Source organism: Ruminococcus champanellensis 18P13 = JCM 17042, from assembly GCF_000210095.1.
Lineage (GTDB): Bacteria > Bacillota > Clostridia > Oscillospirales > Ruminococcaceae > Ruminococcus_F > Ruminococcus_F champanellensis.
The window spans coordinates 2,015,898-2,072,722 of the sequence record NC_021039.1 but is presented as its reverse complement, the minus strand read 5'-3'; the positions used below and the strand labels follow the sequence as shown (position 1 = coordinate 2,072,722).

Below are 56,825 nucleotides of genomic sequence, written 5' to 3'. Positions count from 1 at the left end.
TTTTCCAGAGAACCGGAGTTGACCCCGATGCGGATGGGAATCTGCCGGGATTTGCAGGCTTCTACCACCTGTCTGACCCGATCCATATCCCCAATGTTGCCCGGATTGATCCGGATCTTATCCACGCCAGCGGCGGCGGCTTCAATGGCAAGTCGGTAGTCAAAGTGGATGTCCGCCACCAGTGGAATGCGCAGTTTTTCCTTCAGCGCTCCCACCAGCCGGACTGCGTCCATATCCGGAATGGCTGCACGGACAATTTCACAGCCTGCCTGTTCCAGGGCAAGCGCCTGTTCCACGCTGCCTGCAATATCATCGGAACGTCGGTTCAGCATGGACTGGATATAAATATGCTTGCCGTCCAACAGGCAATCCCCTACTTTTACCGGTTTTATTGTTCGCATGATTTTTCTCCTTTATCAAATCAGTTTTGCAATGTCGTTATAGGTCACTGCCAGCATCAACAACATCAGCAGTGCCATGCCTACCAAATGTACCATGCCCTCATGCTCTGGCTTGACAGGCTTGCGGCGGATGGCTTCAATGATGAGAAATACCAGTCTTCCCCCATCCAGTGCCGGTAAAGGCAGCAGATTACAGAATCCCAGATTGATGGTCACAAGGGTGGACAGTGCCAACAGGGACATAACATGCTCCCGGAGGGTTTCCCCGATGGTTGCAGCCTCTCCAATGGCGTTGACGATGCCTACCGGTCCGGACATATCGTGGAATCCCACGTTTCCACGGATCAGATCCAGCAGTCCCACCCAGGTCATCCGGGCAATGGACACGGTGTCCTTTGCTGCGTAGGCAAGCACGTTGCCAACGGTAGTTTTCTGACCGTATACCCAGAAGTCCAGCCTGCCGGTGGTTGCAGTATCCTCAAAGCGCACATGCTCCAGGGTCACAATCTCCCCGTTCCGGCGCACATCCACTGTAAAATCGTTTTCGTTGGTGTATTGCAGTTTATAGGAAAGATCCGTATCCGTCAGGATCCGCATGCCGTTGATCCGGACAATGGTATCATTCACCTGCAAACCGCAGCTTTCACTGGAGGAAGTGGAATTTCCATTTTCGTCCGCATGAAAGCGGCTGATGGTTGTGGTGGTAATGGCATCACCCATGCTGGTGGTAATAATCAGCAGCACAAACCCGAGCAGGATGTTCATGGTCGCACCTGCAACCACAACCGCCATACGCCGGGGCACGCTTTTTTTGCCAAACGCCCGGGAGTCCTCGCTGTCCGCATCCTCCCCTTCCATGGCGCAAAAACCGCCGATTGGCAGCAGCCGGAGGGAATACTCGGTTTCGCCCCACTGTTTTTTCAGAATCGCCGGACCCATGCCAATGGCAAACTGGTTGACCCGGATGCCGCAGAGTTTGGCAACAATAAAGTGTCCGAATTCGTGGAGCGCCACAATCACGCCCAGAATGAAAATTGCAAGGATGATCTTTACCATAATACACCTTTCTCAATGTGTGCAGTGCCATCTTTCATGCTTTGTATCATGCTGCCCGGAGAATCACAACAGATTTTCTTCCACAAATGCCCGAGCCTGTGCATCTGCCTGCATGACATCTTCATAGCAGTTCAGCTGCATAAAGGGGAAATGGGCAACAGCAGCTGCAACCAGTTCGCCGATCCGCAGGAAGGGAATCTCCCCTGCCAGGAAATGTGCCACAGCCGCTTCATTGGCACCGTTGGCAATGCAGGGATATGCGCCGCCCTTGGTGATGGCGTCAATACAGGTGCGCAGGCAATCAAAGGTTTCCAGATCCGGTTTTGCAAAGGTCAGCGTGCCGTAATCCGTTAAAGACAGGGGCTTTGTGGGGCAAGGCATCCGATCCGGATACAGCAGAGCATACTGGATCGGGATTTTCATATCCGGCACACCAAGCTGTGCAATCACCGAGTAATCCTGATACTCCACTGCGGAATGCACCACGCTTTGCCGATGTACCACGATCTCGATCTGATCCGGCTGCAAATCGAACAGCCACTTGGCCTCAATAAACTCCAGCCCCTTGTTCATCAAGGTGGCGGAGTCAATGGTGATCTTGCTGCCCATACTCCAGTTCGGGTGATTCAGCGCTTGCGCAATGCTTACATGCTCCAGTTCCGCCCGGGTCTTTCCGAAAAATGGTCCCCCAGAGGCAGTGAGGATGATCTTCCGCAGCTGGGAACGCTGATTTCCCTGCAAACACTGAAAAATAGCGGAATGTTCACTATCCACCGGATAGATGGGTACATGCTTCCGCTTTGCAGCCTCCATGACCAGTGCACCGCCTGCAACCAGAGTTTCCTTGTTGGCAAGGGCGATGGGTTTCCCTGCTTCGATGGCGGTCAGTGTAGGCAACAGTCCCACCATACCCACCACGGAATTGAGAAAGATGTCCGCTTCCTTCTGCTGTGCGATCTCGCACAACCCATCCATACCGGACAGAACCCGGATGCTGGTATCCGCAAGCCTCTGCTTCAGGTCAGAATAGTGCCTTTCGTTGTAGATGCAAACACACAGGGGAGAAAATTCTCTTGCCTGCTGTTCCAGTTTCTCCACGCTGCTGTGGGCAGCCAATGCGGTTATGTTCAGTTTATGCTGCCGGGCAACCTCCAATGCCTGGGTACCGATGGAACCGGTACTGCCCAGTAATGCGACTGATTTCATGTCCATCCCTCCAATGAAGATACCCGTTAACACGGGAAAAAGAGGCTACCCCGCAATGGAAAATAGCCCCTTATGTTTAAAAACTATACAAGGGTGTTAGCTGGAGCACAGCGCAGAAAAACGGTACCACAAGCAATACACTGTCGAACCGATCCAAAAGTCCCCCATGCCCCGGCATAATGTTGCCATAGTCTTTGATCTGAAAGTGCCGCTTAATCAGAGAAGCGGTCAGATCCCCCACCGTTCCGATCAAAGCACATGCCATACCCAGCAGGCACACGGTTACATAATGCACTGTGAATATGTCTCCCCGGGCAGCCATGATCCGGCTGTAAACTGCTGCAAAGGCGATAAACAGAATGCCATTGGTGACAACACCGCCAATGAAGCCTTCTATCGTTTTCTTGGGACTGATCTGTGGGCATAGCTTGTGTTTGCCGCAGAAGGTCCCTACAAAATATGCGCCGGAATCCGCAAGCCAGGCACCGCACAACGCCATAACCACATAAATAATGCCATGAATGCCGTCCTTTTCGTTCAGCGTAATGCAGCAACACATGGAGTATGGGATCAGCAGGGTGCCGAATACCATCAGCAGTGCATGAAACAGGCTCATGCGTTCGTGCAGCAGAATATAGCTGAGCAACAGCAAAATGCAGACAGAGACTGCCACCAGCGGGCGAAAGGGCGTTTGATCGAAGTATACCAGAAAGGGCAGACCCATGCCGTACAGAAATGCCACCCCGGCAGGCAGCCGGAATTTCAGGCACCCTCCAGCCCGGAACAATTCAAACAGCAGAATCACGCAAACCGCCGCAATGGCAATGGGGAATACGATGGTATGATGCAGCAACAAAACCCCAATGGCAATGGCGCTTGCCACGGCGGAGGAGATCAGACGTATGCCCATCTCACACCCCTCCGAATCTTCTGCCCCGACCGGCAAAGTCGATCAGTGCTTTATCCAGTTCCTTCGGGGAAAAATCCGGCCACAGCACGTTGGTGAAATAAAATTCTGCGTATGCGCACTGCCAGATCATATAATTGGACAGGCGAAGCTCTCCACTGGGACGGATCAGCAGATCCACATCCGGCACACCGGCGGTATACAGGTACTGGGCAAACTGCTCCTCCGTCAAGGTATCCGGATCCAACTGACCATCCTTTGCCAGCTGTGCCACCTGCTTTGCCGCATGGACGATCTCATCCCTGCCCCCGTAGTTAATGGCGATCATCATCGTCATTTTGTCAAAGTGGGCAGTATCCCGTTCCACCGCAAGCATCTTTTCCCGCAGCTCCGGGGTAAACCGTTCCTTATCCCCCAAGAAAATCAACTTGGTTTCCAGGTCGAAAAATTCCCGCACATCATCAATGTACTGGTCGAACAGCTTCATCAATGCGTCCACTTCATCCTTGGGTCGTTTCCAGTTTTCCGTGGAAAAGGCGTAGAAGGAAATATAGGGAATGTTCAGATTCCGACAGTAACGGGCAATGGTTTTGAATGTCTTAGCGCCCTCACGGTGGCCAAGCTTCCGGGGCAGTCCCCGTTTCTTTGCCCATCTGCCGTTTCCGTCCAGAATAAAGCCGATGTGCCGGGGACGCTTTTCCGGCGGCGGCAGAGTCGGCGCAGTCTGTTTTGATAAAAATGCCATATCGTCTCCAAATCAGTTTCTCTATTATTGGGCTTACAGGCTCATAACTTCCTTTTCCTTGTCGGAAACCATGGAATCGGTCTGTGTGCAGAATTTATCCGTAATGTTCTGGATCTTCTTTTCTGCATCCTTCAACTCGTCCTCTGTAATCTCGCTGTTTTTCTTCATAGCCTTGAACTTTTCCATGGTATCCCGGCGCACGTTCCGCACTGCAACCTTTGTCTCGTCCCCATACTTCTTGATGGACTTGCAGATCTCCTTACGTCTGTCTTCGGTCAGCTGGGGGAATACCAGGCGGATCACCTTGCCGTCATCCGTAGGTGTGATGCCGATATCAGAAGCCAGGAGCGCCTTGTTGATAGCCTTGATCATAGAAGCGTCCCAGGGCTGGATCAGCAGGATCCGTGCTTCGGATACGGTGACAGCAGCCATCTGGTTTACAGGGGTGGGCGTGCCGTAGTAATCCACAGTTACCTTATCGAGAATGCCCGGATTCGCACGTCCGGCACGGATGGAAGCAAATTCAGCGGCAAGGTGCTGCAGCGCCTTGTCCATTTTTTCTTCTGCCAGCTTGATGTGTTCGTTCATAATCAATTCTCCTTAATCAATGTCCCCACATCCTGACCCATGATAGCGTCATAGATGTTGTCAGGGCGTTCCATATTAAATACCAGCATGGACATGCCGTTATCCTTACACAGGGTAGCTGCGGTGCTGTCCATAACAGCCAGTCCCTTTGCCAATACCTCGCTGTAGGTGAGGGTCTCGTACTTTACGGCATCCGGGTAGCGGTGGGGATCCTTGTCATATACCCCATCCACCATGGTAGCCTTGAAGAATACCTCGGCTTCGATCTCTACGGCACGGAGCGCTGCTGCTGTATCCGTAGAGAAGAAGGGATTGCCGGTGCCGCATCCGAAGATCACAACCCTGTGCTTTTCCAAGTGGCGAATCGCCCGGTTCCGGATATAAGGCTCAGCAACCTGCTGCATGGTGATCGCCGTCTGCACACGAACCTCAACCCCCAGGGATTCCAGCACATCTGCAATGGCCAGTGCGTTGATGGTAGTGGCCAGCATGCCCATATGATCCGCTCTGGTCCGGTCCATACCGCCGCTTTCTCTGCCACGCCAGAAGTTACCACCGCCGACCACGATGCCGATCTGCACACCCAGATCCGCACACTTCTTGATACTCCTGCAAATATCCGTAATTACATCATAATTCAATCCAAATTTCTTGTCACCGGCAAGTGCCTCGCCGCTGAGCTTCAATAAAATCCGTTTGTACTTCGGCTCCATTCCAATCATGCCCTTCTATCGTATTCTGTTCCGGATGCGCCATCTCACCCAGCACACCCTATCTTATTTTACACTATTTCCTGCCCGTTGTAAAGTAAAATCGCATAAAAAAATAAAGAACACCGAATTTCATCGGTGCTCTTTATGGAATATAGCCTATCGATTACTTGATCATGCTGGCAACTTCGTCAGCAAAGTTGTCTGCACGCTTCTCGATGCCCTCGCCACGTTCGTAACGAACGAACTTGGTGATCTTGATGTCAGAACCAATGGTCTTTGCAATGCTGTTTGCATACTCGGTGATACTCATGGAAGAATCCTTGACAAAATCCTGTTCCAGCAGGCAGTTCTCGGAGTAGTACTTGCCAACCTTACCCTCTACGATCTTTACACGAACCTGCTCAGGCTTGGAAGCCATCTTCGGATCCTCAGCCATCTGTGCCAGCAGAATCTTCTTCTCCTCGTCCAGAACGGAAGCCGGAACTTCCTCTCTGCACAAGTAAGCCGGATTCATTGCAGCAATCTGCAGTGCGCAGTCCTTTGCAACAGTCAGAACCTCAGGCTTTACGCCAGCCTCACATGCAACCTGAACCAATACGCCGATCTTGCCGTCGCCGTGTACATAGGGAACCAGAATGCCCTCCAGGCGCTCAAACCGACGAATCTGCAGATTCTCACGGATCTTCAGGAACAGATCCTGCAGGGACTCTGCAACGGTCTTGTCGGAACCACTCATCTTTGCATTGTTCAGCGCATCCAGATCAGCAGGGTTCTGCTCAATTACAGTCTTTGCAACATTGTTTACAAATTCCTTGAATTCTGCATTCTTTGCAACAAAGTCGGTCTCGGAGTTCACCTCAACGATAGCACCAACGGAATGATCCTCGTTTACGATTGCAGCAACCAGACCCTCAGCGGCAACTCTGCCAGCCTTCTTTGCCTGGGTAGCCAGACCCTTCTCACGCAGAATGGTGATTGCCTTTTCTACATCACCGTCAGCCTCGATCAGAGCCTTCTTGCAGTCCATGATGCCTACGCCGGTGCTTTTGCGCAGTTCATTTACTTCCTTAGCAGAAAAATTAGCCATTATGAAATCCTCCATTTCAGATTTAGCTTCGTATAGAAAACCCGAATATATCGCAACATATCCGGGTTTTAAAGTATTCTTTATTCAGCAGCAGCCTCAGCTTCAGCCGGAGCTTCCTGTGCAGCCTCAGCAGCCGCATTGTCAGCACCCTGCTTGCCCTCGATGATTGCGTTTGCGATGGTGCCGGCGATCAGCTTGACAGCACGGATTGCATCATCGTTGCCGGGGATTACATAATCTACTTCATCCGGATCGCAGTTGGTATCTACGATTGCAACGATCGGAATGTTCAGCTTCTTAGCTTCTGCAACAGCGATCTTTTCCTTGCGGGGGTCAACAATGAACAGTGCGCCCGGCAGCTGCTTCATGTTCTTGATACCGCCCATGAACTTTTCCAGCTTCTCGATCTCCAGGTTCAGCTTGATAACTTCCTTCTTCGGCAGCAGGTTGAATGTGCCGTCAGCTTCCATTGCGTGGAGCTGCTCCAGACGCTGCAGTCTTCTCTGGATGGTCTTGAAGTTAGTCATCATACCGCCCAGCCAACGTGCGTTTACATAGTAAGCGCCGGCACGGGTCGCTTCTTCCTTTACGGAATCACCAGCCTGCTTCTTGGTACCTACGAACAGAACGCTCTTGCCCTCAGCGGACAGATCACGAACGAACATGTAAGCTTCCTCAAGCTTCTTTACGGTCTTCTGCAGGTCGATGATGTAGATGCCGTTTCTTTCGGTGAAAATGTACGGAGCCATTTTCGGGTTCCATCTTCTTGTCTGGTGACCAAAGTGTACGCCAGCTTCAAGAAGCTGCTTCATTGATACTACGCCCATTGTGTAGTCCTCCTATTGGTTTTGAAATTTTCCCGCCGCAGCCGATTCCCGTCGGGAACAACCTTTTGCAAGGCACCAACCCCCGTTCACAGCTGCGTGTGAATTACTGAAATATTATATCACACTTTTCATACTAATGCAAGAGATTTTCTCTTGTCTATTTAAATAAATCTTCAATATGAAATCTCCTGGACATTGTACACTTTGTACTGTCTGTGCTTCCATGCTCCGCTTCACGCACCACCAGAATGGTGTCTGTACCAATCAGCCGGATCTGGCGGAAGGGAATCATCAGATCCTGTTCCCTGCCCAGCAGACCAAACAGGCGCTCCCTGCCGTGGATCACAAGGGCTGCAACCGCAGCGGTCTGTGCATCGAATTCCAGATCGTCCACATACCCCAGCTTTTCGCCCTTTTCCACGTCGATCACTTCCTTGCGGCACAATTCCGCAAAGCTGTACAGCATCCGATCACCTCCGGTCTTTCATATGTATGCACTGCCGGAGGGAAATTAGGCTACTTCTTCTTTTTCAGTACCAGACAAAGAATAATCAGTACTGCTGCTACGCCTCCCAGCACTGCGTACAATGCGATGGGGGTGGTATCCCCTGTCTTGACTGCGTCCATTGCGGTAATCAGCTGCATCCAGTTCATGTTGTTTCGCCTCCTTCCGTGCGGTGTAATGTAACGGTTACGATTTCCGGCCGGTTGCCCACCCGGAATGGAAATCCACTGTTTCCCACGCCCCGGTTGATGATGAGCATATGCCCTGCATCGTAAAATGCGCCTCCATCGTATTCCGGCAGGATCCCTTGATCCGGTGCATAAAGGCCGCCGATCAGCGGAAGGCGGAACTGCCCTCCGTGGGTGTGTCCGGTAAGCGTCAGATCTGCGTCTGACTGGAGAAAGGCTTTGGCATCCGTTGGATTATGCTCCAGCAGCACCACAAAATCCGTCTGTGCGTCAGAGATCTGTTTCAACGCAAAATAATCCGCCTTCCGGATGCTTTCCAATCCGGTCAGAGTGATTGCGGCTTCCTCCCGGGACAGTTCCACATTGCGATCTATCATGAAGATCACGCCGCAAGCATGCATCCGGTCGTAAAGGGCTCTCCTGTATTCTGTTTTCACCATCGCCTCATGGTTCCCGGGCACAAAATACACCGGGGCTATTTTGACAGCCAGCTCGCAGAATCGGGCGGCAGGCTCCACCTTCGGATGATTGCCGTCCATGATATCTCCGGTCAGCACAATGATATCCGGCTGTTCCTCCCGAATGGCTTCTATCAGCCGCTTCTGATCCTTACCGCACCATTTATTGTGCAGATCGGAAACCTGTACAATCCGGTAGCCGTCAAATTCCGCCGGAACATCCGGCGAATTGCAGGTATATTCGGTCTGCATCAGATCATTGTCCTGCCAGTACAGATAACCGCTCAGCAGCAAAACTGCCGCCACACCGATCACCAACCGCTTTTTTCGCCGCTTCTTTTTGCTCTGTTCCTCCATATGCACCTCACTTAAACAAAGTCACGCTTTCAAAGCCATCCAGCAGCACATCATGCCGCCGGAATGCCTTTGCCGTTCCCTTTGCCACACAGGTTTCTGCATCCTTTGCTACATGGCATTTCACCCCCAGCGTTCGGCTGATGAGCTTTTCCAGCCCCCCCAGATAGGAACCTCCACCAGTGAGGAGAATGCCATTGTCGTAAATATCCCCGATCAGCTCCGGAGGCGTCCGCTCCAATACATGACGCACTGCCTCGATAATGGCGAACACGTCCTCCTCCAGAGCCTCAAACAGTTCTACCTCTGTCAGCTCTGCGGAATCCGGCAGACCCCGCATCAGATTCTTGCCCCGCACCGTCATCCGCACATCCTCGCTGGGATCATACAGATTGGTAAGCTGAATCTTGGCATCCTCCGCTGTCCGATCCCCGATCATCAGCTTGTACTTGTTGGATACATACCGAATAATGGCTTCATCCAGCTTGTTTCCTGCCACCTTGATGGAATGGGAGGCAACGATGCCGTTCATGGACACCACTGCAATGTCCGTGGTGCCACCGCCGATATCCACCACCATATGTCCGTTTGCCTGACCGATGCTGACGCCAGCGCCAAGCATAGCGGCCAGCGGCTCCTGGATCAGATTCACCTTCCGGGATCCGGCGCTTCGGGCAGCTTCCATAACAGCACGCCGTTCCACATCCGTAATAAAGGAGGGAACACAGATAATGATCCGGGGCTTCAGCAGCTGCCTGCCGCTGACCTTGAGGATGAATTCCCGGATCATACACTGGGTCAGTTCATCATCCGAGATCACCCCGTCCTTCAGAGGGCGCACCACTGCCAGGTAATCCGGCGCTCTGCCGATCATGCTGTATGCCTTCCGTCCGATGGCGACCACCCGTTCTGTCCGCTTGTGGAAGGCGATTACAGAAGGCTCATTGAGTACCACGCCCCGTTTCCCCATGGTCATAACGATATTTGCAGTACCCAGATCGATGCCGATATCCACGTTCATTTCTCCTTTGCTTGATAGCTTCTGTCATGCTCCGGACGGCATTTCCTGATAGAGGTGCAGCCTGCCGCAAATCCCACATCCGCTGCACCCATCTGCCGCAAAAGCTGTGCACAGCGCTGTGCCGTACTGCCGGTGGTGAGCACGTCATCACACAGCAGGATCCGCAGACCGTCCAGTCTCTGTTCCGATGCTTCATACAGCTTTGCATGCTCCTGCCGTTCCTTTGCGCCCAGCTCATGCTGCCGGATCTTTGACTGTCGCTGGATCAGGCAATCCTTCCGCACAGGCAGACCGCAGTATGTCCCCATGGCTGCGCCGATGCGCTCCGCCTGATTGTACCCTCGTTCCCGGAGCCGCTGCCGACTCATGGGAACCGGCACGATGCAGTCATAAGCGCCTGCCGGAATCTGACTGCCCAGCACCTTGCCCAGATGCATCGCAAAATTCAGATTATGTCCCCGCTTGAGGGAAAGGATTCCGTCCTTTGCCCGGTCTGCATAGGCGTATGCCGCATACACCCTGGAGTAAGGCAGCGCTTCCTGCCCGTTACAAGGGACCTTTCCGCAGTGAGGACAAACCTGAACCGGCTGAAGGGACGCTGCACAGTCCGGACAAAGCAGCTGATCCCAGGGAATGAATACTCCACAGCAGCCGCATCGGTTCGGGTAGAACAGATCCAGGAGCCACGCCTTAATTGCTTCCCTGTTCATGTTGCATCAGCATGTGCCGCAGGCAGGAGTACCGGTTCGTCCTGCGGTTATTATGTACCATTTCCTCGATCTTCTTCCGGGAGCCTACCAGGATCAGCAGCTTCTTTGCCCGGGTCACTGCCGTGTACAGCAGATTCCGGTAGTACAGCTTTTCAAAGCCTCCCAGAATGGGGATCACCACCGCTTCAAACTCACTGCCCTGGCTTTTGTGAACCGTAATGGCATACGCAAGCTCCAGCTGATCCAGCACATCCAGGGGATACGGTGTGATCCGCCCGTCAAAGTCAATGGTTGCCATCATCTGCGCCCGGTTGATCTCCAGGATCCGCCCGATATCTCCGTTGAAAATGCCGGTACCCTGCTCTCCGTCCTTTTTCCAGAGGATATCGTAATTGTTCCGGGTCTGCATCACCTTGTCCCCCACCCGGAAGGTGTACAGCGCCGTCTTGCACTCTGCCATGCTCTTTTTCTTTGGGTTCAGCGCCTCCTGTAACGCCTGGTTCAGAGCAATGACGCCCAGTGTCCCCTTCCGGGCAGGTGCGATGACCTGAATGTCATTCAGCGGATCAAAGCCATACGCCTTTGGCAGACGATCCCGGCACAGAGAAATCACCAGTTCACAGGCTGGTTCCGGCTTCAATCGCTGCAAAAAGAAGAAATCGTTCTGCTTTTGCATCAGATCCGGATCCTCACCCCGGACGATTCGGTGAGCATTGGTGACAATGCAGCTTTGCTGCGCCTGCCGGAAGATCTCCTGCAAAGCGATTACCGGGATGCAGCCTCCATCGATCAGATCCCGCAGCAGGTTTCCAGCCCCTACCGAAGGCAACTGATCGCTGTCCCCTACCAGAACGATACGACAGTGCAGCTTCAGCGCCCGAAGCAGATGCTCAAACAACAGCACATCCACCATGGACATTTCGTCCACCACAAGCACTTCGCAGTCCAATGGATCCTTTTCATTGTGCTTGAAGGTGAGCCGTTCGTTGCTGTCAAACTGCACCTCCAGCAAGCGGTGAATGGTCTTTGCCTCATAGCCGGTCAGATCTGAGATCCGCTTGGCGGCTCTGCCGGTGGGGGCGGCAATCAGCACCTTCTTTCCCTGCTTTTCATACAGGGAGATGATGGCGTTCAGTGTGGTGGTCTTACCGGTGCCGGGGCCGCCGGTCAGCACCATCAGTCCCCGGGACAAGGCAGTGGTGATTGCCTTGCGCTGCAGGGATTCGTATTTGATCTGCTTTTCCTGCTCCTCCAGGTCGATCAGCGCCTCATAGTCATAATCCTCCGGAGCACTGAATTCCAGGATCACTTTGATCCGATCCGCTATGTAGGATTCGGCAATATAATATTCCGGCAGGTAGACAAACTCCCGTTCTCCCTTTTTGTACTCATAAAGCTGCTGATTCTCCAGAGCCTGATTGTAGTTGGCATAAAAGTCCTGTTCTCCAATGCCCAGATATTTGCAGGAAAGAGGCTGCAACTTATCCAGGGGCAGACAGGTATGTCCGCTGAAGGTGTTTTCGGTCAGCAAATACTGCAAACCAGCCAGAATCCGCTGATCCGAATCCAGAGCGATCCGCAACGAACGGGCAAGCACCTCCGCTTTCTGAAAAGGCAGTCCCACCAACTCGCCGCACAATGCATAGGGATTCCCATCAATCACATCCCGGCTGTTGACACCCCATTGCTGAAAGGCTTTCATCGCATAACGGGCGGGAATGTGATACTGGGATAAGTAGATCATCAGGGTGCGCAGACTAAAAATTTTCTGCACCTCCCGGGCGATCTCCTGACATTTCTTCTCCGAAATGCCCTTGATGGTGCGCAGCTTTTCCGGCTGATGCTCCATGACCTCCAGGGTCTCATCCCCGAATACGTCCACGATCCGCTTGGCAAGGGAGGGACCGATGCCGGAAATGGTGCCGGAGGACAGGTACTTCCGGATATTCTCCGCCGTACTGGGCAGCTTTCGCTCACAATAGGATGCCTTGAACTGTGTGCCGAACTTGCTGTGGGTGATATACTCCCCCTCCACCAGAAGGGTCTCTCCGTCTTCGATCTCTCCCAGCTCCCCCACTACGGTTTCTATGGACTGATCCGTTTCCAGCTCCAGAACAATATATCCGTTCTGTTCATTAAAGAACAGAACCTTATCCACAACGCCCTCTAAACGGAGCATCCGCTTTTCCGGCTCCTGCATGGTATCCCCCCTCTGCTCCGGATTTGCATACTGTTTTATTATACACGATGCACTTGGAAAATGCAATCATTTTTCGCCAAGATGGGGACGGATCCGTACCTCCCCGGAGGAAAGTGCTGCTTCTGAGCCATCCGGATACCGCACCTGCAGCCGACAGGCATCATCGATTCCAAGCACCAGAGCCTCCTGCTCCCGTTCCCCCTGCACCACCGTCACCTGTCTGCCGGTGAGCATGGATTGATCCCGGTACCTGGTCAGAAAATCATGGGAGGGCAACGCCCGGTATCTGGCATCAAAAGCGGAAAGCACCCCTGCTGCCAGCTTGTCCGCAAAGCCCTCCGGCACCTGCCCGTCCGGAAACAGGGATCCGGCAATGCCGGACAGCTCCGGGGGAAAGCCATCCTCCGGCGGGGCGATATTGATGCCGATGCCCAGCACTGCATACCGGAGCATGCCATTCTCCAGATCCAGCGCACCTTCGGTCAGGATGCCGCACACCTTTCGCTCCTGTAAGTAGATATCATTCACCCATTTGATTCGGGTTCGTACACCGGCAGCTGCGTTAATGGCATCCGCTACGGAAACTGCTGCCGCCGCAGTGATAAACAGCGTTTCCTCCACCGGCAGCTTCGGCCGTAGCAGCAGGCTCATGTAAATGCCGGAACGGCAGGGAGAGTAAAAAACTCTGCCGCATCTGCCACGTCCGGCAGTCTGTGCATTGGCAAGCACCACTGTTCCCTCCGGTGCATCCTGCTGGGCAAGCTCCCGCAGAAGGGTATTTGTAGAGGTCACGGTGTCGTGTACATGCAGGAAATATCGTTTGGGATCAGCCAGATGTCCATAGATCCCCGGAGCAGAAAGTCCCGCCTTTGCCGGAGGAATGGCATAGCCCCGGTTGGACACAGCCTGCATGGGTACACCTTCCTTCTGGAGTGTCTGCACGGCTTTCCAGACAGCGTTCCGGCTTACTCCAAGCTGCTGTGCCAGTTGAGTGCCGGATAAAAATCCGCCGCCGGCACGCTCCAGTTCCATTCGTACCTGTTCCTTTGTGGTCAATGCCCATCCGCCCTTTCCCGATCAGCTTCAAAAAAAGTATAGCACATCCGTGGGAAACCGTCAACTGTACCTTGACCTTTGCTGCCGCTTGCTGTATAATATAAATAAGTGTGGATTATGGTATTTGGGCAATCTGCTGTCTGTGATCCTTGCACAGGCTTCCCGGACTTTGCCCGAAACCGTTTCTTTGGAGGTTCAAGTGAATACGATTGTTTCCGCATCCATTTTAGGCGCAGATATCTGTCACCTGGGTGAGGCTCTGGACAAGCTTCGCACATGGCAGATCGATATGGTACACTTCGACGTGATGGACGGAGTCTTTGTTCCCAACATTTCCTTTGGCATTCCCATGCTTTCCGCCATCCGGCGGCATACAAAGCTGTTTCTGGATGTGCATCTGATGATCACCGATCCCCTGCGGTATGTATCAGCATTTGCAAAAGCCGGAGCAGACCGGATCACTTTTCACCTGGAAAGCAGCAGTGATCCCCGGGCAACTCTGGAAGCGATCCGACAGACAGGCCGTCAGGCTGGTATCGCCATCAAGCCGGGCACACCGGTGGAGGACGTGATCCCCTACCTGTCCCTGGCGGATATGGTGCTGGTTATGACCGTAGAGCCTGGCTTTGGCGGACAAAGCTATCTGCCCGATACCACGGAAAAGGTTCGACAGCTGCGCCGGGACTATCCAAAACTCTGTATTCAGGTAGACGGGGGCATCAACGACCAGACCGCACCCATTGCCCGACAGGCAGGAGCCAATGAGCTTGTTACCGGCAGCTATCTGTTCCAGGCTGCGGATCCGTTCCGGGCTGCGGCTCTGCTGCGGGGAGATGACTCCAGCCCGCAAGCCGGGTAACAGCATCCCCGGAGGCGACGCATTGGAAATGTTCCAGGGTCTGTGCCAGAAGCTGGGGCGTAGCTTGCGCCGGTGCAGCAAATTCCCCCATCCGCATGCAGATCCGCTGCTGATCCGGCTGGGGCACCCGCAGTACCAGTCGGTACCGTCCGGCATTGCGGTAACAGGCGCTTTGTCCGCAGGCAGGCCAGCAAGCAAGACAGCCCCGGCAGCATTGAATCAGATCCGCCATCTTCTCAAATTCATACAGCATCACATCCTGTACCGCTCCGGTCTGCTCTGTGCGATCCGCTGCGGACAGGTAAATATAACAGCCGCCGTCCCTGCGTGCAAAAACCTCGACGCAGATCCTGCTGCCAGCCAGCGGAATTCCCAAGCGCCGGACAGCAGCCGCCACCAGATCCTCCAGCAGACGCATGACTGCCGGCTCATTTTGTCCGAACAGGTCAAAGGTGACCCGGTAAGCACGCAGCTCCGCCCCGGTCATATGAATCTTTACGGCGGTGGGGCTGATCCGATACATGGTCATACACGGCTGTTCCTTTCACATAAAATTCAAGGAGGTGCTCCCATTGCATAGAAAAACGGCAGCTGCCGTTGTGCTGGATCTGTTTCTTGTCCAGCTTGCGCTGCTCATTCTTTCCGGTTATTATTACGGCATCCGGGTGCTGATCCTGGCGCTGATCGCATCCGGCACCTGTCTGGCTCTGGACGCTGTGTGTCTGCATCTACGAAATCAGCCTATACGGGCTGCCCATCTGGATGCAGTCAATACAGGATTGACGCTGACTCTGATGATGCCGGCATCTGTGCGCTATGATACGCTTATCATAACCTGTTTTGCAGCAATTATCATTGGAAAAGCCTTGTTCGGCGGCAGAGTAAATCTGCTGTTTCCGCCTGCTGCTGTCGGCTATACATTTTCCATACTGGCATTCGGCACGGAGCTGCTCCAGTTTCCCCAGCCCTATACTGCATTGCCGCTCGGAAATCAGATCGATGCGGCATACACCATGTCTGCCTCCGCCCAGTTCCATGCCAACCGAATGATAGATCTCAGTGACAAGCTGCTGCTGGGCGCACTGCCCGGTCCTATGGGAACCGGCTGCATCCTGCTGCTGACGGTGGGTGTCTTCATTCTGATCGCCCGGCGTAGTGTTGCCATTTCCACGCTGGTAACCTTTCTGTTGGAATATCTGCTCATGAGCCTGCTGGCGGGGGCGGATTTTGACTATATAATCAAGCTTCTGGGCTGCAATATGACCCTGTTCGGGGCCGTATTCCTGATTGCGGATCAGCGGATTGCGCCGAAAAGCCTTGGGGGCATTCTCTACGGTTTTCTGGCAGCCATCCTTTCTATGTATCTGACCACCTTCGCCGAAATCGAATATGCTGTGGCCATTACTGCCATCCTGCTCAGTCCGCTGGCACAATTTCTGAAATCCCAAAGCTGGCAGATGGAATATGCCCGCCGTCGGCAGCAATACCGGCGTACCCATCGGGAACAGGAGGTGGAACAGCATGAGCGCTAAACGCAAAAAGACCATCTACGACGGCTTCTTTTACAAAAATCCGGTGCTTATCGGCGGACTGATTGCCGGCCCGGTTATCGTCTGTGCCGATACCCTTGCGCATGCCCTGGTGTTGTGTCTGATGTTCTCCATGCTGTCCTTCATTTCCGTGATGCTTTCCTCCTTTGTGCCCCGGCGGCTGGTGTATGGGCTTCGTATTATAGTATACAGTCTGATTGCTGCACTGGTGTATGTCCCCCTGTCCCAGGTTTGCGCAGAATATTTTCCCCTGGAGTTTGAAGCTATGGGCATTTACCTGCCCCTGCTGACGGTCAGCAGTCTGATTACCACGCAAACAGAATTTTTGTTCAACCGACAGGACGGCGTAACCTTATTTGTGACCCTGCTGTGCTACATTCTGGGTTTTGATCTTGCAGCCCTGTTGGTGGGATTTATCCGGGAACTGCTTGCCTACGGAACCATGTTCGGCAATATGACCGGCTTCCGCCATGTCATGCCGGGTCTTGCCACTGTCCCAGGCGGATTCCTTGTGACCGGACTGTTGACAGTATGCTTCCATAAGCTGCGGATCCTGTTCCGCCGCAGAAAGGAGCGTGCAGCATGAACAATCTGCTTTCTGTGCTCCTGACCGCCATTACAGCCAATCTGATCTTTACAAAGGCGCTGGGTATCAGTACCATTACCGCTTCTGCAAAAAGCAAAACGGATTTTGTGGGAATCGGTCTGATGGTCACCATTCTGACCACCCTGGGCTGCGGCATCACCTATGGCGTCAACCAGCTGTTTCCGGCTTTAGATATTGCATACCGACCGGTGGCATATATCCTGGTACTGGCAGTGCTGTACATCTTCCTGCTGGTATTCCTTCACGCAGTGGGCAGACCCACCTTCTATCGGTTCCGGAAATATGTGCACCTGTGTACCTTCAACTGTGCCGTACTGGGCACTCTGCTGCTGAATGCCGAGCAAAGCGGCAGTTTGTCCGCAAGTCTGCGGTTCGGGCTGACTGCCGGGTTGGGGTTCGTGATCGGCGCATGGACGCTGAAAGCCGTGTACCCCAAGCTGACCAGTGAGCGAGTGCCTGCCAGCGTCCGGGGATATCCAGCGATCCTGCTTTATATCGGCATATTAAGTATGGCGCTTTACGCCGCAAATATTATATAGGCAACACCGCACCAAGCAGGCTTGGTGACATAGAGAAAGAAACAAAGAACAAAAGAAAAACAAAGGAGACCCATTCATGAGAAGAGATCCAAGAGGGCGCAAAGTCTACTCCCGCCGGGGCAGACAGCGCAATATGTTCCATACAAAGCACCGGTTCCGTTCGGTTCTGTCCGTTTTACTGACCATGCTGATGATTGGTCTGCTGGTGGTGGCAGGATACCTTGCCGCCGAGCCATTGAGCCGATTGCTCCACAAATGGACGGGAGGTACAGAATCCACGCCGGATTCCTCCCAGACCGTCACAGAACCTGCTTCTGAACCAACACCAACGGAGACAGTCACAACTGCTAAGCTGACCACAACTGCATCAGACCCGGAAACCACCTCGTCTGTTACCACAACCGGAGCTGTGCCTGCCGCAGATATCGGACTGAAATCCTTTGAATATGTAGGAAGGTTTCTCAAGGAGGACGCTTTGAAAAGCCCGGAGGCGCTGGATGCTGCTTTGCAGGAAATCCCCGCCGGATGCTGTGTGATCGTGCCTCTGAAAATCGAGGGAGGTGCTCTGCTGTATCAATCCCAGGTAAAGGGTGCAGTCGCCAGCGGTGCATGTAAGGATGCGACACTGACCATCCGGGAAATTGCAGAAAGCATACAAAGCCACCAGCTTTCTGCCATTGCCAAGCTTTCCCTGTTGGATGATGCCTACTACCCTACTTATGATACGACCGCCGGATTTTTGCTGGAGGATGGCTACAGCAGGTGGCTGGACAATAAGCCGGAAAAGGGCGGCAAGCCCTGGATGTCACCCTTCTCTGATTCTGCAGCGGCATACTTACAGGCTCTGACTGCTGAAATCATGCAGGCAGGCTTTCAGAATATCCTCTGTACTGACCTGGATTACCCTCATTTTTATGACACGGATCTGGAGTTGCTGGGCAGTCCGGTGCAGAGTAAGCAAAACCGTGCAGAAGGGCTGATCCGGGTGCTCAACGGTGTACACCAGACCGCTTCCCAGCAAGGGGGTGGTGCTATGTATACCTTTTCTCTGTATGATGCACTGAATCGGGATGCGGAGGCGCTGCAGCCGGTAATGCTCAACACCCCAAGCGCCGTTGTATATATTGATCCGAATTCCTTCCGGGATTCCTTCTGGCACAACAACCAGAAGATCAGCATGTCCGGATTAAGCATGCAGGAAAAGCTACAGGTGCTGATGCCCATCGCTCAGGAGCTTTGCGGCGATATGCACCTGATCCCCTGTTTCCGGGAGCGATCCTTCCGGCAGCAGGAGCAGACACAGGCTGAAGCATGGCTGCGTGAAAACGGTTACACGCAATACATGTTTAAGTAAAAACAGCACCGCACAAACGGCTGCTGAAACCGATCCGCCCCCGACAGAACAGGAGGATGTCCATGAAAAGAACCCACAAACTGCTCAAGTACAAACGCGCCCTAAAGCGCCTGAATCCAAGGAATTTTCTGATGCTGACCATTGCAGGCATCATCAACGCTTTTGGCGTCACGATTTTTCTGTCGCCGGTCAAATTATACGACAGCGGCATTTCCGGTACTTCTATGCTCCTTGCGCAGATCACGCCGGATGCCTGGAGCCTTTCCGTGTTTCTGATCCTGCTGAACGTTCCTCTGTTCCTGTATGGTCTGAAAAAACAGGGGATCACGTTTACGATCTATGCGATCTATTCCGTCGCCATCTATTCCCTTGGAGCATGGCTCATCACGGACGTTCTGCCGGTGGATGTGAGCATCGCCTCCCCCCTTGCCGGAGAGGATCTGCTGCTTTGCGCCCTGTTCGGCGGTCTGATATCCGGATTGGGCAGTGGCACTGCCATCCGGTACGGAGGCGCCATGGACGGCATCGAAGTCATGGCGGTGATCTTTGCAAAACGCTTGGGCATTACCGTAGGTACTTTCGTCATGGCATACAACATTCTGTTGTACATTGTCTGCGGATTTGTGATGCACAGCTGGATCCTTCCCCTGTATTCCATCGTCACCTACATGGCGGCACTAAAAACCGTGGACTTTATCGTAGAAGGTCTGGATCGTTCCAAGGCGGCGTTGATCGTTTCCGCCAAGCAAAAGGAAGTCTGCAAGGCGTTGTCCCTGGAGTTTGAACAAGGTATGACCATCCTCTCCGCCAAGGGCTTTTATTCCGGAGCTGACCGGAACGTGATCTATATTGTACTGAACCGGTTCCAGATCAGCAAGATGAAAACCATCGTCCATAACATCGATCCTGCCGCCTATATCACCATCAGCGATGTGGCAGACGTATTCAAAATGAACCAGGACGTGAAAAACAATTCCCCAAAACCAGTGGAACAGCAAACCATTCCTGCTGCATCAAAGTAAAAAAGAAGCCGTACCTGCATGCTCTGCAAGTACGGCTTTTCCTATGTGGTGTCGTTTTTACTGCACTCCAACGCCAAGAAGCTGAAACTGCTTGGATTCCTGCTCTGCCAGCATGGAGATCTGCACTTGTAATTCCTGCGGGGTGTCGCTTTCATAAGCAAGTTCCACTGCCGGATCACCCCAGCCGTTCTTGCTGTTAGCAGTGATTGTGCTTGCCAGTCGTCCGTTTACATACACACCGGCAATGCCCCAATCTACGCTGTTCTGGGCGGTATACACCAAAAACAGCTTCTTTCCTGTAACCGTAAAGCACAGAGGCTGCGCTGTACCGTCCGCTTTGGCAGCGAATCCCCGATCGAACAGCATAGAAAAGCTTTTTGGTTCAAAGGAGCCATATCCTGTTACGGCTACTGCGGACATATCCAGCAGGGTTGCCCCCATGTATCCATCTCCGAATACCGGCGTCTCCGGCAGCTTCTCCTCGGTCGGAGGCTGAGTTGCAGCTTTGTCCAGGTAATTGGAAAGCATGGATGCCACAAGCTGATGTCCGAATTTGTTGGGATGAGAGGTATCATCGGAGTATTCGCTCCACTGCATGTCACCGGACTGGAACGCCGGGTTCAGTGCGTCTCCTACACTGATCATGGGCAGGTCATAGGCTGCACCGATCTGTGCCATTTGTTCCTGACAGGAGTACCCGTCCTTCAGCACAGTAAACAGCAATACCACCGCCGGCTTCTGTGGCTGATTCAAGCATTCCTTTACCAGGCTTTCGTAGGCAATGCGGTGCTGTGCATCCTGGGCGTCATTGACTGCAAACTCAATGAAGATTACATCCGGCGCATACTGAAACAATTCCTTCTGTGCCCGGAGCAATCCCAGTACCGAGGAGGTGCCGCTGAGTCCAGCATTGACGTACTGTACTTCCTTTCCTTCGGCGAACTGCGTCTGGAAATACTGATGGGTACGTGCTGCATAGCAGTCGTTCCCCCCTGCTGTCATGCCCTCGGTAATAGAACCGCCAATAAACCCGATGGTCACATTGCCGGTTTTGGCTCGATCCATGGCAGCCCGGATTCGGCTGGTATTCCCAATAGATGCCAGGGAACGGTCAATCAGCGCTCTGTCCGAGTCGGACAGAGCGGAGGATTCTGCGGTGGTGGATATAGGTGTCTGACTGCTTTGCTGTGCAGAGGAGCAGCCCGTTACGCAGCCTGTCAGCAGCACAGCAGCCGCTGCCAGGGCGATATGATTCTGACGCATGGTTTCACGCTCCGGTTTCTCATTTTAAGGCAACATCCAACAAGGCTTGTGCGGTGTTGTCGTTCAGTATTATTATAGCAGAGGAAAACGGCTCCGTCAACCTTGTAGGCGTTCCAGCTGTGCTTTTGTACTATTTATATGACATTTCTGTTCTAATTGCACTATATATATTGACAGACTGTGTACATAATGTTACAATCAATCTATAAAAGGTTAGAATGCAAACGACACAAGGGGGAATGATTATGAAGTTCAGGTTGAAACGCCTGATGGGCATGCTGTCTGCAGCGGCAATGGCATGCACCTGTTTGGCTGGCCTGCCGGACATCAGTGAAAGCCAGTCCGTATCCGCAGCGCCAAGCAGCTACCGCTTTGATTTTGGTGCAGGCGGTACGGAAAACGGATACATCGGAGTGGATGCATCCACCAGCTATTCTGCGCAGCGAGGCTATGGCTTCCGGACACCGGGAAATATGAAAAACGTTACCGCATCCGGCAGCGGCGCACTGAGCGATGCAGTTCAGTTCGTAACATCCGGTGTTTCTACGGACAACACCTTTGACGTAGATCTGGATAACGGGCTGTATCAGGTTACGGTGACTTTGGGCAATACTAACCGCACCAGTGTAGCTGCAGAAGGTGTATATCAGCTGATGAATCTGACGGGCAACAACGCAACGGATACCTTCCAGATCCCCATTACGGACGGTCAGCTGAATATCAACTGTACCGCCGGGAAGGATGGATATCCCTACACGCTCAGTGCCCTGGAGATCACAAAGCTGTCCAGCGATCCCACGATGAAACCTACCATCTGGCTTTGTGGGGATTCTACCGTCTGCAACTACTACCCTCTGGCGACCAGCACGCAGGCTGGCTGGGGACAAATCTTCCCCCGGTTCATTGACACCAATGTGTACCAGGTCCGGAACATGGCGACCGGCGGACAGTATGCAGAAGCGTTTATGAACTACGGGCAGTTTGACGCCATTCTCAAATACATCAAACCGGGAGATTACTATTTCATCTCCATCGGCATCAACGATACCAACTACTCCAACCAGGAGGCATACTACAATGCCCTCACCTCCATGACCAAGCAGGCTAAAGCAAAGGGCGCTACGGTGATCCTGGTTGCACAGCAGGGACGTCAGGGTGACATCTCCAACTCTGCGTTGAATGCGGACAGCGGACGCTGGTTCAATGGCACCGTCAAGCAGGTTGCCAGCGAGCAGAATGTGCAGTGCATCGACCTGTTCAAGCTGTTCTACAACCACTGTAAATCCGTAGGGCAAACTGTTACAGATACCCTGTATATTGATTCGGATACCCTGCATCCAAACCGTGCCGGCGCAACGGTGCTGGCGGAACTGGTGGCAAAAAGCGTGTCTTTCTCCACCATCTCGGAACTGCCCGGAACGGAGCTTCCGGCAAATACCACCTATCAGATTCAGAATGTGAACAGCGGCTTGTATCTGGAGGTGCAGGAGGGCAAGGCGGAAAACGGTGCCAATGTGCAGCAGTGGGGTGCCAATGGCGTACAGCAGCATAATCTGTGGAAGGTGGTACCCTCCGGACAGAATGATGGCTATTACTACATATATTCCATGCTGGGAGACGGCAACACCTTCCTGCTGGATGTGGATTACGGCAAAACCCAGGACGGAACCAACATCGGCATTTATCAGAACACCCATTCTGATGCGCAGCTGTACAAATTCATCGACTGTGGGGATGGGACTTTCCGGATCGGCACAAAGGTGACCAACGGGCGCAGCGCACTGATGCCCGCAGACAGTTCCACAGCAAACGGCGGAAATGTGGTTGAGTCCACTTACACCGGCCTTGCATCCCAGCGCTGGAAGCTGGAGGCAGCTTCCCTGCCGGTTGTCACAGAACCTGTCAAGGTGCTCATCAAGGGAGATCTCAACGATGACGGGATTCTGAACGCTGTGGATATTGTCCTGTTCCGGCAAGCGCTGAACAGCGGCTTTGGCACAAAAGCCATGGAACTGGCGGCAGACGTAAACTATGACGGCAGTGCAACGGTTGCAGACCTGGTTCTGCTGCAAAAGTATGCAGCCCGGATGATCCGGGAGATCCCGGCTGCGCAGATTGCCCGGTATGATGCCATCAAAGCAGATTTCACCCAGGGTATTACAGAAACCATCAATGCAGGCTACACGGCTGATGCCTATCTGAATCTGAACAATGAATTGGGCAGCAGCGTGACCTTCCGGGTATCCGTGCCCAAGACCGGCAATTATCTGGTGACCTTCCGGGTCGCAAACGGCAGTGCCAATAACCGGGCTATGATGCTCAGCGTTAACGGAGGCACCGACCGTTGGCGCCAGGATTTCCTCACAACTGGTGCCTGGACCACCTGGCAGGACAGAGGCATTGTTCTGCCCCTGCAGGCAGGCATCAATTCCATTACCGCTGTATCTGATACCGCAGAGGGCGGCCCCAACATGGACTATATCACCCTGGAGCAGACGGATGAGCCCATTGCAGAAACCTATGTAAAGCCCGCCGAGACCCAGCCTGCCGGCAGCAATCCCACTATATACATTGCCGGAGATTCCACCGTCCAGACCTATCGGGCAAGCTACGCACCGCAGCAGGGCTGGGGCGCATATCTGGCAGATTATCTCGACAGCAGCGTATCTGTCAGCAACCGTGCCATTGCCGGCAGAAGCTCCAAGAGCTTTTATGACAATGGTAGGTTGGATACCATTCTGGGCGAGATCAAAGCCGGAGATTATCTGATGGTTCAATTCGGCATCAACGACTCCGCTGCGTCCAACGCAGAGCGGTATGCGCCGGTATGCGGCTCGGCAACAAATCCCACTAACGGTTCCTTTGAGTTCTACATTGAAAAGTATGTGGAGGGAGCATTGGACAAGGGCGCAACTCCCATTCTGGTGACTACCGTCATTGGACTGAAGGCATACTCCGGCGGAAAATTCGTCAACAGCTACGGGAACTACTGCCAGGCAATGAAGGATATTGCCGCAAAATATAACATTCCCTGCATCGACCTGAATAGCCTGATGGTGGCGCATTACAACACCATTGGCTACGATACGGCGTATACCTATCATCTGATCTCGGCAGTGGAAGGCAGCACGGATATGACCCATTTCACCGAAACCGGTGCCAAAGCGGTTGCCAATCTGGTTGCCCAGGCAGTGAAGAATCAGAACATTACGCCCCTTGCAGAGCATGTAAAATAAATGAAACCAGCCACCGGGTTTCCGATGGCTGTTTTTTTATATGCAATTTTCTGCTCAATTTCCCAGCCGAAGCATTTCTTCAATGGAATGCCGGGCGGCGGACTGAATCTCCGGCGGGATCAGGATCTCCTGGGCGGTATCCCCGGCGATCTGTCGTAGGGTATGGAGCACATCCATCAACGTGGTCAGCTTCATATCCGGACAGATCAGCTTTTTGGATAGATCATAAAACTGCTTGTCCGGGCAGGCATACTGTAAGTGCTCCGTGATGCTGATCTCGGTGCCGATGATAAATGCATCCTTGTCCGATTGCTTGGCATACGCCATGATGGCAGAGGTTGCACCGGCAAAATCCGCTGCGGCAGTGACCTCCTTCCGGCACTCCGGATGCACCAGAATCTCCACACCCGGATGCAGTACCCGTGCCGCAGCCAGATCCTCCGGCTCTACGGAAGCATGTACCGGGCATCCACCGGAAAGCAGGTGAATCCGCTTTTCCGGTACCCGGCTCTGGACATAACTGCCCAGGTTGCAGTCGGGAATAAAGAGGATATCCTCCGCATCTATGTTCCGGACGATCTGCTCCGCAGAGGAGGAAGTGACGCACACATCGCTGACCGCCTTTAATGCAGCTGTGGTGTTGATATATGCCACCACCTTGCAACCCGGATACTTTTCCTTTTCCGCCAGAATCTGCTCCGGAGTAAATTGCTCCGCCATAGGGCATACCGCCCCTGGATGGGCAAGGTATACCTGCTTTTCCGGAGAAAGCAGCTTTGCGGTTTCCGCCATAAAATGCACGCCGCACAGCAGGATTCTGGACTGACCGCAAGCCTGTGCCTGCTTGCTCAGCTGAAAGCTGTCCCCCACTGCGTCCGCTACCTCCAGGATCTCATGCCCCTGGTAGCTGTGTGCCATAATTGCCACATCCAGTTTTTGTTTAACCTGTTCAATTTCCTTTTGAATCTGTTGTATCATGTGGTTTGTCCTCCGTTTGTTTTTTAGTATCCGCAGGCTTTTCAGCTGGCACCGGCTTTGGATTTTCCCGAGTGATCATGCCGGGAGACATATACGCTTCACTGCCTACAGGTAGGTGCTTTTTGGAAAGCCGCTGGTTCACGCTGTCCCGGAAGAAGGCATACAGTACGGCGAACAGCGGTACAAATGCCACCATCCCCAGGAAATTGAACATGCCGCCGCCCAGGAAAATTGCAAACATAATCCAGAAGGGTGACAAGCCCAGAGAATTGCCCAGGATCTTTGGACCGAGAATGTTACCGTCAAACTGTTGCAGCAGAATGATGAAAATTACAAACGCCAGCGTTCGATCCGGCTCGGACAGCAGGATCAGCAGACCACTGGGCACGGCTCCGATAATGGGGCCGAAAAAGGGCAGCATATTGGTAACGCCTACGAGAATGGAGATCAACAGCACATAAGGCATTTTCATGATGGTGAGAATGATGAAGCACAGCATGCCGATAATCAGGGAATCCACTGCCTTACCGGAGAAGAAATGCATGAAGGTATAATTGGTGCGGGAAGCGATGCGGAAAATGAACTCACAGTGCCGCTTGGAAAAGAGCGCATGCACCACTTTTTTGATCTGCGCCAGGAACAATTCCTTGCTGTACAGCAGATACACCGAAACAAACAGACCCAGGCAAAAATCCTTCAGCGTAATGAGAAATGCATAGGCACTGCTGGTTACATTTGCCACCACGCCGTCCTTGTCCAGCAGACTGTCCAGCTTGGGACTGTATTCATCCGCCAGTCCCAACAGCATATCCTGCATACTGGAGAAGCTGTTGGTCAGCTTCTCCCCCAGCTCTGGATTATCCTGAATGAAGGAATTGAACCGATTGGTCAGATACTGCTGTAGGTTGTTCAGATAATCCGGCAGCAAAGTAAAGATGTTTTTCATACTGCTGATGATCTCCGGGATTACAGCGTACACGATGCCCACGATGGACAGGATCAGAATGGACATACACAGGAAGATGGAAATCACACGGATCAGCTTATTATGTTCCTTTTTCCGGTTGATCCACTTCTTCAGATATTTTTCAAAAAAGGTCAGCAACGGCGTGCTCAGATAGGCGATCACAATGCCCCAGGTAATGGGCGCAATCACCTTGAACAGACGGTGTACATATTCCATCAGCGTGCTGAAGCGAAACACCACCGCCACCAGTGCCAGACAGACCGCAAACACCAGTACCACATAGGCAGCAATGGTATTATAATGAGAATTAAACCGGAATTTCATAAGCCTTCTCCAATCTTTTTGAGCAATCAGCTCTCGTACTGCATGTCCGTTGTGGATTTTCCAGAATAGCCCACCCAGTAGGCTGCCACAATGCATAAAAACGTCACCAGAAAGCACAGAGGAATCACGCACAAACGCCCCAGACTCACATCCGCCAGGGTACCGGATCCGGTCAGCAAATTCAAAAGCTGAAAGTAATGGGCATTGAGCAGCCGGTACGCCGGCAAGAAATCCCCCCAGCTGCCGATCCGGCACAGAAGAAGCAGAACCCACAGCAAAAGCAAAGGTGAAATGGATGCAAGAGCCATCCAGAAGGGACGGCTTTGTCGATAGGGCTGCTGAAAGCGGCGTTCCTCCACCCGATCCCGCTTTGCGATTTTTACAGCATAATCTGCCATCAGTCCCAAATGGATTCCAGTGGTGCAAAGGAGACTGAACCACTTGGCGGCAGGCACGGAAACTGCAAGCATGGCACAGCTGAATGCCACAAATAGGCAGAGAATTTCAGACAAAAGCATACTGCCGATGCCCAGCAGCATGGCTTTGGATAAACTGGTTTTCTGATTGGTCATAAAACCGACTCCGATCTTTGAAACGCCATGTTTAAACGGCGCAAAACATGATACACTATTAGTATAACAAATGCACAGCAAAAAAGCAAGGGCAACACCGGAAGGAATGTGGAATTTTATGAAAAAGCAAATGCTTTCCCTGCTCAATGCCTTTTATTACAATGCGGCACTGGGCGCCGATGCGATTCGTGGGATCCTCTCCAAGGCGAAAAATGAACATTTTAAGCTGACACTTTACAGACAGCTGCAATATTACCAGCAGCAGAAAGATCAACTGACCCAGCAGATCCAGGGACTGTATGATGTGCCAACTGAGCCGGGCTGCATGCTGAAACTGTGGATGGATCTGATGATCCGGTGGAAGACAGCATGCCATGTGACAGACGAAAAGCTGGCAAAGATGATGATGCAGGGCAGCCAGATGGGCATCATCCAGCTGGTACAGCATCTGAACCACAGTGAAAAGGTGCCTGCACAGTTACAGATCCAGGGACAGAAGATCCTGGAGCATGAACAGGCATTTGTCAATGAGCTGAAGCCATTTTTATAAAAAGGAGTGCATAACCATGGATGAAAAGCAGGAACAAGAGGTTGCAATGAAGATCTATACCCCCAGACCCATCAAAACGCCCCCAACGCAAAGCACTGCCGTCCCCGACACGGAACAGATCCGCATCTGGAACGGCAGCAGACAGCAGATCAAGCAGTAGCTTTGCCGCCGCTGCGCAGTCTGCCGATCAGTGTAAAGAGCAGGAATACCACCAGGTTCGCCACTACAACGCTTGCGCCCGGTGCGGTATCAAAGGTCAGGGACAGGAAAAAGCCGAACAGGAAGCAGACCACCGATACCAAAGCGGCACAGATCACCACGCTCCGGAAGCTGCGGCAGACTCGCATAGCGGTAACAGAAGGAAAAATAATCAGACTGGAGATCAGCAGCGCCCCCATCATCATCATGCCAAGCACCACAGTAACAGCGGTCAGCACCGCCAGCAGCAGATTGTAAAACCGTACATTGGTGCCGGTGGCTTTTGCAAAATCCTCGTCAAAGGTAATGGCGTAGATCTTGTGATACAGCAGCATGTATGCGGCAATCACCAGCAGAGACAGCACCACGCTCAGCAGCACATCCTCCCGGCTCATGGCAAGAATACTGCCGAACATATAGTGGCTTACGTCATTGGTCAGCCCGGCTTTGGAGGATACCAGCACGCCGATGGCAAGGGCGGAGGTGGAGAAAATCGCAATGGCGGAATCCCCTTTCAGCTGGGAGTGCTCCGAAAGCCGCAGAAGAAATACCGCTGCCAGGATCACCACAGGAATCGCAACCTTCAGAGGTGCCAGATTCATGACTGCTGCTACGGACAGGGCGCCAAAGCCCACATGGGACAGCCCGTCCCCGATCATGGAATACCGCTTGAGTACCAGACTCACCCCCAGCAGGCTGGAGCAAAGGGTCACTGCAATGCCGCCGATCAGTGCTGGCAGCAGGATCACCGTGAGAAATTCCGGTGTCAGCATACTGTAAAAATCGTTCATGGTTATGCTCCTAACTCGTCATTCAGCGCATGTTCCAGTGTATCAAGATTCTGCCGCATCAAAGATACATAGGTTGCACCGGACTCCAATTCTTCCTTGCTTACATTGTTGCAGGAATGAAACAGCGCAGTCTTTGCACCGGTAGCTTCTGCAAGCCGATCAGCAATCTTATGGTTAGAGGACTCTGTGTAGAACACCAGAGGGATCCTGTCCTCCTTGACCTGTCGGATCAGAAAGGACATGGTAGCAGGGCTGGCTTCCGTTTCGCTGCTGCATCCGGAAAATGCCGCATAGTACTCCAGTTCGTAGGCGTGGGCAAAATACCGGAACGGAAACCGGTCACCAAACACGATTTCCCGCCGCTTTCCCTCTGAAACCGTTCTGGAAAAGTCGGCATCCAGTTCCGTCAGCTCCTTGCTGTATGCCTCCAGCTTCTGCCGGTATGCATCTGCATGGGCCGGATCCGCAGCTTCCAGGGAATCCGCAATTGCCTTCGACATGGCAAGGGCATTCTGGGGTGCTGTCCAGATATGCTCGTCATATTCCGTTTCTTCCTCATGGGCATGTTCATGTTCGTGCCCTTGGTCAGCCCCCTCGATCTCTTCCTCCTCCAATGGTGCAACACAATCAAAGAGCCGCAGGGTCCGGATATTCTTCCCTTCCAGACTCTGGAGGATCTCCTCCACCCAGACCTCGGACTCTCCGCCGATATACACAAACAGGTCGCACTGCTGGATCCGCAGCACATCCGCCGGGGTTGGCTCATAGGAATGGCTTTCTGCGCCGGGAGTCAGCAGCATGGTGACTTGAGCATAGTCCCCGGCAATCTGTCGGGTAAAATCATAGCTGGGGAAAACAGTGGTCACTACATGCAGAGTGCCATCGGACTGCTCTCCCGGCCAGGTGCATCCGCTCAGCATGCTTATACCAAGACAAAGGGTCATGAGCCATAGCATCCATTTTTTCACTTCTTATCCTCCTCTGTCTGACTGCACTCCTGACACACCCCATAAAATACGGTTTTGGAATGATCCACATGAAAGCCGTGATGCTCCAGGATGTGTCGATCGATCTGCTGCAGGTAGCTACAATCCGTGTGGATCAGCTTTCCGCATCGCACACATTTTAAGTGAAAATGCAGCGGACAGGTCGCATGCTCCTCTACATACTGATAGCAGGCACTGCTTTTTTCATCCATAATGTACTTCCGGATCTCCCCCTGCTCCACCAGCTTGTCCAGATAGCGATAAATGGTGGCAATCCCCACAGGTGTTCCCTCAGCCGCAAGAAAACTGGCAATATCCGTAGCGGTGATGTGCCGCTGTCGGTTGTCCAGAATATATTGATAGATCATAGCCTTTTGCCGGGTATGATAGCCTGCATTCCGTTCCAAAAGGATCCCTCCAAAATCAAATTAAGAATCATTTTCAATTTTACTCTCTTTCTGTGGCTTTGTCAAGAGGAAATCCCTCGAATCATGACATCTTTACAAATCTTTCTGAATATTATATAATGAAACAAACGAAACAGAAGAGAGGCGTCGATATGGATCAAATCCTGTTGGTGGAGGACGATACAGCAATGGCGGAAAGCCTGATTTTCGCCCTGGAGGCGGAGCAGTTCGCAGTGCGGCATGCCCGTACCCTGGATCAAGCGGAGGAAAGCTGCCAGGGAGTGGATCTGATTTTGCTGGATGTATCCTTGCCGGACGGCTGCGGCTATGATTTTTGCAAAAGGATCCGCCAAAAAGAGAACTGCCCGGTGGTGTTCCTTACCGCCCGTGATGACGAGGCAGATATTGTACATGGGCTGGAGCTTGGGGCGGATGATTACATTACAAAGCCCTTCCGGCTCCGGGAGCTGATTGCCCGGATTCGGGTGCAGATCCGTCGTTCCAAGGGCAATACGCCGCTGCCGGATACCCTCACCGCCACGGAACGCAAGCTGGTACAGTACCTGCAAATCAACAGCGGCAGAGTGGTGACCCGGGAACAGATTCTAAATTGTCTTTGGGATCAGCACGGGGAATATGTGGATGACAATACCCTTTCCGTACATATCCGGCGGCTGCGGGAAAAGCTGGACGCAGACGGAGTACAGCATATACGAACAGTGAGAGGAATCGGATATCAATGGATCGAATCTTGAATATGTTTTCCAACCGGTCAGTTCGCCGCTTCACAGCGGCCAGTCTGCTTTGCATGCTGCTGTGTGCATTGGGTGGATGGGCGCTTGCCGAAAAGCAGGCTAGGCAAAGTGCCCGTCTGTTACAGGCGCAGCAATTACAGATTGCCGGAAAGCTGGAAAGCAGCATGCCGGAAGCCAGGGAACAGATCCGTTCTGCCATGTTAGAAGAGCGTACAGCGGAAGACCTGGCACGAGGGGAAGCTCTGCTGGGCGCATACGGGTTGCGAATCACGGATACGTCTCCTAAGACCAATCAGACATATCAGATTATCCGGAAACAGCTTCTTACAGATCTGCTGCTTTACGGCATGACTGCGCCCCTGCTGCTTTTTATGCTTGCCATGTTTGCACAAAGCAGGATTCTGCTTGGGGTGCAGACATTGACTGCTGCCTGCCGGGGCATATCCGCCGGGAAAGCACCTTTGATGAGCAAGCGCATCCCGGACGGGGATCTCCTGGTGTGTGGACTGGAGCTGCAGCGGCTCTATGATGCCTGCATGCACTTCAAACAGATAATGCAGCGGGAAAAGGAACAGCTGCGGCAGCGCATGCAGGACATCTCCCATCAGATGAAAACACCCCTATCCGTCATCAAGCTGAATCTGGAACTACTGCTGGAGCATCCGGACATGCCTCTGAACAAGAAAACCGGCTTTTTGCAAACCAATCTCAAGGAACTCAGTCATATGGAATGGCTCATCAGCAATCAGCTGAAGCTGGCACGATTGGAAGCCGGCGTGGTGGAATATAACCTGCGCCTGTTGCCTGTGGGAGACACCTGCCGCTCGGTGTGGATGCGGTTCCGGCAAACAGCCGTCCAACAGGATACGGAGCTTTTTTGCAATGTGCCAAAGGAAATACTGCTGTGGCACGATCCTGCCTGGCTGTCCGAAGCCTTGACCAATCTGGTAAAGAATGCGCTGGAGCATACCAAGGGCGGACGAGTGGAGATCACCGGAGAAGAAACACCGATGACCGTGCAGCTGACCATCCGGGATAACGGCTCCGGTATCAGTCCGGCAGAGCGGGCGGCGCTGTTTGAGCGATTCAACCGGCACAGCAGCGCCCTCAGCGAAGCCAGCACAGGCATCGGGCTTTCCATTGCCAAGCGGATCACGGAGGATCAGGGTGGTGAGCTGATCCTAGAGCCAAATTCCGACCGGGGATGCTGCTTTCACCTCTGCTTTTTAAAAAAACAGAAGCCATAGACACAAAGCCGGGGTATTCGACAGTACAAGACAGAAATATGCAAAAAGAACCCCTTCCCTTTTCCAAAATTCTATGCTATGATAAAAGCACAGGATAGTACGGGACACATCGTACAGCTGTGAACAAAAGAAAGAGGCAGACCGCTGCGGATCAGCAGAAAGGAACAGAACGATGCAAAAGAACAAAATCAGAAATCATCAGCATGGGCATTCCCTCCTGCTGATCTGTCCAAGCGTCAGCCGTCCATTCGCCAGGTGTGGAGTGCGGTGACGCACTGGAGGTGATCCCATTCCGGGCATTGCCTTCGCCTTCATATAGATCAAAAGGCAGTATGCGTACAAGCATACTGCCTTTTTCCTGTGATTCTGTCTGAAGGTCAAGCCCTCAGACATGCTTTGTGCGGGATCGCCTTAACTATACCTGGTAACCTTATCGAGCCAGATATTCTCCGTTGTACCCTTCCGTGTAACATCCACATCCAGAACCAACCGATACATACCCTTCATGGCAAGCGGCTGATCTTCTTCAAACACCAGGGACTGCCCACTGGCACTGACATTCCAGGTTTTCTGCGTGCAGTAAATACCTGCGATTCTCAGCTGCAGCTTGACTGCGCCTGTGATTTTTGTTGTACCAGAGTATCCAATAACCTGAACATCACAGTGTGCATTATAGTTCGAACATCTCAATGACATGGTAACCATAGACGTATTGTCCCACTGGGGCGCAACCATGTGATTGCCGCCTGTAGCCGCAAATGCCTGTAAGGGCATGATAAAGATACAAAGCACCAGTGTCAGCAGAATAACCAGCTTTTTTTGCTTGTTCATCGTTTTCCCTCCTTTCTGCTAAAATAGACCTCAGGCAACCTGCCTATTATAAATACGTTTCAAAAGGAGAAAAAACTGCAAAATATGCACTTAGTGATAAAAACTTTCTGCAATTTTCACCAATTCCTGCTCATCCAGGTTTCCGAGGATAACAAATACATATAGGTCATCCTCCCACTGTAATGCGTTGTCATGTTCTGAATCCACTTGCATCCAGAAACACCCCTGAAATGAGTCGATGAATTCTGGATGTGCTTGTCGATGTTCGATATCCAACATAATTTCCTCGTGCAATCCATAGTTCACATAAAGCTGATTTTCCCCATCTGCATATTCCAGGTGAACAAATTCTTCACCCTCCACAGAATTGTAAAGCGTATATCCTTCCGGCAGATAACCTGGGCGGAGCCCGGAATCAAAGCCCGTAGATTCTGTGGATGCATGCTCCGTAAAGGAAAAAGTCACATGGGTACGGAACCATTGGATGCATGGCTCTATGATTTCTGCCTGTACCTCCGGCAGAGTGCAGGCACCAGCCGCCAGCGCAATCAGCAATACGATAAGCCCGGACAGCCATCTGCGCCGACTGGTGCATTCCGACTGTAGAACGGATGTTCCTATGTGATGCTTCCGGAGCATCCGCTTCATGTTCTTCTGAAACCGTCTGGAAAAAACATGTGTGTCCCCCAGCTGCGAAAACAGAACTTCATCCTGCTGTGCGGCATATTCAGCAAATGCATCATACAGCATGGATTCCAAGGATTCATTTGTCAAATTGGTTCGCCTCCTGTTCCAGCAATTTGCGAAGCATAACCCGTCCCCGCACCAGTCGGGAGTTGGCTGCCTTTGCTGAGATATTCAGAAAAGCGGCAATTTCCCGTTCGGTAAAGCCATGCCAATATTTTAGTTCCAATGCGGACGCATACTTTTCTTTCAACTGCCCAATGGCATGCACCAGCATTTCCCGGTTCATATGGTCTTCGTCACAGGCAGTCAGATCCAGTGCCGTCTGTACAGCCTCGTCCTCGAAATCCATGGGAATACTGCGTCGCTTCCGCATAAGATCCACTGCGGTATTCCGCACTATAATTACGATCAGACTACGCATTTTACTGCAAGGTGTATCCAAAAATTTATCAATGTGCAGAATGATCTTTTCAAAGGAGATCTGCACTGCATCCTCCGCCTCCTGCACATCCTGCAGCACAGCGTATGCGATCTGGTACATAGGCTGGCTGTATGTGTTGTAAATCTGCGCAAACGTTTCTTTCTCATCTTCTGAATCCAGCATTGCCATATAAATAAACAGCATTTGATTCGCCTCCTATTCCCTATTATAACATAATATTACATCAATTGCAACATTTATTTTTGTAGAAAATAGAAAAAATCCGCATGCACCTGCATACGGATTATCTGTTATCTCTATCGGCAGCGGATCCTTACTTTTTGTTCAGATTCAACTGCGCCTTTTTGCGCTTGACCTCCTGCAATCCATCTGCGTAGTAGGATTCCAGCTCGGTCATGCGGCTGTCCACATAGCCATTAACCGCCTTTTTGATCTCATTGGACTTGCTCTTTGCCTTCAGCAGCATATCCTCTGCGCTTTTTCTGGCTTCCTTTACAATAGCCTCCTGGGATACGAGTGCCTTTGCACGCTCCTCAGCCCGGCGCACAACGCCCTCTGCCTTTGCTTCTGCTTCCTTCATGATACGCTTACAGTCATAGTCAATGAGCTTTGCACGCTTGATTTCCTGGGGAATGTTCAGCCGCACATCGCTGATCAGCTCCCGCATACGCTCACCATCGATCATAGCCTTATGAGCTGCAAAGGGCACAGCATGAGCCTTGTCCAGCAGTTCGTCCATTTCATCCAAAATTTCATCAATATTCATGTTTAACTCCTTTTTCCTGCATCAGCCGATCCTGAATGTCACCGAGGATCTCCATCGGCACAAAGTGGCTGATGTCTCCGCCAAAATAGGCAATCTGCTTGACCACACTGGAGCTGAGGTACATATTCTCAGCGGTGGTTGTCAGAAATACCGTTTCCGCACCGGCGTACAGCTTTTTGTTTGCCAGCGCCATCTGAAATTCATATTCAAAGTCACTGACTGCCCGCAGTCCCTTGACAATGGCAATGGCGCCAACATCCCGCACATAATCCGCCAGCAGACCGTCCAGAATATCAATCACAACATTGTCCAGATCTTTTGTGACCTCCTGGATCATCATCACACGCTCCGTGGAGGAAAAACTCGGTGTTTTTGCGGCATTGACGGAGATCAGAACGATCACCTTGTCAAATAACTTTGAAGCACGCTGAATAATATCCAGATGTCCGAGCGTGACAGGATCAAAGCTGCCGGGACAAACAGCGATTCTGCGCATGCTTGCCATCCCCTTTTTAAGAATTGTTGACAGAATACATTACAACTTTTATTTTACCATACTTATATGTTTTTTTCAAGTCCAAATGGCCAATTTTTTCGGGAAGATTCAATTCCGTCTCCATTTCGCAAATCACAATCCCGCCCGGATTCATATATTCTGACAAAACCGGCAGGGTTTCCTCCAGAATTCCCTTTCCGTATGGGGGATCCAGAAAGGCAATATCAAAGCGCTGATCGGTGGTACGCAGAAAGTCCATCTGGGATTTCAGCACCACTGCGGATACATCTGTAAAGCCGGTAGTCTCCAGATTTTCACGCACCACAGCAATGGATCTGGAGGATTGATCCACAAATACCCCATGGGCTGCTCCACGGCTCAGTGCCTCAATCCCTAACTGACCGCTGCCTGCAAACAGATCCAGCACCTGCGCTCCGGGCAGCTGAAATTGAATCGCTGAAAACATGGCCTCTTTGACCTTATCGGTGGTAGGTCGTACATCCATTCCCTCCAGGGTGCGCAGACGTCTGCCCCGGGCAGAACCGGTGATTACTCGCATATGGTTACTCCTTTACATTTCCTGAATGAATTGATAGAGGGCATCCGCTGTCTCGCCGGTAACGCCGGCGGTTTTCGCCAGCGCATCCCGGGACGCTGCTTTCAGCGCCTCCTTGGTTTTATACGTTAAAATCAGCTTCTGTGCCTTCTTTTCTCCGATACCCCGGACCTGGGTCAGGCTCAGTCCAAAGGTATGCTTATGCCGGCTGTGCATATAGGCAACAGAAAACCGGTGCACCTCATCCTGGATCCGGGTCAGCAGCTGAAAGGCAGCCTGCCGGCTGTTCATGGAGATCTCGCCGCCACCGTAGGCAATGGCACGGGTTCGGTGCTTATTGTCCTTCACCATGCCATACACGGGTACATGAATCCCCAATTCCCGCAGCACTGGTGTCACGGCGTTCACCTGCCCCTTGCCTCCGTCCAGCAGGATCAGATCCGGCAGCCGGGCAAAGCCTTCATCCGTTGCAGCCTTGTATTCCCGAAACCGACGCTCCAGCACCTCGTGCATGCAGGCATAATCGTTCTGGATCTGGTTTTCCCGGACGGAAAATCGCTTGTATGCTTTTTTCAAGGGCCTGCCGTTTTCAAATACCACCATACCGGCTACCATAGCAGTGGAGGACAGGTTGGAGATATCATAGGCTTCGATATACAGGGGAGGCTTTTCCATGCCCAACAGCCGGGCAAGCTCCTCCAGTGCCAGCAGTTCCTTTGCCGTTCGGTCACTGCCCAAAGAAATTGCCTCTGCCGCATTGTTCTTTGCCATTTTCAGCCGCTTATAAGCATCCCCACGCTGTCGGGTCTCCAGGTGTACCGGATGCCCCGCCTGCTCGGTCAACAGCTGCGCCAGCAGTTCCTGATCTGTGATTTCCTGTTCCAATAGTACATGCCGGGGAATATCTGTACGTTCCCGATAAAACTGTGGCACAAATTCCTCCAGCAGCTGCACGGTATTTTCCGCATCATGAAAGGTGAAGGATGCCTTGTCCGCCAGTCTGCCGTTCCGGTACATGAGCACAGACACCGCTGATTCCTGTCCTCCGGATACAGCAGCGATCAGGTCACAGTCCGCCAGATCCGGATCAATGATCTTCTGGGAATCCCCAGCCTTCCGGATGGCTTTGATCCGGTCACGAAGCTGTGCCGCCCGCTCAAACTGAAGCTGCTCCGCTGCCTCCTCCATCTGGGCGGTGAGCCGCTCTACGGATTGCTCACTGCCGGAGCGGATATATGCCACCGCTTCGTCAATCAGCGCACGATAGGTCTGAGCATCCACCTTTCCCCGACACAGACCCATGCACTGGTTGATGTGATAATTCAGACAGGGACGCTGCTTCCGGAAATCCTGGGGAAACCGCCGGTGACAGGTGGGAAGCTTGAACACCCGGTTCACCTCATCCACCGTTTCCCGGGTCACAAAGGAACTGGTATAGGGGCCCAGATAAACCCCGTCTTTCCGGGTGTTCTGCTTTTCAGCCGTGATCTTTGGATAGGGCGGATCGGAGATCTTGATATAAAAGTACCCCTTGTCATCCTTCAGCAGAATGTTGTACTTTGGCTTATGCTGCTTGATGAGACTGCATTCCAGCACCAGAGCCTCATATTCGGAGTCGGTGACGATGTAGTCATAATCATAGACCTGGGACACCATTTTTGCCACCTTGGGGGTATGATTGGGTGTCCGGCAGAAATAGCTGGTGACCCGCTTTTTCAGATTCTTTGCCTTGCCGATATAAATGATCTGCCCGGACTGCTGCTTCATGATGTATACGCCGGGTGAACCGGTCAGTGCAGCCGTTTTTTCACGCAGATAGGGAATTCGTTCGTTCATCATTCATCCTTAAAAAACGTACTCTTGTATTCCTGTACCTTGGCACGGTCTCCGTAGCAGTCGATCTCGATCTCCTCCCGGTTGTAGTAATACCGAAGCGATGCAAAGAAGAAAATATATGCAAATGCGTTCATCAGAATACTGCCGTATACCCGCAGGTTCAGCACCGCCGAGAACATGCCTGCCAGAATCATGCTGACCGCAATGCCCACCAGCATTTCCAGTCTGGTGCGCTTGGGATCCAGGGACAACAAGGAGAATCCCACCAGGGCCGAAAAGATGGCATGAAGAATAATCAGCAGATTAGATCTTCCGTTGTAAACATCCAGATGGATAAAGTCAAAGTCCAGCAACATCAGGAACACTTCCACACACACATATACGGACAGCAGGGTTTTCATCAGTCCCCGCTGCCGCACGATGCAGCAGATCCCGGCAATGGCAAGCGCCATCAGTCCGAATCCGGCAAACTCCACGATATATGCTGCAATGTCAAAGCCAAGCCGGAAGGTACCGGAGGGAGAGAAGGTGTAGTAATAGATCAGGCAGATGATAATGAATGCCACAAAGCATATATTTCCAAACAATCCCAGCTTGAAGCAAGTCTCCAGCCGAAATGGTCTTTTCCGTTCCATAATGTACGTCCTCCAGCAGTTCTGTTTCTTCAGACAGCACCGCACAGAAGCTGTACAGTACTGCTTTCAGTTTAACATGCATGAAGGTTTTTGTCAAGGCGGTATTGCCCTTGCTTTCTGTCGCAGGCTGTGCTATAATAAGCATGTACAAAACGTACAGAAAGGATGGTTTTACAATTGAACAAACAGGTACTGGAAAACCCTGCAAAAAACCAGACAAGCCCCTTCAACTACTTGGTGATCGTAGCTGCATTGATGGTCACGTGTTACATCACGTCCAATGTCATGGCAGTCAAGCTGATCCAGGTTCGGGGCATCACTTGGTTTGACGCAGGAACGATCACATTTCCGCTTGCGTATATGCTGGGGGATGTTCTGACAGAAATATGGGGCTATAAGACTGCCCGCAAGGTCATTTTGCTTACATTTGCGTGTAATCTGCTCTTTGTTATGTGTACATTCATCGGCGTGTATCTGCCTGCTCCGGACTACAATGCGGAGATGAATCAATCCTATGCAAACGTATTTACCTTTGCGCCCCGGATCCTGGGTGCGTCCCTGGTGGCGTTCCTGCTGGGGGAGCTGTCCAACTCCAAGGTGATGGTCTGGGTCAAGGAACGCACCGGACAGAGGCTGCTGTTCCTGCGGACGATCTCCAGCTCAGCTGTAGGATATGTATTCGACACCGGTTTATTCGTCATTCTGGCATTCGCCGGCACCTGTCCGGCGAAGGATCTGGTCAGCATGATTCTGGTGCAGTATTTTGCAAAGCTTGGTATTGAAGCCATTTTCGCAACGCCTCTTGCCTATGGAGCTGTGGCATTTCTCCGCAAGCATGCGGCTGAACCACTTCCGGATGCATCCAAAGAATGAGTACATAAGAATAACCCGTTCTGCACAAAGCATGCAGAACGGGTTGCTTTTATTTTTGGATGCACACCTGTACACACATGGTGCCGGACAGCTTTTCGCTGAGAGGATCCGGCTGACAGGTTCCGGCAGACAGGGTAAATGCCGTACCGGTCACTGCCCGGACGCCCTGCTCGTCCACGGATTCAAATGCGCTATCCGGCACCGGGATTTCCAGCCGCCGGGTTTCGCCAGGCTCCAGCCCGATCCGTGCAAAGCCGCAGAGGCTGTGATTGGGCACTGCCCAGGGTGAATTGTCCTTGATATATAGCTGCACCACATCCTCGGTAAAGCGGATGCCCTGATTGGTCACGGTCATTCGGGCGCATCCGTTTTCGTAAGACAGCTCCGTGCAGACGATCTTTCCATAGGTCAGACCGTAGCCAAAGGGATACAGCACATTGTTCCGGGCATAGCGGTAGGTGCGATTCTGCATGCTGTAATCCGTAAAATCCGGCAGCTGTTCTGCGGTTTCATAGAAGGTCACAGGCAGCTTGCCGGAGGGGGATACCTTGCCGAACAGAATATGCGCCAGAGCCTGTCCCCCGCACTGCCCCGGATACCATGCCTGCAATACCGCATTGCAGGAAATCTCAGGATTCAGCGCACTGCCGGCTGCCAGTACCAGGATCACGGGCTTGCCCACAGCATGCAGCTTTTCCAGCAGCTTGCACTGGGGCGGAGGCAGGCGCAGATCCGCTTTATCCCCGGAAGAAAACTCGTTGCCGGTGTCCCCTTCTTCCCCTTCCAGGGTAGCATCCAGACCCAGGCACAGGATCACCACATCTGATGCCTCTGCGGCAGCCAATGCTTCTGCGTACCGATCATCCGCCATCGCCAGGTTGGAGGTACGATCCTTATACAAATGGCAGCCCTGTGCATAGTGCACTCTGCCGGGGAATGCGTCCTGTATGCCCTCCAGGAAGGTGACATACCGGTCTGCGGTGCCGCAGTAGTTTCCCTCCAGAGCGGCACGGCTGTCTGCATTGGGGCCGATCACCGCAATGGCATGCAGCTTAGAAAGATCCAGAGGCAGGATGCCGTCGTTTTTCAGCAATACCATGGATTTTTCCGCACAGGACAGGGAAACTGCTTTGTGTGCCGGAGAGGCAATGGTATCATAGGTGCATGCAGCGAAATGAGGCTCCGGATCAAACAGTCCCAGCCGGATCCGGGTACGCAGCACACGGATGCAGGCACGGCGAATATCCGCTGCATCGATCAGCCCTTCCTCCAGGGCAGCCAGCACATACAAATAGGTATTGCCACAGTTCAGATCACATCCGGTACGCAATGCCAGCGCCGCAGATTCCGTCACATTTTTCGTGACTCCGTGATGTTTGTGAAAGTCCTGGATCGCCCAGCAGTCGGATACAAAATAGCCGGCAAAGCCCCACTGGTGCAGCTTGTCCATCAGCATGGGGCTTGCGCAGGAGGGTTCTCCGTTCACCCGGTTATATGCACCCATGACCCCTTCCACCTTTGCCTCAGCTACAAGCGCATGAAACGCCGGCAGATAGCTTTCCTCCAGATCCTTCGGGGATACCTGCGCATCAAAGGAATGCCGGAGCGCTTCCGGGCCGCTGTGGACAGCAAAATGCTTGGCGCATGCCGCCGCCTTCAGCACCTTTCCTTCTCCCTGCATGCCCTTGACAAAGGCAACACCCAGCCGTGCTGTCAGAAAAGGATCCTCCCCGTAGGTCTCATGTCCTCTCCCCCATCGGGGATCACGGAACAGGTTGATGTTGGGCGCCCAAAGGGTCAATCCTTTATAGATATCAAAATCGCCGTGTTCCCGGGCTGCCATATGCTTGGCACGTGCCTCTGTTGCAGTGATCTCCCCGATCTGATGCAGCAGAGCCGTATCAAAGGTTGCCGCCATGCCGATGGCCTGCGGGAACATGGTAGCGGTGCCTGCCCTGGCTACTCCGTGCAGTCCTTCGTTCCACCAATTATATGCCGGGATCCCCAGCCGAGGAATGGGCAGAGCGTCATACCGCAGCTGAGAAGCCTGTTCCTCGACCGTGAGTCGATCTGCCAGATCCTCCGCCCGTTCATCCGGCGTGAGAGAAGGGTTCAGATAACGTTCCATCATAAAAACCTCCATCTATATTACATCCGTTTTCATCCGGATGCATGCTCTTTTGCATGACCTTGCATGCTGTGTCGGTACAGGAGCAATCCCACCAGCAGCAAAACCGGGAAACAAAGCGCAGCGAGGATACCTGCCTGAATCCGATCCTCCCAGAACCCGGCAATCTTTCCCACCAGAGTCGGCCCTCCGGCGCAGCCCAGATCCCCTGCCAGAGCAAGCAGGGCAAACAGCGCAGTGCCTCCGCCCCGGATGGTTTTGGATGCAATGCTGAAGGTACCCGGCCAGAGCACCCCCACAGAAAAGCCACAGATGCCGCAGCCGGCAAGCGCCAGGATCGGGTATGGGGACAGGGCGATCAGCAGATAGCTGACACCACACAGCACGCCGCTTGCTAACATGGCAGTATCCGGAGCCAGCTTCCCGGCAAAGCGACTGTACAGCATACGGGACGTACCCATACAAACAGCAAACAGCATGGGGCCTGCCAGATCTCCCAGGGTTTTGGATACCCCCAGACCCTGTTCCGCAAAGGCGGATGCCCACTGACTGACTGCCTGCTCACTGGCACCGGCACACACCATCAGCAGCATCATGATCCAGAATAGCCGACTGCAAAGCAACTGCTTGACGGACAGCCCGGTTTCGTCCTCCTGCAGCAGAGGTGCAATGGGCACCCGGGTAAAGAGCAGCCCATTCGCCAGGGGCAGGATCGCCCAGCATGCCGCAAGCCACTTCCAGTGCTCAATGCCGAAGCAGGCGAAAAATGCTGTGGACAGCAACACCACTGCCACATGCCCCCAACAATAAAAAGAGTGGAGCAAGCTCATGGCAGCTGCTTTGTTGGGACTGGGGCATGCCTCCACAATGGGACTGATGAGCACCTCGATCAGTCCGCCGCCGATGGCGTAGACCATGACTGCAAGCAGCAGACCTATGAAAGGATCCGGCATCACATCCGGCAGAATCAGCAGCAAAAGCAATCCGGCTGCTGCAAAGAAATGGGCTGCCACCGCCGACCAACGGTATCCGATCCGCTCCACAAATCCGGCACTGCAAAGATCAATCAGAAGCTGCAGCCCAAAGTTGAAGGTCACCAGAAACGTGATCCGGGACAGGGGGATTCCGTAATGATTCTGAAACATGACAAACAGCAGGGGGACAAAATTATTGACCACCGCCTGCACGATATAGCCCAGAAAACAGGCGTACATAGTATGCTGGTAATTTGGTTTCATACGACTCATCCTTGACAGTGTACTGATTTCGACTTATAATATTATATACCCAGGCAGAGCGAAATGCTTGCTGTAAATCATCACACATTAACACAATATCGCCAGATTGAGGTGAAAACCATGTCAAAGCCAAAGATTCTCACGGATCGGAACCTGCGAGAGGTAGTCTCCCACGGCACTACCCGGTTCCCCTTCGGATATTATATAGAAGATATTCAGCAATTTGAGAACGGACTGGTATCCAGCCATTGGCACAAGGAATTTGAGTTCGCCACCGTGCGGCAAGGACAGGCCCAGATCAGTATCGGCACTATGACGTTTCCAGTGCAGCAAGGAGATGGAATTTTCGTCAATACCGGTGTGATGCATGCCTTTCAGTCCCAGGAAACCACCATTCTGCCCAACATTCTTTTTGATGCCCGGATGATTGCCCCGGAGCAGACGGATATTTATGAGCATTTTGTGGCACCATTTCTCCAGTCGGGGATCTCGCATCTGGTACTGCATCGCAGCGTCCCGTGGCAGGCGCAGGTGCTGGATATGCTGGAGGAAATCTATTTCCTTTGTGACAGAGAGGAAAAACGGAATGAACTGGAGATACACATCCGGATCTGCCAGATCTGGATGCTGCTGGCGGAGCATCGGGCGGAAATGATCTCTGATCGCCAGACCGGGTTTACCATGCAGGCACAGGTGCGCCTCCAACAGATGGTGCAGTTTATTGACCGGGAATATGCCGGAAGCATCACTCTGCAGGAAATCGCAGATGCCGCATGCATCAGCAAAAGCGAAGCACTGCGCTGTTTCCGGGTAGGCATGCACTGCGCGCCCATACAATATGTGGTAGCAGTACGACTGGAACGGGCAAGGAGCCTTCTGCTGACCACCCTGGAGCCGGTTACGGAGATTGCCTTTCAGGTAGGCTTCGACAATTGCAGCTATTTTGACCGTGCCTTCAAGAAAAAATACGGTATGACGCCGGGGCAGATGCGTCGGCAGACAGGAGGAGCTTATGGAACAGCAAACAGTCTTTGAACGGATCTACGCCGTGGTGCGCCGGATCCCGGCAGGCAAGGTCGCAAGCTATAGGCAAGTGGCATGGCTGGCGGGAAATCCCCGGTGGGCACGTGTGGTAGGCTATGCCCTGCACCGAAACCCGAATCCGGACACGATTCCCTGCCACCGGGTCGTGACAAAGGATGGACGCGTGGCACCGGGCTTTGCCTTCGGCGGTGCTCAGATTCAAATCCAGTTCCTTGAACAGGAAGGCATCGGCTTTTCCGACGGCCATGTGATCATGTCCCAGTACCAATGGCAGTGTACCCCGGATCAACTGAAATAGTCCCATCTCATATTTTTATGCCAACCGCATGAATTTACAGGAAATCATGCGGTTTTTTATTGCCAGGGGGCTTGACATATAGAAAATGATATCGTATAATATCGATAGAATAGTATCGATACAGGAGGTGTTGAATGTGCGTGAGAATCAGGCTTCACGGGGGCTGTCCATCCAGGCGATACACCGGCTGCCCTATTATCTGCAATATCTGCGGCAGCTGGCACAGCAAGGCACGGAAACCATTTCCGCTCCGGCAGTGGCTGCCCATTTCCGGCTCAGTGAGATCCAGGTACGAAAGGATTTTGCAGCGGTCAGCACCAACGCCGGCAAACCCCGTTCCGGCTTTCCGGTGCATGGACTGATCCGGGACATGGAACAGTTCCTAGGCTATGGAAACGTGAATGAAGCGGTACTGGTGGGAGCAGGATCTCTGGGACAGGCGCTTATGTGCTATGGCGGCTTTACGGACTACGGATTGGAGATCATTGCTGCATTTGACTGTGATCCCGCCAAGATCGGCACTGAGATCCACGGCAAGCATATCCTTCCGGCAGACAAGATCACGGATCTTTGCAGGCGGATGAATGTGCCCATGGGCATTATCACTGTGCCCGCCTCACAGGCACAGCTGATTTGCAATGCACTGGTGGAGGGAGGTGTCCGGGGCATCTGGAACTTTGCCCCGGTTCATCTTTCCGCACCGGAGCATGTACTGGTACAGAATGAAAACATGGCAGCATCTCTGGCGCTGCTTTCCAAACATCTTTATAGAGATACAGGGGAGGAATAATGTATGAACACCTTATTTTTTAAATACGCCATTGAAGTGGAGCAGACCCGTTCCATCACCAAGGCGGCAGAAAACCTCTATATGGCGCAGCCGAACCTGAGCAAAGCCATCCGGGAACTGGAGGAGACCCTGGGCTTTCCCATTTTTGTCCGCAGCTCCAAGGGTGTGATTCCAACAGACCAGGGACGGGAATTTCTCAAATATGCCCACAGCATCATGCTGGAGCTGGACAAGATGAGCAAGATCAGTGAAATGAGTGATGGAGCTGTACAGAGCTTTCGGATCTCCATCCCTCGGGGCAGCTATATTGCACATGGGTTTACGGAGTTTGCCGCACAACTAGATCCCGGCAAGCGAGTCATGCTGAATGTGGTGGAGACCAATTCCATGCAAACCATTCAGCATGTGCTGGACGGGCAAAGCGACCTGGGAATTATTCGATATCAGGTTGCCTTCGAGCCATATTTCATGGACTATCTCCGGGAAAAACAGCTTGCCTTTGAGCCTATCTGGGAATTTGCCTATCTGCTGCTGCTGTCAAAGGAGCATCCTCTGGCGGATCGTTCCCAGATCAGCGCAGAGGATCTGGAGCATTACACTGAAATTGTACACGGGGATCTGCAAGTGCCCTATCTTACAGAAGCCCATCGCTCCGGGTATGGGGATGGCAGAAATATTCACAGCAAGATCTATCTGTATGAACGAGCAAACCAGTTTGAACTGCTGAACCGGATTCCCAGCACCTTTATGTGGGTATCTCCTGTACCGGATACCCTGCTGAACCGGTATGATCTGATCCAGCGCGCCTGCAGAGCGGAACGAAATTTACACAAGGATCTGCTGATCTATCCTCAGGGGTATCAGTTCCGGCCCATCGACCGGCAGTTCATTGACCAATTGTTTGCTGCGAAAAATGAGGTGGCATTTAAAACCTACGATTGATCCTGCGCATCGGCTATATGCTCCCCTGCATACCAGCTATGCATCTTCTCTGGGAATCCCAGCCTGTATGTCCTGACCGGCATGCAGACTTTGCTGCACAGTCTTACTCTATGCGGTTCTATGGCGTCATATGGGAGGCAGCATACCCAATTATATCCATTTATCCAGGAACACTTATATCAGTCATGCAATACTGATATTCCGGTTTTATATTTCCCTTTTGCTCTGGGATTTGCTATAATACAGACAGCAAAGAAATTTGCACAACTCATACAAATTATCGTGCTGTTTTTTTAAAATAAGCAGCACCTAAAACAGGAGGTTTTCATCATGGCTAGATTTACACTACCGAGAGATTTGTATCATGGCAAGGGCGCACTGGAAGCCCTCAAGACCTTTGAAGGCAAAAAGGCTATGATCTGTGTAGGCGGCGGCAGCATGAAACGTTTTGGTTTCCTGGACAAGGCGGTGGCTTATCTAAAGGAAGCCGGTATGGAAGTTCAGCTCTTTGAAGGCATCGAGCCGGATCCCTCCGTTGAAACCGTTATGAAGGGCGCAGCAGCCATGGAACAATTCCAGCCGGACTGGATCATCGCAATGGGCGGCGGTTCCCCCATCGATGCGGCAAAGGCTATGTGGATCAAATATGAGTACCCGGATATCACCTTTGAGGAAATGTGCAAGGTATTCGGCATCCCGAAGCTCCGGAAGAAGGCACACTTCTGTGCGATTTCTTCTACCTCCGGCACTGCAACAGAAGTAACTGCTTTCTCTATCATCACAGATTATGCAAAGGGCATCAAGTACCCCATCGCCGATTTCGAGATCACCCCGGATGTGGCAATCGTTGATCCGGATCTGGCAGAGACCATGCCTAAAAAACTGGTTGCCCACACAGGTATGGATGCAATGACCCACGCCATTGAGGCATATGTTTCCACTGCACACTGCGATTTTACAGACCCCCTTGCACTACATGCCATTAAGATGATCCAGCATGATCTGGTAGAATCCTACAATGGAAATATGGCAAAGCGGGACAGCATGCACAATGCACAGTGCCTGGCTGGTATGGCATTCTCCAACGCATTGCTGGGTATTGTACATTCCATGGCACACAAGACCGGTGCTGCTTTTGCCGACTACGGCGCACATATCATTCACGGTGCGGCAAATGCCATGTATCTGCCCAAGGTCATTGCGTATAACGCAAAGGTTCCCGCAGCAGCAGAGCGCTATGCACAGATTGCTGACTTCATGCAGTTGGGCGGTGAGACTCAGCAGGAGAAGATTCATCTTCTGATCGCTTATCTGCGTGGTATGAATGATGCATTGAACATCCCTCACTGTATCGCTCATTACGGTACAGACAGCTATCCCACTGAACAAGGCTTCGTGCCGGAGGATGTGTTCCTGGCTCGTCTGCCGGAAATCGCAAAGAATGCCATCGGTGATGCCTGCACCGGATCCAATCCTCGTCAGCCCAGCCAGGAAGAAATGGAACAGCTGCTGAAATGCTGCTACTACGATACAGAAGTGGATTTCTGATTCCTTTACAAGTTTCCTGCATAGAATATACAGCGCCTTTGATTCACGGATCAAAGGCGCTGTTTCTGTATTGCCTCCCCTTCGATTGGCTATCATACATTGTGGAATCTGTATGCATTTGCACCACCGGATTCAGAATTTTTTTACACCGAACCTCTTGACAAACTGTTGTGGATGTGTTATCATATGAACAGATAAACATATGAGAGGATGTGATGACATGGAGATGAAGGACGAACGCAGTGAGTTCCTGTGCGTACACCAGGATACTGTGAATAAGGTGTACCAGGATATGCCGGACGATGAGATCCTATACGACCTGGCAGAGCTGTTCAAGGTCTTCGGGGACACCACCCGGATCAAAATCCTGTACGCATTGTTCGAGTGCGAAATGTGCGTATGCGACATTGCGCAGCTTCTGGGTGTAACCCAGACCGCCGTTTCCCATCAGCTTCGTGTACTCAAAGCCAACAAGCTTGTAAAATTTCGCAAGGAAGGCAAAAACGCATTCTATTCCCTGTCCGATGAGCATGTGACTAAAATCATTGCCCAGGGCATGGAACACATTTGTGAGTAGGAGGATATCACGATGAAAAAGGTATTTCAGCTAGAAGATCTGGATTGCGCAAACTGCGCAGCAAAAATGCAGGACGCTATTCTGAAAATCGACGGTGTTACAGACGCAGAGGTAAATTTCCTGCTGCAAAAGATGACCATCACTGCGGATGATGCATCCTTCAATAAGATCATGAAGCAGGTGGTCAAGGCTTGTCACAAAATTGAACCTGACTGCGAAATCATCATGTAGGAGGGGTTTTTATGACCCGGAAGCAAAAGCGTATTCTATATCGCATCCTGATTACAACAGTGCTGTTTTTGGTGGCTGAGCTGCTGCCCGTAACCGGTTGGCTGCGTCTTGTAGTATTCCTTGTGCCATACTTCCTGATCGGTTGGGACGTGATCCTCAAAGCACTGCGGAACATTGCCCACGGTCAGGTTTTTGACGAAAACTTCTTGATGATGCTTGCCACCGTAGGCGCCATCGGTACCCAGCAGTATCCGGAAGCGGTGGTAGTTATGCTGTTCAACCGGATCGGTGAGCTGTTTGAAAGCTATGCGGTGGGCAAATCCCGGAAATCCATTGCGTCTCTGATGGACATCCGACCGGACTATGCAAATCTGGAGCAGAACGGTGAACTGAAAAAAGTGGATCCGGATCAGGTTGCCATCGGAGACACCATTGTGGTAAAGCCCGGCGAACGAGTTCCTCTGGATGGGATCGTACTGGAGGGCTGCTCCACACTGGATACGGCTGCGCTGACCGGTGAATCCGTTCCCCGAAGCGTAACGGTTGGTGATGATGTTATCAGCGGCTGCATCAACGAAAGTGGTTTGCTGCGGATTCATGTGACCCACGCATTTGGAGAATCCACCGTATCCAAGATCCTGCAGCTGGTGGAAAATGCAAGCAGCAAAAAAGCAGCCTCCGAGAATTTCATTACAAAGTTCTCCAAGTATTATACTCCCTGTGTGGTGATTGCAGCACTGCTGCTGGCTTTGATTCCGCCTCTTGTAACCGGCGGTGACTGGGTCAACTGGCTGCACCGGGCACTGATCTTCCTGGTGGTATCCTGCCCCTGCGCGCTGATTATTTCCGTTCCGCTGAGCTTTTTCGGCGGTATTGGCGGTGCATCCCGGCAGGGGATCCTGGTCAAGGGCGGCAATTACCTGGAAGCTCTCGCTGCGGCAGATATCGTAGTATTTGATAAAACGGGCACTCTGACCCGGGGCGTGTTCAACGTAACTGCCATTCATCCGGATCAGATTTCCCAAAGTCAGCTTCTGGAGTATGCGGCTTACGCAGAATGTTACTCTGACCACCCCATTGCAAAATCCATTCGGGAAGCATACGGCGTTGTGATCGATCGTTCCCGGATCGAAAACGTGGAGGAAATCTCCGGTCACGGAATTCACGCAGTCATTGACGGCAAGCAAGTATATGCCGGCAACGACAAGTTAATGGAGCAGCAGGGCATCGGCTGGCACCCCTGCCACCATGTGGGCACCACTGTGCATCTCGCCATTGACGGGATCTATGCGGGACATCTGGTGATCTCTGACGAGGTCAAGCCGGATGCGGCAGAAGCCATCAAGCAGTTACGGGAACTGGGCATCTCCAAAACCGTCATGCTTACCGGAGATGCTAAGGAAATCGGCACCCAGACTGCAAAGCGGCTTGGCATGGATGAGGTTTACACACAGCTGCTGCCATCGGATAAGGTGGATCGGATGGAGGAACTGCTCCGTCAGAAGCGTCCGAAGCGGAACCTGTTGTTTGTGGGGGACGGCATCAACGATGCGCCTGTTCTGACCCGGGCGGATCTTGGCATTGCCATGGGCGCCATGGGAACGGATGCAGCTATTGAAGCGGCGGATGTGGTGCTGATGGACGATCAGCCCTCCAAAATCCCGGTTGCCATTCGCATTGCCCGGCGCACCACGCAAATCGTCCGGCAGAATATCATCTTTGCGCTTGCGGTGAAGGCGCTGGTTCTGATTCTTGCAGCCGTTGGCTTATCCAACATGTGGGAGGCTGTATTTGCTGACGTGGGCGTATCCGTTCTTGCCATTCTGAACGCAATGCGTGCCCTCACCTACCGTGGAGAAGCATAAGGACAATACCACAAAAAGCCTGAGAAGCTCCAGCTTGGATTCTTCTCAGGCTTTTTTTGCCGCTTTGTTCAATTCATCCTTCAACAACTTTTTGGCACGTTTCATCCGGGACTTGACCGTATCATAGGGCAGCTTCAACATGTCCGCAACCTCATGCATAGAAAAACCGTAGTAATACTTCAGTATCAGAATATCCCGATGTTCTTCAGAAAGCCGCAGAATCAGCTTCACCGCTTCATCCGTTTCTCCGGTAGGTGCATTCTGCATAAGTTCTGTTTGGCTGTATGCCTCATCAAAGGTAACGGTTTCCGCTTCACTTTTTTGCCGCCGATATATATCGATCGCCCGATTCCGGGTGATGATCGCAATATATCCAAACAACTCCCGGTCTGTTTTTTTCCGGAGTGCTGAAAAGTTTTTTGCAATGATCATGAAAACTTCAGAAACAACATCCTCCGCTGAACAAATATCCTTCATCACGCTCAATGCAATCCGAAACAGCTGCTCCCGATGTTGGCGGTAGAGCTTGTCAAACCGTTCCCGGTCCTCCTCCGTCTCCAGCAACGCCATGTATACGCCTAACATTTAAGCCTCCAACTGTCTAACAATGGTTCACTGCCGTCTGGGCAATGCCTTATCGCAATGCTGTAGTACATCAACTACGGCTTCTGCATTGCGGAGCGCAGCTCTGCCTCTGCTGTTTCCAGCATCAACCTGCTGGGATTCTCGCCACCCATAATCCGTGCGATTTCCCGCACACGTCCGGCAAAGTCCAGCACCGTAACCGAGGTTTCCGTCCGGTTCTGCACTGTACGCTTTTCAATCAGCAAATGATGCTCCGCCATGACTGCGATCTGGGACAGATGGGTCACACAAAGCACCTGCCGCATGCTGCCGATCTGCCGCAGCTTGATACCGATCTTCTGTGCCGCCCTGCCGCTGACGCCGGTATCGATCTCATCAAAGATCATGGTGGGGATCTCGTCCCGATCTCCTACCACCGCCTTCAGTGCCAGCATCATTCGGGACAGCTCGCCTCCGGATGCGATCTTGGCAATGGGCTTCGGGGGTTCTCCCGCATTGGCGGAGATCAAAAACTCCGCAGTTTCCATGCCATGCATGGTCAGCTTACCCGGCGTAAACTGTACTGCCAGCTGTACCTGGGGCATGTCCAGAAACGCAAGCTCCTGCCCCACGCGCTGCACAAACTGCTTTGCCAGGGTCGCCCGGTAATTGGAAAGCGCCTTCGCCTTTTCCGTGACGACCTGGAGCAATGCGGACTTTTGCTCCGTCAGTCCCCGGATCTCCTCTGCAGCACTGGAATAGCTCTGCAACTCCTGCACTGCCGCCTCATATTTTTGCAGAAGCTCCTCTGCATCGCACTGATACCGACGCTTAAGCGCTGCAATGGCATCCCGCCGGGCACTGACCTGTGCAAAACGGGCACCATCCAGATCCAGCCCATCCAACAGATCCGAAAGCTCGGAGGCGATATCCTCTGTTTCAATGCGCACTGCGGTCATCCGTTCAGCCAAGGTACCCATTGCCGGATACAAGACAGCTCCATCCTGAAGCTGCTCCTCCGCTGTCTGAAGCTGCTCCAGACCCGCCTCCGGCTCATTGAGCAGTGCAAGGGCATTCTGCATGCTCTGGGCAATCTGCTTGCCGTGGAGCAGAACCTGATATTCCGCCTCCAGTTCCGCATCCTCCCCGGAAGCAAGCTCCAAAGCTCCGACATCCCGCACCAAAGTGCGCAGGTACTGCATCCGCTGCTCCTGGTTCTGCTCCGCTTTCCGCAGGGTACCCAGACGCCGTGCCAGGGATTGCAGCTCCCGGAAGCTGTCCTGATAATCTGCAAGCCTGCTGGTGTCACCGCCAAAAGCATCCAGAATGTGCAAATGCCGCTCCGGTTCTAAAAGAATCTGGTTGTCGTGCTGCCCGTGAATGGTAATCAGCGTACTGCCGATCTCCCGGAGTGCGGATACCGTAGCGGTTCGCTGATTGATCCGTGCTACGCTCCCCCCGTCCGCCAGAATTTCTCTGGTCAAGGTAATCCCATCCTCTTCATAGGAGATCCCCAGGTCATCCAGCACCTGACGGGTAGCATCCGACAGATCCGTAAACAGAGCAGTGATGACTGCCCGGTCGCAGCCGGTCCGGACAAGATCCTTGGTTACACGCTGGCCAAGTACCGCATTGATCCCGTGAATGAGAATGGATTTCCCGGCGCCGGTTTCACCGGTAAACACATTCAGCTTGGTATCAAAAGGAATGGCGGCACGGGCGATCACTGCCAGATTCTCAATATACAGCTCCTTGAGCATCCCATTACCCCCAAATCATAGCTTTTAATGCTTCCGTCAGATCAGCCGCATTCTGCTCTGTACGGGTGAGAACAAAAATCGTATCATCTCCGGCAAGGGTTCCCACAATGTCTGCATGCTGCATCATGTCCAGCGCGGCACATGCCGCCTGAGCCATGCCGGTGTGGCATTTGATCACCACTGTGTTCATGGCATAATCCACGCCGATCACTGTATCCGTCAGTAGGCTTCGTCTTGCGGTACTGCTGTCCGGCGTCACATAGCGGTATCCTCCATTGGGAGCGCTTGTCTTCATCAGTTTCAGTTCCCGGATGTCCCTGGATATGGTTGCCTGGGTCACCGGAAAGCCACAGTTGATGAGCATTTTCTGCAAAGCCTCCTGGGTATCCACATCCGCCGCAGCAATCAGCTCCAGAATTTTTTTCTGTCGTCTGTTTTTCATGACTTCCCTCGCATTATTCCTTCAAAGCGTGCATCATCTTGCCGTTCAGTGAATCAAAAAAGTGACTGTCCGTCATTTCAACCAGAGAAACTGTGTGGCTGGAACGAGTGAGCACCACCCGATCCTCCGGCTGCATTTCCACCGACTCATTGCCATCTGCACTCAGGCTCAGTGTAGCGGTCTTGTAATGCTCCGGTACAAGAGTGATCCGTCGATCCGCCGAAAACAATACCGGCCGGGCAAAAAGCGAGTGAGGACAGATCAGCGTCATTTCAATGCAGGACAGATCCGGCTCAATGATGGGCCCCCCTGCGGACAGGGAATATGCAGTGGAACCGGTGGGTGTACTGAATACAACTCCGTCCGCCCGGTACCTGCCGATGAGGGAATCGTCCGCATACACGGAAAAGTCCGACATTCTGCCTCCGTACCGGGAAGCATATACGTCATTGAGCGCAGTATATACGCCGATCTCCTTCCCTTCCCGCCAAAGGGCTGCCCGAAGCATCATCCGCTGACTGACCCGGTACTCCCCGGTCAGCAGCCGGGGCAGCTGATCCAGCTCATCCGATTCCAGGGCTGCCATAAAGCCCAGTCTGCCGGTGTTGATCCCCAGCAGCTTCACGTCAGAACGCATCAGCTTTCTGGCACATTTTAATATAGTTCCATCGCCGCCAATGGCAATCGCAAATTCCGCCTGCTCTGCCATCTCACACAGATCACCAAAGTCAATGTAAGAAATATCCCCAAGAGCATTCCGGTGGATCTGATCCACGCCGATCTCCAGCCCCATCTGATGCAGAGCCTGACAGACCGCCCGTGTCACCTCCGGCGCATACTGCTTTCGGAAATTCGGATAGATTACGACTTTCATACGTTACCTCATTCTGCCTCAAAGGCACATCTGACCACCGCCGCCGCATCCGGCATCCGGGATATCCCGCCCTTTTTCAGATACAGCAGATATTCCCGGTTGCCGCTGCCGCCCCGGATCGGAGACGGGATCAGCCCTTGTATGGAGAAATGATGCTGCTGTGCCGATGCAAGCACTGATTCGATGCTGTGTAAATGATCCTTGGGCTGCTTGACCACTCCATGCTTATTGAGTGCCTTGGGGCCTGCTTCAAACTGCGGCTTAATGAGGGCGATCATGGTTCCACCCGCCTTCAGAAGCCGGGTCGCTGCCGGAAATACATACCCAAGGGACAGGAAGGAAACATCCGTACCAATAAAATCAAAGGACGGAAACTCCTCCGGACGCACATCCCGGATGTTCACCCCCTCCAGGTTCACCACCCGGAGATCCCGCCGGAGCTTCTGGGCAAGCTGATCGTGCCCCACGTCCAGGGCATACACCCTTGCAGCACCATTTTGTAGCATGCAGTCCGTAAAGCCGCCGGTGGATGCACCGATATCCAGGCAGGTCAGCCCGGCAAGGGATATATGGAACTGTTCCACCCCGTGAGCAAGCTTCAAGCCGCCTCTGCCCACAAAAGGCAGCTGACCGCCGGTACAGAGAATCTCATCCGAATCGGATACTTCAGCAGAAGCTTTCCTTGCAGGCACGCCGTTTACCGTGATCTGTCCGCCGCAGATCAGTTCCTTGGCTCTGGCACGGCTGGAAGCCAGCCCAAGGGTCACAAGCCGGCTGTCAAGTCGCATGCCCATGAACCGCTCCTTTTACATAATCCGACATTTTTGAGGCAGACAGTCCTGCATGCTCCAGACTACCGGCAACAGACGCCTGTTTCACAAAGCCCTGTACCGCAACAGAGGAATATCGTCCTCTAAAGCCGGATTCCAGCAATGCATCCCCCACCTGGGAAGCAATGCCGCCGGTTTTGACCCCTTCCTCAAAAAAGATCACCTGATCGTATTCCTGCATCGCTGCAACAGCCTGGGGCAAAAGCGGGAAAATCCGGGTCAACCGCAGCATGTCACAGCAGATTCCTTCTGCCGCCAGGGCAACCTGGGCACGAACCATCTCGTTGAAGATCCGACCATAAGTCACCAGCAGAATCCTGCCACCCTTTCGATAATGGGACAGGGTGAGAGAAGGTTCACGGAAAGCAGGCTCGGACTGATCCACACCACGAGGATACCGGATACAGACAAGCCCCTTGTCCTCATACAGCGCCTTTTTCAGACATGTACGCAGTTCCTCATAGCAAAGGGGCGCATAGATCGTAGAATTAGGGATGGAAGATACCAGGGAAACATCAAACAGACCCTGATGGGTCTCTCCGTCCTCCCCGACGATGCCGGCACGGTCAATGCCCAACACCACATGCAGGTTGCTGATGGCAACATCGTGAAGCAGCTGGTCATAGGCACGCTGTAAAAAGGAGGAATACACAGCAAATACTGGCAGATGCCCCATGGATGCAAGGGAGGCGGCAAATGTCACTGCATGCTGCTCTGCAATACCCACATCAAAGAACCGATCCCGACATTCCGAAGCAAAAAACTGAAGCCCGGTGCCGTATTTCATGGCAGCGGTAATGGCGCAGATTCGCTGATCCTCCCTGCCCAGCCGAGCAAGCTCCTGCCCGAACACAGTGGAAAAACATGTATCCACCGAAACCTCCGGATTTCCGGTCATGACATCAAACTTGGAGATGCCGTGATACTCTCCCGGATTCTTTTCCGCCGGCATGTAGCCCTTGCCCTTCACCGTGTTTACATGCACCAACACGGGACGGTGATAGCTTTTTGCGACCTGGAGTACCTCCTCCAGTTCCTCCAGGTTGTGCCCGTTCACCGGGCCAAGGTATACAAAACCCAGGTTGTCAAACAGCGTGGACTGATGATACAGGGTATTACGCAGGGTGTCCTTGGAGGTTTTCAGCACCTTTGCCAGGGGCTTTCCCAGAACCGGCGTCTTGTCCAATGTGCGCTCCACCGCCCACTTGGTCTTGACGTAGCCCTCCTTGCCCCGGATGGAGGCAAGATATTTTGCCAACGCCCCCACGTTTTTGGAAATGGACATATGATTGTCATTCAGGATCACGATCAGATTATCCGGCACCTTCCCGCCGTTGTTCAATCCTTCATAAACCATACCGCCGGTCATGGCACCATCTCCGATGACCGCTACTGCGTAGTGATCCTGCTGATTCAGCCGCATGGACGCAGCCATACCACAGGCTACAGAAATGGAGGTAGAGCTATGACCGCTGACAAAGGCATCATGCTCAGATTCAGAAGGCTTGGGAAAGCCGGAAATGCCGTTTTCCTGCCGCAGGGTGGGGAAACGATCCAATCTCCCCGTCAACAGCTTGTGGGTATAGCTTTGATGCCCCACGTCCCAGACGATTTTATCCTCCGGAGAGTGAAAGCAGCGATGCAGCGCCATGGTCAGCTCCACCACGCCCAGATTGGACGCCAGGTGTCCCCCGGTCTTGGAAACCGTATTGACCAGAGTGGTGCGGATCTCACAGCAAAGCTGTCTGCACTGGGTATAACTCAAGTCCCGCAGATCCTCCGGCAGATGCAGATCCGCCAGATGCACCGATTCCTGCGCCTCCATAATTTTTTTTGATTCCATCTTTTTCAGCTTATCCATTGATAAGCGAACGCCCCTTTCGGATTCCTCTTTTCAGCTTTCCGATATTCCTATACGGGAACCACAAAGCCGAGTGCGATGCCAAGCAATGCCCCGCAGAACACCTCCAACGGGGTATGCCCCAGAAACTCCTTGAGTTCCTTGTCCGGACGATCCGATTTCTGCGGATCGGCAAAGCGTCGCTTGAGATCATTCAAAATTTTTGCATGTAAACCGGCAGCCTGCCGCACGTTCATGGCATCATACATGACGATACAGGCAAACAGAAACATCACCCCAAACAAGGGTGCGTCCACGCCGCAGACGCGCCCGGTTGCCACCAGTGCAGCACAGACCATGCCGGAATGGGAACTGGGCATGCCCCCGGAACCCACCAGCCGCTCCAGCCGGGCAGCATGGTTTGCAATTGCATACAGCAGGAATTTGAGAATCTGCGCAACGCCCCATCCCAGAATCCCTGCGCAAAGAACAGCATTATACTTCA

The 56,825-nt window shown here is 52.7% G+C and carries 61 protein-coding genes (1 of these 61 only partly in view); 20 read left to right on the top strand and 41 right to left on the bottom strand.

Translation table 11 applies throughout. The annotated features are described in order from the left end of the window. From ispG to RUM_RS09465, 16 genes are all read right to left on the bottom strand, one after another. Nucleotides 1-401 carry the 5' end (the start) of a flavodoxin-dependent (E)-4-hydroxy-3-methylbut-2-enyl-diphosphate synthase gene (gene ispG / locus RUM_RS09535; protein ID WP_041326395.1) on the bottom strand. It extends 637 nt beyond the left edge of the window, so 401 of the gene's 1,038 nt are visible here — the first part of the coding sequence; its start codon is at nt 399-401; the stop codon falls past the left edge of the window. Nucleotides 402-416: 15 nt separating this feature from the next. Continuing rightward, on the bottom strand, nt 417-1,457 hold the full coding sequence (locus RUM_RS09530) for a M50 family metallopeptidase (protein ID WP_015558906.1): 1,041 nt from the start codon (nt 1,455-1,457) through the stop codon (nt 417-419). 63 nt (nt 1,458-1,520) lie between these two features. Next, complete coding sequence (locus RUM_RS09525) at nt 1,521-2,663, bottom strand: 1-deoxy-D-xylulose-5-phosphate reductoisomerase (protein WP_015558905.1); 1,143 nt, start codon at nt 2,661-2,663, stop codon at nt 1,521-1,523. 76 nt (nt 2,664-2,739) lie between these two features. After that, the gene (locus tag RUM_RS09520; RefSeq protein WP_015558904.1) at nt 2,740-3,573 is read right to left on the bottom strand and encodes a phosphatidate cytidylyltransferase; all 834 of its coding nucleotides are present in this window, start codon (nt 3,571-3,573) and stop codon (nt 2,740-2,742) included. A 1-nt stretch (nt 3,574) separates the two neighbouring features. Further along, the gene (gene uppS / locus RUM_RS09515) at nt 3,575-4,315 is read right to left on the bottom strand and encodes a polyprenyl diphosphate synthase (protein ID WP_015558903.1); all 741 of its coding nucleotides are present in this window, start codon (nt 4,313-4,315) and stop codon (nt 3,575-3,577) included. Between the two features lie 33 nt (nt 4,316-4,348). Continuing rightward, a complete protein-coding gene (gene frr, locus RUM_RS09510; protein WP_015558902.1) occupies nt 4,349-4,903 on the bottom strand; it encodes a ribosome recycling factor in 555 nt (184 codons plus the stop codon). A gap of 2 nt (nt 4,904-4,905) precedes the next feature. After that, the gene (pyrH, locus tag RUM_RS09505) at nt 4,906-5,616 is read right to left on the bottom strand and encodes a UMP kinase (protein WP_015558901.1); all 711 of its coding nucleotides are present in this window, start codon (nt 5,614-5,616) and stop codon (nt 4,906-4,908) included. Nucleotides 5,617-5,779: 163 nt separating this feature from the next. Further along, nucleotides 5,780-6,703, bottom strand: a complete 924-nt coding sequence (gene tsf, locus RUM_RS09500) for a translation elongation factor Ts (protein ID WP_015558900.1) — start codon at nt 6,701-6,703, stop codon at nt 5,780-5,782. An 80-nt stretch (nt 6,704-6,783) separates the two neighbouring features. Next, nucleotides 6,784-7,530 carry a 30S ribosomal protein S2 gene (rpsB, locus tag RUM_RS09495; RefSeq protein ID WP_041326392.1) on the bottom strand — a complete coding sequence of 249 codons (747 nt, stop codon included), beginning with the start codon at nt 7,528-7,530 and terminating at the stop codon, nt 6,784-6,786. A gap of 157 nt (nt 7,531-7,687) precedes the next feature. Next, nucleotides 7,688-7,996: a PRC-barrel domain-containing protein gene (locus tag RUM_RS09490; protein WP_015558898.1), complete on the bottom strand. Its 309-nt coding sequence runs from the start codon at nt 7,994-7,996 to the stop codon at nt 7,688-7,690. Between the two features lie 50 nt (nt 7,997-8,046). Next, complete coding sequence (locus RUM_RS12715; protein ID WP_015558897.1) at nt 8,047-8,184, bottom strand: sortase B protein-sorting domain-containing protein; 138 nt, start codon at nt 8,182-8,184, stop codon at nt 8,047-8,049. Further along, complete coding sequence (locus RUM_RS09485; RefSeq protein WP_015558896.1) at nt 8,181-9,038, bottom strand: metallophosphoesterase; 858 nt, start codon at nt 9,036-9,038, stop codon at nt 8,181-8,183. Before RUM_RS09485 ends, RUM_RS12715 begins: the two co-directional genes overlap by 4 nt. Nucleotides 9,039-9,045: 7 nt before the next feature. Continuing rightward, nucleotides 9,046-10,056, bottom strand: a complete 1,011-nt coding sequence (gene mreB / locus RUM_RS09480; protein WP_015558895.1) for a rod shape-determining protein — start codon at nt 10,054-10,056, stop codon at nt 9,046-9,048. Further along, nucleotides 10,053-10,766: a ComF family protein gene (locus tag RUM_RS09475; protein WP_015558894.1), complete on the bottom strand. Its 714-nt coding sequence runs from the start codon at nt 10,764-10,766 to the stop codon at nt 10,053-10,055. Before RUM_RS09475 ends, mreB begins: the two co-directional genes overlap by 4 nt. Then, complete coding sequence (gene recD2 / locus RUM_RS09470) at nt 10,747-12,966, bottom strand: SF1B family DNA helicase RecD2 (RefSeq protein ID WP_015558893.1); 2,220 nt, start codon at nt 12,964-12,966, stop codon at nt 10,747-10,749. The genes RUM_RS09475 and recD2 overlap by 20 nt, the downstream gene beginning before the upstream one ends. Before the next feature lie 66 nt (nt 12,967-13,032). Continuing rightward, nucleotides 13,033-14,022, bottom strand: a complete 990-nt coding sequence (locus RUM_RS09465; RefSeq protein ID WP_041326391.1) for a biotin--[acetyl-CoA-carboxylase] ligase — start codon at nt 14,020-14,022, stop codon at nt 13,033-13,035. Between the two features lie 199 nt (nt 14,023-14,221). On the opposite strand from RUM_RS09465, the gene rpe reads away from it, so the two are divergent. Beyond that, on the top strand, nt 14,222-14,881 hold the full coding sequence (rpe, locus tag RUM_RS09460; protein WP_041326767.1) for a ribulose-phosphate 3-epimerase: 660 nt from the start codon (nt 14,222-14,224) through the stop codon (nt 14,879-14,881). On the opposite strand, the gene RUM_RS09455 is transcribed toward rpe, so the two are convergent. Then, nucleotides 14,793-15,410, bottom strand: a complete 618-nt coding sequence (locus RUM_RS09455; RefSeq protein WP_015558891.1) for an adaptor protein MecA — start codon at nt 15,408-15,410, stop codon at nt 14,793-14,795. The genes rpe and RUM_RS09455 overlap by 89 nt on opposite strands. Before the next feature lie 43 nt (nt 15,411-15,453). Here RUM_RS09455 and RUM_RS09450 point away from each other — a divergent pair, with 43 nt between their 5' ends. The 5 genes from RUM_RS09450 to RUM_RS09430 all read left to right on the top strand — a co-directional run bounded on the left by RUM_RS09450 (nt 15,454) and on the right by RUM_RS09430 (nt 19,953). Further along, nucleotides 15,454-16,413: an RnfABCDGE type electron transport complex subunit D gene (locus tag RUM_RS09450; RefSeq protein WP_041326390.1), complete on the top strand. Its 960-nt coding sequence runs from the start codon at nt 15,454-15,456 to the stop codon at nt 16,411-16,413. Further along, complete coding sequence (locus RUM_RS09445) at nt 16,403-17,017, top strand: Rnf-Nqr domain containing protein (protein ID WP_015558890.1); 615 nt, start codon at nt 16,403-16,405, stop codon at nt 17,015-17,017. The genes RUM_RS09450 and RUM_RS09445 overlap by 11 nt, the downstream gene beginning before the upstream one ends. After that, entirely contained in the window at nt 17,014-17,577 is a 564-nt protein-coding gene (locus tag RUM_RS09440) for an Rnf-Nqr domain containing protein (RefSeq protein ID WP_015558889.1), read from the top strand. Before RUM_RS09445 ends, RUM_RS09440 begins: the two co-directional genes overlap by 4 nt. Nucleotides 17,578-17,653: 76 nt before the next feature. Then, a complete protein-coding gene (locus RUM_RS09435) occupies nt 17,654-18,931 on the top strand; it encodes a putative glycoside hydrolase (RefSeq protein WP_015558888.1) in 1,278 nt (425 codons plus the stop codon). A gap of 62 nt (nt 18,932-18,993) precedes the next feature. Beyond that, nucleotides 18,994-19,953, top strand: coding sequence for a YitT family protein (locus tag RUM_RS09430; protein ID WP_015558887.1), 960 nt, complete (start codon nt 18,994-18,996; stop codon nt 19,951-19,953). 57 nt (nt 19,954-20,010) lie between these two features. Here the strand turns inward: RUM_RS09430 and RUM_RS09425 are convergent, their stop codons facing one another. Beyond that, nucleotides 20,011-21,216, bottom strand: coding sequence for an SGNH/GDSL hydrolase family protein (locus RUM_RS09425; protein WP_015558886.1), 1,206 nt, complete (start codon nt 21,214-21,216; stop codon nt 20,011-20,013). 245 nt (nt 21,217-21,461) lie between these two features. On the opposite strand from RUM_RS09425, the gene RUM_RS12455 reads away from it, so the two are divergent. Then, nucleotides 21,462-24,452, top strand: coding sequence for a GDSL-type esterase/lipase family protein (locus RUM_RS12455; RefSeq protein ID WP_015558885.1), 2,991 nt, complete (start codon nt 21,462-21,464; stop codon nt 24,450-24,452). A 54-nt stretch (nt 24,453-24,506) separates the two neighbouring features. Here the strand turns inward: RUM_RS12455 and nadA are convergent, their stop codons facing one another. Genes nadA through RUM_RS09405 form a run of 3 tightly spaced genes read right to left on the bottom strand, consistent with a single transcriptional unit; the run spans nt 24,507 to nt 27,293 of the window. Beyond that, on the bottom strand, nt 24,507-25,430 hold the full coding sequence (gene nadA / locus RUM_RS09415) for a quinolinate synthase NadA (RefSeq protein WP_015558884.1): 924 nt from the start codon (nt 25,428-25,430) through the stop codon (nt 24,507-24,509). Further along, the gene (locus RUM_RS09410) at nt 25,402-26,721 is read right to left on the bottom strand and encodes an AI-2E family transporter (protein WP_015558883.1); all 1,320 of its coding nucleotides are present in this window, start codon (nt 26,719-26,721) and stop codon (nt 25,402-25,404) included. The genes nadA and RUM_RS09410 overlap by 29 nt, the downstream gene beginning before the upstream one ends. A gap of 26 nt (nt 26,722-26,747) precedes the next feature. After that, on the bottom strand, nt 26,748-27,293 hold the full coding sequence (locus RUM_RS09405; RefSeq protein ID WP_015558882.1) for a hypothetical protein: 546 nt from the start codon (nt 27,291-27,293) through the stop codon (nt 26,748-26,750). A gap of 118 nt (nt 27,294-27,411) precedes the next feature. Between RUM_RS09405 and RUM_RS09400 the strand changes: the two genes are divergently transcribed. Together RUM_RS09400 and RUM_RS12710 are read left to right on the top strand one after the other, a co-directional pair. Further along, nucleotides 27,412-27,843, top strand: a complete 432-nt coding sequence (locus RUM_RS09400) for a hypothetical protein (RefSeq protein WP_015558881.1) — start codon at nt 27,412-27,414, stop codon at nt 27,841-27,843. A gap of 16 nt (nt 27,844-27,859) precedes the next feature. Continuing rightward, nucleotides 27,860-28,003 (top strand): hypothetical protein, encoded by a 144-nt coding sequence (locus RUM_RS12710; protein ID WP_015558880.1) that lies wholly within the window; start codon nt 27,860-27,862, stop codon nt 28,001-28,003. Here the strand turns inward: RUM_RS12710 and RUM_RS09395 are convergent. The 3 genes from RUM_RS09395 to RUM_RS09385 are packed head-to-tail and all read right to left on the bottom strand — an operon-like array spanning nt 27,993 to nt 30,225. Beyond that, on the bottom strand, nt 27,993-28,832 hold the full coding sequence (locus RUM_RS09395) for a metal ABC transporter permease (RefSeq protein ID WP_015558879.1): 840 nt from the start codon (nt 28,830-28,832) through the stop codon (nt 27,993-27,995). The two genes, RUM_RS12710 and RUM_RS09395, sit on opposite strands and share 11 nt — an antisense overlap. Before the next feature lie 2 nt (nt 28,833-28,834). After that, nucleotides 28,835-29,800, bottom strand: a complete 966-nt coding sequence (locus tag RUM_RS09390; RefSeq protein WP_242821763.1) for a metal ABC transporter substrate-binding protein — start codon at nt 29,798-29,800, stop codon at nt 28,835-28,837. After that, entirely contained in the window at nt 29,797-30,225 is a 429-nt protein-coding gene (locus RUM_RS09385) for a Fur family transcriptional regulator (protein WP_041326389.1), read from the bottom strand. Before RUM_RS09385 ends, RUM_RS09390 begins: the two co-directional genes overlap by 4 nt. Nucleotides 30,226-30,377: 152 nt before the next feature. On the opposite strand from RUM_RS09385, the gene RUM_RS09380 reads away from it, so the two are divergent. Then, on the top strand, nt 30,378-30,980 hold the full coding sequence (locus tag RUM_RS09380) for a response regulator transcription factor (protein WP_015558878.1): 603 nt from the start codon (nt 30,378-30,380) through the stop codon (nt 30,978-30,980). Then, on the top strand, nt 30,965-32,227 hold the full coding sequence (locus tag RUM_RS12205; protein WP_015558877.1) for a sensor histidine kinase: 1,263 nt from the start codon (nt 30,965-30,967) through the stop codon (nt 32,225-32,227). Before RUM_RS09380 ends, RUM_RS12205 begins: the two co-directional genes overlap by 16 nt. 411 nt (nt 32,228-32,638) lie before the next feature. Here the strand turns inward: RUM_RS12205 and RUM_RS09365 are convergent, their stop codons facing one another. The 8 genes from RUM_RS09365 to RUM_RS09330 all read right to left on the bottom strand — a co-directional run bounded on the left by RUM_RS09365 (nt 32,639) and on the right by RUM_RS09330 (nt 38,476). Continuing rightward, the gene (locus tag RUM_RS09365) at nt 32,639-33,058 is read right to left on the bottom strand and encodes a hypothetical protein (RefSeq protein ID WP_015558875.1); all 420 of its coding nucleotides are present in this window, start codon (nt 33,056-33,058) and stop codon (nt 32,639-32,641) included. Nucleotides 33,059-33,148: 90 nt separating this feature from the next. Beyond that, on the bottom strand, nt 33,149-33,613 hold the full coding sequence (locus RUM_RS09360; protein WP_157864621.1) for a DUF4367 domain-containing protein: 465 nt from the start codon (nt 33,611-33,613) through the stop codon (nt 33,149-33,151). A gap of 208 nt (nt 33,614-33,821) precedes the next feature. Then, nucleotides 33,822-34,370 (bottom strand): RNA polymerase sigma factor, encoded by a 549-nt coding sequence (locus tag RUM_RS09355; protein ID WP_015558874.1) that lies wholly within the window; start codon nt 34,368-34,370, stop codon nt 33,822-33,824. Between the two features lie 130 nt (nt 34,371-34,500). After that, on the bottom strand, nt 34,501-34,953 hold the full coding sequence (locus tag RUM_RS09350) for a hypothetical protein (RefSeq protein WP_015558873.1): 453 nt from the start codon (nt 34,951-34,953) through the stop codon (nt 34,501-34,503). Further along, complete coding sequence (coaD, locus tag RUM_RS09345; protein ID WP_015558872.1) at nt 34,943-35,449, bottom strand: pantetheine-phosphate adenylyltransferase; 507 nt, start codon at nt 35,447-35,449, stop codon at nt 34,943-34,945. The genes RUM_RS09350 and coaD overlap by 11 nt, the downstream gene beginning before the upstream one ends. A 16-nt stretch (nt 35,450-35,465) precedes the next feature. Then, nucleotides 35,466-36,008 (bottom strand): 16S rRNA (guanine(966)-N(2))-methyltransferase RsmD, encoded by a 543-nt coding sequence (rsmD, locus tag RUM_RS09340; RefSeq protein ID WP_015558871.1) that lies wholly within the window; start codon nt 36,006-36,008, stop codon nt 35,466-35,468. Between the two features lie 12 nt (nt 36,009-36,020). Further along, on the bottom strand, nt 36,021-37,841 hold the full coding sequence (gene uvrC / locus RUM_RS09335) for an excinuclease ABC subunit UvrC (RefSeq protein WP_015558870.1): 1,821 nt from the start codon (nt 37,839-37,841) through the stop codon (nt 36,021-36,023). Further along, nucleotides 37,841-38,476 carry a hypothetical protein gene (locus RUM_RS09330; RefSeq protein WP_015558869.1) on the bottom strand — a complete coding sequence of 212 codons (636 nt, stop codon included), beginning with the start codon at nt 38,474-38,476 and terminating at the stop codon, nt 37,841-37,843. The genes uvrC and RUM_RS09330 overlap by 1 nt, the downstream gene beginning before the upstream one ends. A 177-nt stretch (nt 38,477-38,653) precedes the next feature. Between RUM_RS09330 and RUM_RS09325 the strand changes: the two genes are divergently transcribed. After that, a complete protein-coding gene (locus tag RUM_RS09325) occupies nt 38,654-39,349 on the top strand; it encodes a queuosine precursor transporter (protein ID WP_049775541.1) in 696 nt (231 codons plus the stop codon). A 49-nt stretch (nt 39,350-39,398) separates the two neighbouring features. On the opposite strand, the gene RUM_RS09320 is transcribed toward RUM_RS09325, so the two are convergent. Both RUM_RS09320 and RUM_RS09315 read right to left on the bottom strand, forming a co-directional pair. Further along, nucleotides 39,399-41,477, bottom strand: a complete 2,079-nt coding sequence (locus tag RUM_RS09320) for a glycoside hydrolase family 3 C-terminal domain-containing protein (RefSeq protein ID WP_041326758.1) — start codon at nt 41,475-41,477, stop codon at nt 39,399-39,401. Nucleotides 41,478-41,509: 32 nt separating this feature from the next. Further along, entirely contained in the window at nt 41,510-42,715 is a 1,206-nt protein-coding gene (locus RUM_RS09315; RefSeq protein ID WP_015558867.1) for an MFS transporter, read from the bottom strand. Between the two features lie 120 nt (nt 42,716-42,835). Here RUM_RS09315 and RUM_RS09310 point away from each other — a divergent pair, with 120 nt between their 5' ends. From RUM_RS09310 to RUM_RS09275, 8 genes are all read left to right on the top strand, one after another. Then, nucleotides 42,836-43,750, top strand: coding sequence for a helix-turn-helix transcriptional regulator (locus RUM_RS09310; RefSeq protein ID WP_015558866.1), 915 nt, complete (start codon nt 42,836-42,838; stop codon nt 43,748-43,750). Continuing rightward, complete coding sequence (locus RUM_RS09305; RefSeq protein WP_015558865.1) at nt 43,728-44,057, top strand: MGMT family protein; 330 nt, start codon at nt 43,728-43,730, stop codon at nt 44,055-44,057. The genes RUM_RS09310 and RUM_RS09305 overlap by 23 nt, the downstream gene beginning before the upstream one ends. Before the next feature lie 136 nt (nt 44,058-44,193). Next, a complete protein-coding gene (locus RUM_RS09300) occupies nt 44,194-44,847 on the top strand; it encodes a redox-sensing transcriptional repressor Rex (RefSeq protein WP_041326387.1) in 654 nt (217 codons plus the stop codon). A gap of 3 nt (nt 44,848-44,850) precedes the next feature. After that, nucleotides 44,851-45,789 carry a LysR family transcriptional regulator gene (locus RUM_RS09295; protein ID WP_015558864.1) on the top strand — a complete coding sequence of 313 codons (939 nt, stop codon included), beginning with the start codon at nt 44,851-44,853 and terminating at the stop codon, nt 45,787-45,789. A gap of 330 nt (nt 45,790-46,119) precedes the next feature. Beyond that, the gene (locus RUM_RS09290; protein ID WP_015558863.1) at nt 46,120-47,337 is read left to right on the top strand and encodes an iron-containing alcohol dehydrogenase; all 1,218 of its coding nucleotides are present in this window, start codon (nt 46,120-46,122) and stop codon (nt 47,335-47,337) included. Nucleotides 47,338-47,557: 220 nt separating this feature from the next. Further along, nucleotides 47,558-47,914, top strand: a complete 357-nt coding sequence (locus RUM_RS09285; RefSeq protein ID WP_015558862.1) for an ArsR/SmtB family transcription factor — start codon at nt 47,558-47,560, stop codon at nt 47,912-47,914. 12 nt (nt 47,915-47,926) lie between these two features. Further along, entirely contained in the window at nt 47,927-48,145 is a 219-nt protein-coding gene (locus RUM_RS09280; RefSeq protein ID WP_015558861.1) for a cation transporter, read from the top strand. 11 nt (nt 48,146-48,156) lie between these two features. Further along, nucleotides 48,157-50,010, top strand: coding sequence for a heavy metal translocating P-type ATPase (locus RUM_RS09275; protein WP_015558860.1), 1,854 nt, complete (start codon nt 48,157-48,159; stop codon nt 50,008-50,010). Between the two features lie 45 nt (nt 50,011-50,055). On the opposite strand, the gene RUM_RS09270 is transcribed toward RUM_RS09275, so the two are convergent. The 7 genes from RUM_RS09270 to RUM_RS09240 all read right to left on the bottom strand — a co-directional run. Continuing rightward, the gene (locus RUM_RS09270) at nt 50,056-50,595 is read right to left on the bottom strand and encodes an RNA polymerase sigma factor (RefSeq protein WP_041326386.1); all 540 of its coding nucleotides are present in this window, start codon (nt 50,593-50,595) and stop codon (nt 50,056-50,058) included. Nucleotides 50,596-50,669: 74 nt separating this feature from the next. Next, nucleotides 50,670-52,334 (bottom strand): DNA repair protein RecN, encoded by a 1,665-nt coding sequence (recN, locus tag RUM_RS09265; protein WP_015558858.1) that lies wholly within the window; start codon nt 52,332-52,334, stop codon nt 50,670-50,672. A gap of 4 nt (nt 52,335-52,338) precedes the next feature. Continuing rightward, on the bottom strand, nt 52,339-52,776 hold the full coding sequence (locus tag RUM_RS09260) for an arginine repressor (protein ID WP_015558857.1): 438 nt from the start codon (nt 52,774-52,776) through the stop codon (nt 52,339-52,341). A gap of 13 nt (nt 52,777-52,789) precedes the next feature. Continuing rightward, nucleotides 52,790-53,650, bottom strand: a complete 861-nt coding sequence (locus RUM_RS09255; protein WP_015558856.1) for an NAD(+)/NADH kinase — start codon at nt 53,648-53,650, stop codon at nt 52,790-52,792. Between the two features lie 8 nt (nt 53,651-53,658). Beyond that, entirely contained in the window at nt 53,659-54,444 is a 786-nt protein-coding gene (locus RUM_RS09250) for a TlyA family RNA methyltransferase (protein ID WP_015558855.1), read from the bottom strand. Further along, on the bottom strand, nt 54,428-56,341 hold the full coding sequence (gene dxs, locus RUM_RS09245) for a 1-deoxy-D-xylulose-5-phosphate synthase (protein WP_015558854.1): 1,914 nt from the start codon (nt 56,339-56,341) through the stop codon (nt 54,428-54,430). The genes RUM_RS09250 and dxs overlap by 17 nt, the downstream gene beginning before the upstream one ends. Before the next feature lie 50 nt (nt 56,342-56,391). Further along, nucleotides 56,392-56,825: divergent PAP2 family protein (locus RUM_RS09240; RefSeq protein ID WP_041326385.1), on the bottom strand; the 434-nt coding region annotated here is incomplete at its 5' end.

Excerpts from the sequence above, each read along its gene's own strand:
- RUM_RS09430 (WP_015558887.1), top strand. The coding sequence starts at position 18,994 with ATGAAAAGAACCCACAAACTGCTCAAGTACAAACGCGCCCTAAAGCGC.
- RUM_RS09400 (WP_015558881.1), top strand. The coding sequence starts at position 27,412 with ATGAAAAAGCAAATGCTTTCCCTGCTCAATGCCTTTTATTACAATGCG.
- RUM_RS09255 (WP_015558856.1), bottom strand. The coding sequence starts at position 53,650 with ATGAAAGTCGTAATCTATCCGAATTTCCGAAAGCAGTATGCGCCGGAG.
- RUM_RS09410 (WP_015558883.1), bottom strand. The coding sequence starts at position 26,721 with ATGAAATTCCGGTTTAATTCTCATTATAATACCATTGCTGCCTATGTG.
- uppS (WP_015558903.1), bottom strand. The coding sequence starts at position 4,315 with ATGGCATTTTTATCAAAACAGACTGCGCCGACTCTGCCGCCGCCGGAA.
- recD2 (WP_015558893.1), bottom strand. The coding sequence starts at position 12,966 with ATGCAGGAGCCGGAAAAGCGGATGCTCCGTTTAGAGGGCGTTGTGGAT.
- RUM_RS09285 (WP_015558862.1), top strand. The coding sequence starts at position 47,558 with ATGGAGATGAAGGACGAACGCAGTGAGTTCCTGTGCGTACACCAGGAT.
- pyrH (WP_015558901.1), bottom strand. The coding sequence starts at position 5,616 with ATGGAGCCGAAGTACAAACGGATTTTATTGAAGCTCAGCGGCGAGGCA.
- RUM_RS09290 (WP_015558863.1), top strand. The coding sequence starts at position 46,120 with ATGGCTAGATTTACACTACCGAGAGATTTGTATCATGGCAAGGGCGCA.
- RUM_RS09455 (WP_015558891.1), bottom strand. The coding sequence starts at position 15,410 with ATGACCATGTATCGGATCAGCCCCACCGCCGTAAAGATTCATATGACC.
- recN (WP_015558858.1), bottom strand. The coding sequence starts at position 52,334 with ATGCTCAAGGAGCTGTATATTGAGAATCTGGCAGTGATCGCCCGTGCC.
- frr (WP_015558902.1), bottom strand. The coding sequence starts at position 4,903 with ATGAACGAACACATCAAGCTGGCAGAAGAAAAAATGGACAAGGCGCTG.
- RUM_RS09260 (WP_015558857.1), bottom strand. The coding sequence starts at position 52,776 with ATGAAAAACAGACGACAGAAAAAAATTCTGGAGCTGATTGCTGCGGCG.
- mreB (WP_015558895.1), bottom strand. The coding sequence starts at position 10,056 with ATGAACGTGGATATCGGCATCGATCTGGGTACTGCAAATATCGTTATG.
- RUM_RS09320 (WP_041326758.1), bottom strand. The coding sequence starts at position 41,477 with ATGGAACGTTATCTGAACCCTTCTCTCACGCCGGATGAACGGGCGGAG.
- RUM_RS09295 (WP_015558864.1), top strand. The coding sequence starts at position 44,851 with ATGAACACCTTATTTTTTAAATACGCCATTGAAGTGGAGCAGACCCGT.
- RUM_RS09435 (WP_015558888.1), top strand. The coding sequence starts at position 17,654 with ATGAGAAGAGATCCAAGAGGGCGCAAAGTCTACTCCCGCCGGGGCAGA.
- RUM_RS09440 (WP_015558889.1), top strand. The coding sequence starts at position 17,014 with ATGAACAATCTGCTTTCTGTGCTCCTGACCGCCATTACAGCCAATCTG.
- RUM_RS09485 (WP_015558896.1), bottom strand. The coding sequence starts at position 9,038 with ATGGAGGAACAGAGCAAAAAGAAGCGGCGAAAAAAGCGGTTGGTGATC.
- RUM_RS12710 (WP_015558880.1), top strand. The coding sequence starts at position 27,860 with ATGGATGAAAAGCAGGAACAAGAGGTTGCAATGAAGATCTATACCCCC.
- RUM_RS09445 (WP_015558890.1), top strand. The coding sequence starts at position 16,403 with ATGAGCGCTAAACGCAAAAAGACCATCTACGACGGCTTCTTTTACAAA.
- RUM_RS09530 (WP_015558906.1), bottom strand. The coding sequence starts at position 1,457 with ATGGTAAAGATCATCCTTGCAATTTTCATTCTGGGCGTGATTGTGGCG.
- RUM_RS09490 (WP_015558898.1), bottom strand. The coding sequence starts at position 7,996 with ATGCTGTACAGCTTTGCGGAATTGTGCCGCAAGGAAGTGATCGACGTG.
- tsf (WP_015558900.1), bottom strand. The coding sequence starts at position 6,703 with ATGGCTAATTTTTCTGCTAAGGAAGTAAATGAACTGCGCAAAAGCACC.
- RUM_RS12455 (WP_015558885.1), top strand. The coding sequence starts at position 21,462 with ATGAAGTTCAGGTTGAAACGCCTGATGGGCATGCTGTCTGCAGCGGCA.
- RUM_RS09310 (WP_015558866.1), top strand. The coding sequence starts at position 42,836 with ATGTCAAAGCCAAAGATTCTCACGGATCGGAACCTGCGAGAGGTAGTC.
- coaD (WP_015558872.1), bottom strand. The coding sequence starts at position 35,449 with ATGCGCAGAATCGCTGTTTGTCCCGGCAGCTTTGATCCTGTCACGCTC.
- RUM_RS09525 (WP_015558905.1), bottom strand. The coding sequence starts at position 2,663 with ATGAAATCAGTCGCATTACTGGGCAGTACCGGTTCCATCGGTACCCAG.
- RUM_RS09350 (WP_015558873.1), bottom strand. The coding sequence starts at position 34,953 with ATGAATATTGATGAAATTTTGGATGAAATGGACGAACTGCTGGACAAG.
- rpsB (WP_041326392.1), bottom strand. The coding sequence starts at position 7,530 with ATGGGCGTAGTATCAATGAAGCAGCTTCTTGAAGCTGGCGTACACTTT.
- RUM_RS09280 (WP_015558861.1), top strand. The coding sequence starts at position 47,927 with ATGAAAAAGGTATTTCAGCTAGAAGATCTGGATTGCGCAAACTGCGCA.
- RUM_RS09395 (WP_015558879.1), bottom strand. The coding sequence starts at position 28,832 with ATGAACGATTTTTACAGTATGCTGACACCGGAATTTCTCACGGTGATC.
- RUM_RS12715 (WP_015558897.1), bottom strand. The coding sequence starts at position 8,184 with ATGAACTGGATGCAGCTGATTACCGCAATGGACGCAGTCAAGACAGGG.
- RUM_RS09365 (WP_015558875.1), bottom strand. The coding sequence starts at position 33,058 with ATGAACAAGCAAAAAAAGCTGGTTATTCTGCTGACACTGGTGCTTTGT.
- RUM_RS09270 (WP_041326386.1), bottom strand. The coding sequence starts at position 50,595 with ATGTTAGGCGTATACATGGCGTTGCTGGAGACGGAGGAGGACCGGGAA.
- dxs (WP_015558854.1), bottom strand. The coding sequence starts at position 56,341 with ATGGATAAGCTGAAAAAGATGGAATCAAAAAAAATTATGGAGGCGCAG.
- rsmD (WP_015558871.1), bottom strand. The coding sequence starts at position 36,008 with ATGCGAGTAATCACCGGTTCTGCCCGGGGCAGACGTCTGCGCACCCTG.
- RUM_RS09380 (WP_015558878.1), top strand. The coding sequence starts at position 30,378 with ATGGATCAAATCCTGTTGGTGGAGGACGATACAGCAATGGCGGAAAGC.
- RUM_RS09405 (WP_015558882.1), bottom strand. The coding sequence starts at position 27,293 with ATGACCAATCAGAAAACCAGTTTATCCAAAGCCATGCTGCTGGGCATC.
- nadA (WP_015558884.1), bottom strand. The coding sequence starts at position 25,430 with ATGATACAACAGATTCAAAAGGAAATTGAACAGGTTAAACAAAAACTG.
- RUM_RS09475 (WP_015558894.1), bottom strand. The coding sequence starts at position 10,766 with ATGAACAGGGAAGCAATTAAGGCGTGGCTCCTGGATCTGTTCTACCCG.
- RUM_RS09520 (WP_015558904.1), bottom strand. The coding sequence starts at position 3,573 with ATGGGCATACGTCTGATCTCCTCCGCCGTGGCAAGCGCCATTGCCATT.
- RUM_RS09275 (WP_015558860.1), top strand. The coding sequence starts at position 48,157 with ATGACCCGGAAGCAAAAGCGTATTCTATATCGCATCCTGATTACAACA.
- RUM_RS09355 (WP_015558874.1), bottom strand. The coding sequence starts at position 34,370 with ATGCTGTTTATTTATATGGCAATGCTGGATTCAGAAGATGAGAAAGAA.
- RUM_RS09330 (WP_015558869.1), bottom strand. The coding sequence starts at position 38,476 with ATGGAACGGAAAAGACCATTTCGGCTGGAGACTTGCTTCAAGCTGGGA.
- RUM_RS09250 (WP_015558855.1), bottom strand. The coding sequence starts at position 54,444 with ATGGGCATGCGACTTGACAGCCGGCTTGTGACCCTTGGGCTGGCTTCC.
- RUM_RS12205 (WP_015558877.1), top strand. The coding sequence starts at position 30,965 with ATGGATCGAATCTTGAATATGTTTTCCAACCGGTCAGTTCGCCGCTTC.
- uvrC (WP_015558870.1), bottom strand. The coding sequence starts at position 37,841 with ATGAACGAACGAATTCCCTATCTGCGTGAAAAAACGGCTGCACTGACC.
- RUM_RS09425 (WP_015558886.1), bottom strand. The coding sequence starts at position 21,216 with ATGCGTCAGAATCATATCGCCCTGGCAGCGGCTGCTGTGCTGCTGACA.
- RUM_RS09315 (WP_015558867.1), bottom strand. The coding sequence starts at position 42,715 with ATGAAACCAAATTACCAGCATACTATGTACGCCTGTTTTCTGGGCTAT.
- RUM_RS09305 (WP_015558865.1), top strand. The coding sequence starts at position 43,728 with ATGGAACAGCAAACAGTCTTTGAACGGATCTACGCCGTGGTGCGCCGG.